Origin of the sequence: Gemmiger sp., from assembly GCF_036306485.1 — a bacterium.
GTDB lineage: Bacteria > Bacillota > Clostridia > Oscillospirales > Ruminococcaceae > Gemmiger.
On sequence record NZ_JAXJZK010000021.1, the window covers coordinates 1 to 43,787 of the forward strand.

Annotated in this window: 36 protein-coding genes, 1 tRNA gene and 1 pseudogene; 15 read left to right on the forward strand and 23 right to left on the reverse strand. The window is 63.7% G+C overall.

What is annotated here, in order from left to right; translation table 11 throughout:
- The first annotated feature begins 6 nt into the window (after positions 1-6).
- Positions 7-83 (forward strand) — tRNA-Asn (locus tag U0L91_RS04925).
- A 100-nt stretch (positions 84-183) separates the two neighbouring features.
- On the opposite strand, the gene hypE is transcribed toward U0L91_RS04925, so the two are convergent.
- From hypE to hypA, 6 genes are read right to left on the reverse strand one after another with little or no spacing between them, the layout of a single operon-like run.
- Entirely contained in the window at positions 184-1,185 is a 1,002-nt protein-coding gene (hypE, locus tag U0L91_RS04930; RefSeq protein WP_481804516.1) for a hydrogenase expression/formation protein HypE, read from the reverse strand.
- 20 nt (positions 1,186-1,205) lie between these two features.
- Positions 1,206-2,318, reverse strand: a complete 1,113-nt coding sequence (gene hypD, locus U0L91_RS04935; RefSeq protein WP_330045105.1) for a hydrogenase formation protein HypD — start codon at positions 2,316-2,318, stop codon at positions 1,206-1,208.
- The gene (locus U0L91_RS04940) at positions 2,308-2,532 is read right to left on the reverse strand and encodes a HypC/HybG/HupF family hydrogenase formation chaperone (protein WP_330045106.1); all 225 of its coding nucleotides are present in this window, start codon (positions 2,530-2,532) and stop codon (positions 2,308-2,310) included. Before U0L91_RS04940 ends, hypD begins: the two co-directional genes overlap by 11 nt.
- An 18-nt stretch (positions 2,533-2,550) precedes the next feature.
- Entirely contained in the window at positions 2,551-4,803 is a 2,253-nt protein-coding gene (gene hypF / locus U0L91_RS04945) for a carbamoyltransferase HypF (RefSeq protein WP_330045107.1), read from the reverse strand.
- Positions 4,800-5,465: a hydrogenase nickel incorporation protein HypB gene (gene hypB / locus U0L91_RS04950; RefSeq protein WP_330045108.1), complete on the reverse strand. Its 666-nt coding sequence runs from the start codon at positions 5,463-5,465 to the stop codon at positions 4,800-4,802. The genes hypF and hypB overlap by 4 nt, the downstream gene beginning before the upstream one ends.
- 2 nt (positions 5,466-5,467) lie before the next feature.
- Positions 5,468-5,809: a hydrogenase maturation nickel metallochaperone HypA gene (gene hypA, locus U0L91_RS04955; protein ID WP_330045109.1), complete on the reverse strand. Its 342-nt coding sequence runs from the start codon at positions 5,807-5,809 to the stop codon at positions 5,468-5,470.
- A 210-nt stretch (positions 5,810-6,019) separates the two neighbouring features.
- On the opposite strand from hypA, the gene U0L91_RS04960 reads away from it, so the two are divergent.
- The 7 genes from U0L91_RS04960 to U0L91_RS04990 all read left to right on the forward strand — a co-directional run bounded on the left by U0L91_RS04960 (position 6,020) and on the right by U0L91_RS04990 (position 11,695).
- Complete coding sequence (locus U0L91_RS04960; RefSeq protein ID WP_330045110.1) at positions 6,020-7,912, forward strand: NADH-quinone oxidoreductase subunit 5 family protein; 1,893 nt, start codon at positions 6,020-6,022, stop codon at positions 7,910-7,912.
- Complete coding sequence (locus U0L91_RS04965) at positions 7,909-8,772, forward strand: respiratory chain complex I subunit 1 family protein (protein WP_330045111.1); 864 nt, start codon at positions 7,909-7,911, stop codon at positions 8,770-8,772. The genes U0L91_RS04960 and U0L91_RS04965 overlap by 4 nt, the downstream gene beginning before the upstream one ends.
- 19 nt (positions 8,773-8,791) lie before the next feature.
- The gene (locus U0L91_RS04970; protein ID WP_330045112.1) at positions 8,792-9,235 is read left to right on the forward strand and encodes an NADH-quinone oxidoreductase subunit B family protein; all 444 of its coding nucleotides are present in this window, start codon (positions 8,792-8,794) and stop codon (positions 9,233-9,235) included.
- A 2-nt stretch (positions 9,236-9,237) separates the two neighbouring features.
- Positions 9,238-9,585 (forward strand): NADH-quinone oxidoreductase subunit C, encoded by a 348-nt coding sequence (locus U0L91_RS04975; protein ID WP_317401894.1) that lies wholly within the window; start codon positions 9,238-9,240, stop codon positions 9,583-9,585.
- Positions 9,586-9,589: 4 nt separating this feature from the next.
- The gene (locus tag U0L91_RS04980) at positions 9,590-10,669 is read left to right on the forward strand and encodes a hydrogenase large subunit (protein WP_330045113.1); all 1,080 of its coding nucleotides are present in this window, start codon (positions 9,590-9,592) and stop codon (positions 10,667-10,669) included.
- A 7-nt stretch (positions 10,670-10,676) separates the two neighbouring features.
- On the forward strand, positions 10,677-11,087 hold the full coding sequence (locus U0L91_RS04985) for a 4Fe-4S binding protein (protein WP_330045114.1): 411 nt from the start codon (positions 10,677-10,679) through the stop codon (positions 11,085-11,087).
- A gap of 128 nt (positions 11,088-11,215) precedes the next feature.
- Positions 11,216-11,695, forward strand: coding sequence for a pyridoxamine 5'-phosphate oxidase family protein (locus U0L91_RS04990; RefSeq protein WP_336647821.1), 480 nt, complete (start codon positions 11,216-11,218; stop codon positions 11,693-11,695).
- 62 nt (positions 11,696-11,757) lie between these two features.
- On the opposite strand, the gene U0L91_RS04995 is transcribed toward U0L91_RS04990, so the two are convergent.
- The 9 genes from U0L91_RS04995 to U0L91_RS05035 form a co-directional block, all read right to left on the reverse strand.
- On the reverse strand, positions 11,758-13,020 hold the full coding sequence (locus tag U0L91_RS04995; RefSeq protein WP_330045115.1) for an L-cysteine desulfidase family protein: 1,263 nt from the start codon (positions 13,018-13,020) through the stop codon (positions 11,758-11,760).
- 12 nt (positions 13,021-13,032) lie between these two features.
- A complete protein-coding gene (locus tag U0L91_RS05000) occupies positions 13,033-15,897 on the reverse strand; it encodes an insulinase family protein (protein WP_330045116.1) in 2,865 nt (954 codons plus the stop codon).
- A 13-nt stretch (positions 15,898-15,910) separates the two neighbouring features.
- Positions 15,911-16,675, reverse strand: a complete 765-nt coding sequence (locus U0L91_RS05005) for a LytR/AlgR family response regulator transcription factor (protein WP_330045117.1) — start codon at positions 16,673-16,675, stop codon at positions 15,911-15,913.
- Complete coding sequence (locus U0L91_RS05010; protein WP_330045118.1) at positions 16,650-17,180, reverse strand: hypothetical protein; 531 nt, start codon at positions 17,178-17,180, stop codon at positions 16,650-16,652. The genes U0L91_RS05005 and U0L91_RS05010 overlap by 26 nt, the downstream gene beginning before the upstream one ends.
- A complete protein-coding gene (locus tag U0L91_RS05015; RefSeq protein WP_330045119.1) occupies positions 17,177-18,919 on the reverse strand; it encodes an ABC transporter ATP-binding protein in 1,743 nt (580 codons plus the stop codon). Before U0L91_RS05015 ends, U0L91_RS05010 begins: the two co-directional genes overlap by 4 nt.
- The gene (locus tag U0L91_RS05020; RefSeq protein WP_330045120.1) at positions 18,916-20,643 is read right to left on the reverse strand and encodes an ABC transporter ATP-binding protein; all 1,728 of its coding nucleotides are present in this window, start codon (positions 20,641-20,643) and stop codon (positions 18,916-18,918) included. The genes U0L91_RS05015 and U0L91_RS05020 overlap by 4 nt, the downstream gene beginning before the upstream one ends.
- A 126-nt stretch (positions 20,644-20,769) precedes the next feature.
- Entirely contained in the window at positions 20,770-21,615 is an 846-nt protein-coding gene (locus U0L91_RS05025; protein WP_330045121.1) for an NAD(P)/FAD-dependent oxidoreductase, read from the reverse strand.
- Positions 21,615-21,929, reverse strand: a complete 315-nt coding sequence (locus tag U0L91_RS05030; RefSeq protein ID WP_330045122.1) for a thioredoxin family protein — start codon at positions 21,927-21,929, stop codon at positions 21,615-21,617. The genes U0L91_RS05025 and U0L91_RS05030 overlap by 1 nt, the downstream gene beginning before the upstream one ends.
- Before the next feature lie 2 nt (positions 21,930-21,931).
- On the reverse strand, positions 21,932-22,864 hold the full coding sequence (locus U0L91_RS05035) for a hypothetical protein (RefSeq protein ID WP_330045123.1): 933 nt from the start codon (positions 22,862-22,864) through the stop codon (positions 21,932-21,934).
- Positions 22,865-23,026: 162 nt separating this feature from the next.
- On the opposite strand from U0L91_RS05035, the gene U0L91_RS05040 reads away from it, so the two are divergent.
- The 3 genes from U0L91_RS05040 (at position 23,027) to U0L91_RS05050 (ending at position 26,488) form a co-directional block, all read left to right on the forward strand.
- Positions 23,027-23,209, forward strand: a complete 183-nt coding sequence (locus U0L91_RS05040; RefSeq protein WP_330045124.1) for a hypothetical protein — start codon at positions 23,027-23,029, stop codon at positions 23,207-23,209.
- Entirely contained in the window at positions 23,199-24,317 is a 1,119-nt protein-coding gene (locus tag U0L91_RS05045; protein WP_330045125.1) for an SLC13 family permease, read from the forward strand. Before U0L91_RS05040 ends, U0L91_RS05045 begins: the two co-directional genes overlap by 11 nt.
- Positions 24,318-24,478: 161 nt before the next feature.
- The gene (locus tag U0L91_RS05050; RefSeq protein ID WP_330045126.1) at positions 24,479-26,488 is read left to right on the forward strand and encodes a fructose-1,6-bisphosphatase; all 2,010 of its coding nucleotides are present in this window, start codon (positions 24,479-24,481) and stop codon (positions 26,486-26,488) included.
- A 62-nt stretch (positions 26,489-26,550) separates the two neighbouring features.
- Here the strand turns inward: U0L91_RS05050 and U0L91_RS05055 are convergent, their stop codons facing one another.
- From U0L91_RS05055 to U0L91_RS05085, 7 genes are all read right to left on the reverse strand, one after another.
- Positions 26,551-29,352 (reverse strand): glycoside hydrolase family 2 TIM barrel-domain containing protein, encoded by a 2,802-nt coding sequence (locus U0L91_RS05055; protein WP_330045127.1) that lies wholly within the window; start codon positions 29,350-29,352, stop codon positions 26,551-26,553.
- Positions 29,353-29,433: 81 nt separating this feature from the next.
- Positions 29,434-31,140 (reverse strand): DUF2264 domain-containing protein, encoded by a 1,707-nt coding sequence (locus tag U0L91_RS05060; protein ID WP_330045128.1) that lies wholly within the window; start codon positions 31,138-31,140, stop codon positions 29,434-29,436.
- Positions 31,141-31,145: 5 nt separating this feature from the next.
- Positions 31,146-32,942: a beta-glucuronidase gene (gene uidA, locus U0L91_RS05065; protein WP_330045129.1), complete on the reverse strand. Its 1,797-nt coding sequence runs from the start codon at positions 32,940-32,942 to the stop codon at positions 31,146-31,148.
- 33 nt (positions 32,943-32,975) lie between these two features.
- Positions 32,976-34,136, reverse strand: a complete 1,161-nt coding sequence (locus tag U0L91_RS05070; RefSeq protein WP_330045130.1) for a glycoside hydrolase family 88 protein — start codon at positions 34,134-34,136, stop codon at positions 32,976-32,978.
- 68 nt (positions 34,137-34,204) lie between these two features.
- A complete protein-coding gene (locus U0L91_RS05075; RefSeq protein WP_330045131.1) occupies positions 34,205-35,065 on the reverse strand; it encodes a carbohydrate ABC transporter permease in 861 nt (286 codons plus the stop codon).
- Positions 35,066-35,083: 18 nt separating this feature from the next.
- Positions 35,084-36,001: a carbohydrate ABC transporter permease gene (locus U0L91_RS05080; RefSeq protein WP_330045132.1), complete on the reverse strand. Its 918-nt coding sequence runs from the start codon at positions 35,999-36,001 to the stop codon at positions 35,084-35,086.
- 120 nt (positions 36,002-36,121) lie between these two features.
- Entirely contained in the window at positions 36,122-37,444 is a 1,323-nt protein-coding gene (locus U0L91_RS05085; RefSeq protein WP_330045133.1) for an extracellular solute-binding protein, read from the reverse strand.
- Between the two features lie 280 nt (positions 37,445-37,724).
- On the opposite strand from U0L91_RS05085, the gene U0L91_RS05090 reads away from it, so the two are divergent.
- Genes U0L91_RS05090 through U0L91_RS05105 form a run of 4 tightly spaced genes read left to right on the forward strand, consistent with a single transcriptional unit; the run spans position 37,725 to position 43,437 of the window.
- Positions 37,725-39,521, forward strand: a complete 1,797-nt coding sequence (locus U0L91_RS05090) for a sensor histidine kinase (RefSeq protein WP_330045134.1) — start codon at positions 37,725-37,727, stop codon at positions 39,519-39,521.
- On the forward strand, positions 39,518-40,807 hold the full coding sequence (locus U0L91_RS05095) for a response regulator (RefSeq protein ID WP_330045135.1): 1,290 nt from the start codon (positions 39,518-39,520) through the stop codon (positions 40,805-40,807). The genes U0L91_RS05090 and U0L91_RS05095 overlap by 4 nt, the downstream gene beginning before the upstream one ends.
- Positions 40,797-42,626 carry a heparinase II/III domain-containing protein gene (locus tag U0L91_RS05100; RefSeq protein WP_330045136.1) on the forward strand — a complete coding sequence of 610 codons (1,830 nt, stop codon included), beginning with the start codon at positions 40,797-40,799 and terminating at the stop codon, positions 42,624-42,626. Before U0L91_RS05095 ends, U0L91_RS05100 begins: the two co-directional genes overlap by 11 nt.
- Before the next feature lie 16 nt (positions 42,627-42,642).
- On the forward strand, positions 42,643-43,437 hold the full coding sequence (locus tag U0L91_RS05105; protein ID WP_330045137.1) for a carbohydrate-binding protein: 795 nt from the start codon (positions 42,643-42,645) through the stop codon (positions 43,435-43,437).
- Between the two features lie 136 nt (positions 43,438-43,573).
- On the opposite strand, the pseudogene U0L91_RS05110 reads toward U0L91_RS05105, so the two are convergent.
- Positions 43,574-43,787, reverse strand: a pseudogene (locus tag U0L91_RS05110) (hypothetical protein); the annotation flags it as partial.

Here is a 43,787-nt window from a genome sequence, read left to right on the forward strand (position 1 = left end):
ACACATTGCCCCATAGCTCAGTTGGTTAGAGCACCTGACTGTTAATCAGGGTGTCGTCCGTTCAAGTCGGACTGGGGCAGCCAACAGACGGTAAAGCAGATTGCTTTGCCGTTTTTTTATTTTTATCCGGCAAACAGCAAAAAAGAGGGAACCGCCCGGGAAGGCGGTTCCCTCTTTTTGTTTTCAGCAGATGCGGGGCAGCTGGGCGCCGGTGAGCTTGCCCAGAATCCGGCTGCCGCCCAGAGCGGTGTGCAGCACCACCCTGCCCGGGCGTCCGGTGCCCACGGTGCCGATGCGGCAGGCACCCTCGCCCCCGGGCAGAGCGCGCAGCGCCGCCAGCACGGCATCGGCGGATTCGGGGGCCGTCACGGCCAGCATCCGGCCTTCACAGGCCGCGTACAGCGGGTCCAGCCCCAGCAGGTCGCAGGCAGCCATGACGGGGGCATCCACCGGAATGGCATCCTCCTGCAGGTCAATGCACAGCGGTCCGCCCTCGACAAACTCGTTCAGGGTGGTGGCCACGCCGCCCCGGGTGGGGTCCCGCATCAGGTGCACCTCGCCGGCCGCCAGCGCAGCAGCGCTCAGCTCGTGCAGGGGGCGGCAGTCGCTGCGCAGCTCGCCTTCCATCGGCAGCTCGCCGCGGGCCATCATCACGGCGGCGCCGTGGCAGCCCACGCTGCCGCTGACCAGCACCGCATCCCCGGGGCGCAGGGCCCTGCGGCCCAGGCCCGGGGCACGCAGCACCCCGATGCCCGCCGTGTTGATGTAGAGCCCATCGGCGCCGCCCCGTTCGACAACCTTGGTGTCTCCGGTGACGATCTGAACCCCGACCTCCTTGGCGGTGCGGGCGATGGAATTCACCACCGTGCGCAGATCGTCGGTGGGCAGACCCTCCTCCAGAATCAGGGAAAGGCTCAGGTAGAGCGGTTTTCCTCCCGCCATGCACAGGTCGTTGACGGTGCCGCAGACCGCCAGTTTGCCGATGTCCCCGCCCGGGAACTTCCAGGGCGTGACCACAAAGCTGTCGGTGGAAAACACCGGTCTGCCGCCCAGGTCGGGCAGCACAGCCCCGTCGCCCAGATCGTTGAGGGCGGCGTTGCCGAAAGCGGGCAGCAGAATCTCGTCAATGAGTTCGGCGGTGCGCAGACCGCCGCTGCCGTAATCCATCGTAATGATCTCTTGCATTGCTTGCATCTCCTAACGGTTCAGTCCGCGGGGCGGTATTTCCAGGCGGCGGCACAGGCCCCTTCGCCGGACACCATGCAGGGCCCGACCGGGTCCTCGGGACGGCATACCTTGCCGAACAGCGGGCACTGTTCGGGGTGCAGCACGCCCCGGATGACCGATCCGCACCGGCAGCCCGGGGGCTCGGTCCCCCGGCGGCGGCACAGGCCGTACCGGGCGGCGGCATCATAGCGGGCGTATTCGGGACGCAGCGCCAGGCCGCTGTCCGGGATCTCGCCCAGGCCTCGCCACAGACTGTCCGCCGGCCTGAAGACCGCGTCCGCGGCGGCCCGGGCGGCGGCATTGCCGCCCGCAGTCACCAGCCGGGAATACTCGTTTTCCAGCGCGGGGGTTCCGTCGCACACCATCCCCACCAGCCGCCAGACCGAATACAGCACATCCCCGGCCTCAAACCCGCTGACCACGGCGGGCAGACCGTATTCCCGGGGCAGGAACCCGAAGGCATCCGCCCCCGTGACAACCGCCACATGGCCGGGACAGAGCAGCGCATCCACGCCGCAGTCCGGCGCATTCAGCAGCGAGCGCAGCGCCGGTTCGGTGCGCTTGAGCAGGCAGAACACCGAAAAGTTGTCCAGGCCGCTCGCGGCGGCATCCAGCACACAGGCGGCGGTGCCGGGGGTGGTGGTCTCGAACCCCACGCCCAGGAACACCACCTCCCGGTCGGGGTTGGCCCGGGCCAGGTCCACCGCATCGGCGGCGGAATAGACGGTGCGCACATCCGCCCCGGCGGCCCGGCGATGCAGCAGGGTATCTCCCCGCAGACTGCCCGGCACCCGCATCAGGTCGCCGTAGGTGGCCACGATGAGGCCGGGCCGTTCGCACAGCTCGAGTGCGGCGTCGATGTCCCCGGCGGGCGTCACGCAGACCGGACAGCCCGGGCCGGAGATCAGCTCCACCCCGGGGGCCAGCAGGCTGCGCAGCCCCGCCTTGGCGATGGCCATGGTGTGGGTGCCGCAGATTTCCATGATGCGCACGGGGGCACGGTCTGCGGTGCGGCGGCGGATATCCTGTACCAGCTGCGCGGCGCCGTCCGGGTTGCGGAAGGCATTCAGCCAGGAAGCATCACAGGGCATGGATGGCCTCCTGGATACAGGCCAGATTTTCCGAAGCCTGTTCGGGGGTCAGCCTCTCAATGGCAAACCCGGCATGGACCATCACATAATCCCCCACCGCGATGTCGGGCAGAAAATCCACCCGCACCTTCTGGGTCAGGCCGGCGGCCTCCCCCACGGCGTGTTTTCCGTCCCCTTCCAGAGAGACGATCTTCAACGGAACTGCAAGACACATACAGCAACCCTCCCGAAATCAAAAAGCAGCGGACAGCCCGGCCGCCCCGATGGCCAGCTGTCCCAGGGCCAGCCCTTCGTCGGAGGGACTGACCCGCTTGTGGGAATACACGCGGTACCCGGCGCCTTCCAGCAGGGCGGTGACGCCCTCCAGCAAGGCCCGGTTCAGAAAAACCCCGCCCGAAAGCACGACCGGCAGCCGGTCCGGGTTCAGTGCCCGGCACTGGTCCAGCGCCATGCGGCACAGCGCCTGCTGGAACCCCGCGGCCAGGGCGGCGGCCGTGGTGCCGGCGGCTTTTGCCGTGCAGAGCGCGCGGATCAGCGGACGGGTGTCAAACCGGCGCACGCCGTTCTCCTCGTAGTAGGCGGGAAAATACACATCGGCCGGGGCGGCTCCCTCGGCCAGGGCCTCGAGCAGGGCCGGAGCCTGGCCGTCATAGCCGGCGTCGGTCCGGCCGGTGAGCAGAGAATATACCCCGTCGAACAGCCGCCCCATGCCGGAGGACTGTGGGCAGCGGTAGCCGCTGCGCAGCAGTGCCGTCACCCCGCCCCGGCGGGCGAAGTCGGGGGCCGCTTCGGGGCATCCGGCGTCGAGCGCCAGGGACAGGGCGGTGCGGCCGATCACGATGACGCAGGCGTCGCCGCCCGGCAGCGCCGTCGGGCGGATGGACCCCACCCGGCGATACCCGCGGCAATCCCCCAGCAGACATTCCGCGCCCCAGATCTGGCCGTCCTCCCCGAGGCCGGTGCCGTCCCAGATCAGGCCGAACACCGGGCCGTCCAGACGGTTGTCCACCATGCAGGCGGCCATGTGGGCCCAGTGGTGCTGGACCTGACGCAGCGGCAGATGTTCCCGCTTTGCCATCTGTTCGGCCTCCCGGGTGGAGGCGTAGTCGGGATGCAGGTCACACACGAGGGCGGCAGGCTGCAGCCCGAACAGGTGCAGCGCGCCGGTCAGGGCGGTGCGGTAGTGGTCCAGCGTCTCGGCGTTTTTGAGATCGCCGATGTACTGGCTCATAAAGGCATGGCGGCCCCGCCCGGCGGCAAAGGAGCCTTTCTGTTCCGCCCCGAATGCCAGCACGCCGCTCACATCGCGGTCGAGCAGCAAAGGCTGCGGGGCATATCCCCGGCTGCGGCGGAAAAACACTGGTGCCCCCCGCCAGACCATCGCGAGCGAATCGTCACAGCGGTTGGCGATGGGACGGTCGTGGAGCAGGAAGCCGTCCGCAATGCCCCACAGGGCAGACAGGGCCTCGCTGTTATCGATGAGCACCGGGCAGCCCGGACGGTTGGCGCTCGTCATGACGAGCAGGTCCGGCCCGCCGCAGGTTCCGTCCAGCAGCAGGATGTGCAGCGGCGTATAGGGCAGCATGACCCCCAGCCGGGCGGTGGCACTGAGCCAGCACTGCCCGGCCGGGTCCCGTTTGGGCAGCAGCAGGATGGGACGGCGGGGACTTTGCAGCAGAGCGGCCTCGGCATCGGTCACATCACAGAGCCGGGCGGCGGCGGAAAGATCCCGGGCCATGAGGGCCAGCGGCTTTTCCGGCCGGTGCTTGCGGCGGCGCAGCCGGGCCACGGCGTCGGGGCTGTCTGCCCGGCAGGCCAGATGGATGCCCCCCGTGCCCTTGACCGCCACGATCTTCCCGGCGGCAAGGGCTTCCTGTGCCAGGGCGATGGGGTCCCCCGCGCAGGGGCGGCCGTCGGCGTCCAGGTAGACGGCCCGGGGACCGCACACCGGGCAGCAGTTGGGCTGGGCGTGGTAGCGGCGGCTGTTGATGTCGCGGTACTCGGCCGCGCAGTCGGGGCACATCGGGAACCCGGCCATCGTGGTGGCGGGGCGGTCATAGGGCAGACGCCAGATGATGGAAAACCGGGGCCCGCAGTCGGTACAGTTGATGAAGGGGTAGCGGTACCGCCGCCCGCCGGGATCGTTCATCTCCCGCAGACAGGCGTCACAGGGCGCCAGGTCGGGGGAAACGAGGGTGGCCGCCTCCCCTGCCGCACTGGGCAGGATTGCAAAGCCGGTTTCCCCGGTGGCGGGGATGTCCTCGGTACGGATTTCCTCCAGGACCGCCAGCGGCGGCGGGTCGGCGCGCAGGGTGCGCAGGAACTCGTCCAGCGCGGCCGCGGGGCCTTCCAGCTCGAGTTCCAGCCCGGCGGCGGTGTTGCGGCCCCATCCGCTCAGCGAAAGGCGGGCGGCCAGCCGGTGAACGAAGGGGCGGAACCCCACCCCCTGCACAATGCCCTCGATCAGGAGATGCCGGCGGATCATGCGTCGGCCGCCAGAGCGGCGCGCACCTTGCCGGCGATGTGGGCGGCCAGTTCGTCCAGGCCGTCGCCGGTGCGGCTGGACACCCGGAACATCGGGCCGTCGGGGTTGACGCCCTTGTAGTCGGCGGCCACCCGATCCACGTCAAACTCAAAATAGGGCAGCATATCGCACTTGTTCAGCACCAGGCAGGAGGTGTCGGTGAACATCAGCGGGTATTTGGCCACCTTGTCGTCGCCTTCGGGGATGCTCAGCACCGTGATGCGGAAATTCTCCCCGATATCGAACTCGGCCGGGCAGACCAGATTGCCGATGTTCTCCACAAACAGCACGTCCAGGCTGTCCAGGTCAAAGTCCGGCAGGATGTGCTGGATGCTCATGGCCTCGATATGGCAGGCGCCGTCGGTGTTCAGCTGCACCGCCGGAATCCGGAGCGCCGCGATTTTTTCGGCATCAATCTGGCCGGTGATGTCACCCTCGATGACGCCGATGGAGAATTCCTCCCGCAGACGGGCGATCAGGGCGGTGATCAGGCTGGTCTTGCCGGCTCCCGGGCTGCCCATGACATTGATCAGGCAAACCTTGTGCCCTTTCAGGGTGCGGCGCACCTCGGCGCTGACATCCTCGTTCCATTCCATGACCTGATGCAGGACTTTGATTTCCATATTCAGTCTACCTCCAGACTCTCTACCATAAATTCCTTTCCCGAAAGCCGCTTGAGCCGCAGACTGCCGCAGTACGGGCAGGCAATGTGGGCGCGGTCAATCTCGCCTTCCCGCCCGCAGTCCCGGCACAATACCTTGAGCGGCACCGTGGTGACCCGGATCCTGGCCCCTTCGGCGGGGGTGCCTTTTGCCAGCACGTCCAGATACATCTGCACGCACTCCGGCACCACGCCGGAAAAAGGCCCCATCCGCAGCCGGATTTCGCGGATATGCGATGCATGCTGCTCGGCGGCTGCCTGCAGCGAGATTTCCAGAATGCTCTGGGTGATGGACAACTCATGCACGGCATACCCCTCCTTTGCCGTAAATGGACGAAAACGGCGGAACTGCTCCGCCGTACCCCCTCATTGTAGCACCATCCGACACAAAAATCCATACAAAGAAATGGTCTTGTAAAATGTCTTGTAAAACAGAAATGAGAGGACTATAATGAAAGAAAATTGTCAACAAATCTGGTAGATTGTCAGGATTTGTCCCACGAGGAGGCTGTTTTTATGGCAATCATTCCAATTTTGATCGCATGGCCCGCGCTGATGGCCCTGGTGATTCCCTGTATCCGGGATTCCCGTGTCCGCGGCAGGGTTGTCTATCTGGGGGCCGGTGTCGTCATGGCATTGGCCGCCTTTTTGCTTGCTGCCTGGCTGCGGGGCGGGGGCGGCATCATTGACCTCTGCGGTGAGGTCCCTCTGATCGACCACCTGATGCTGGCCGGTGAATTCGCCTTAATGATTCTCATTGTGGTGCTGAGCATCCGGTATAAAAAGTATCCGGTCGTGCTGCTCTCGGTGGGTCAGACGGGGCTTCTGGCCTGGTCGGAACTGACCCGCCCGGTGCAATCCCCCACCCATCTGCGGCTGGACTGCCTGTCCATGCTGATGATCATGATTGTCGCCCTCGTGGGCGGCTTGATCTGCATCTACGCCGTGGGGTATATGAAAGCCTATCACCACCATCATACCGAGTACCGGGACCGCAGCGGCTTCTTCTTCTCGATGCTGTTCTTCTTCCTGGCGGCGATGATCGGCCTGGTTCTGGCTGAGAATCTTGTCTGGATGTACTTTTTCTGGGAGATCACCTCGGTCATCTCCTTCCTGCTCATCGGCTACACCCGCACCGAGGAAGCCGTCAACAACAGTTTCCGCGCGCTGTGGATGAACCTGCTGGGCGGCCTGGGCTTTGCGATTGCCATTGTGGTGGCGGCCCACACCCTGGGCACCGTGCAGCTCAATGAACTTGTGGCCGCAAAAGCTACCATCCCGGTGGTTCTGCTGGCTTTTGCAGGCCTGACCAAGTCGGCGCAGCTGCCCTTCTCCTCCTGGCTGCTGGGCGCCATGGTGGCACCCACGCCCTCGAGCGCACTGCTGCACAGCGCCACGATGGTCAAGGCCGGCGTGTACCTGCTCATCCGTCTGGCTCCCGCCATGGCGGGCAACATGACCGGCATGACCGTGGCGTTCATCGGCGGCTTTACCTTCATTGCGGCCAGCATGATGGCCATTGCCCAGAACGACGGCAAAAAGGTGCTGGCGTTCTCGACGGTGTCCAACCTGGGCCTGATTGTGGCCTGCGCGGGCATCGGCGCCGAGGAGACCATCTGGGCTGCGGTGCTTCTGATGATCTTCCACTCGGTCAGCAAATCCATGCTGTTCCAGGCCGTCGGCTCCATCGAGAACAGCCTGGGCTCCCGTGACATTGAGGACATGCACGGTCTGCTGCTGCGTCTGCCCCGGCTGACCTACATCATGGGCATCGGCATTGCGGGCATGTACCTGGCGCCTTTCGGCATGCTGATCTCCAAGTGGGTGGCGCTGCGGGCCTTTGTGGACGCGGGCAACTACCTGCTGGTCATTTTCCTGGCGTACGGCAGCGCCACCACCATGCTGTACTGGACCAAATGGCTGTGCAAGCTGGTTTCGCTGCACCACACCAAAGTCCAGGTCACCGATGTGACCCGCAAGGACCAGTACCTCTCGATGTACATCCATGCCGCGGCCACCCTGGGCCTGTGCCTGCTGTTCCCGCTGGTGTCCTCCCGGGTGGTCACCCCGATCATCCAGGAACTGTACGGCGCCGCCCATGAAGTGCTGTCCATCAGCGTCCTGACCACCATGGCCATCATGCTGGTCAGCGTGCTGTTTGTTCCGTCGCTGATGTTCCTGCTCACCCGTTCGGCCCACCGCGACTACGTTCCCATCTATATGGGCGGCGTCAACGAGGGCGACAACACCTATTTTGTCAACAGTTTCGGCAAGCCGGAACATCTGTATCTGAGCAACTGGTACCTGCGGTTTGAGTTCGGGCGCCGGCGCCTTATGCGGCCGGGCGTCATTGTCTCGGCGGGGGTTCTCATCGTCATGCTCTGTGTGATCATAGGAGGTGCGGTATGATGGCGGTCGTTTCCGTTTTGGCATATCTGCTGCTGGCGCCGCTGGTGGGCGGCCTGCTGGACGGGCTGGACCGCCGGGTCAGCGCCCGGATGCAGGGACGGCAGGGTCCGCCGATGCTGCAGCCTTTCTATGACCTGAAAAAACTGTTCTCCAAACAGATGATCGCCGTCAACAGTGTGCAGATGCTGCTCAACCTGAGTTATCTGGTCTTTCTGGCGGTGGCCGGTTCGCTGCTGTTTGCCGGCGCGGACATCCTGATGTGTCTGTTCATCCTGTCCACCGCCGACATGTTCCTGGTCATGGCGGCCTCCAGCGACTCCTCCCCCTTCGCCACCCTGGGTGCCGGACGGGAGATGATCCAGATGATGGCCTACGAACCCCTGACCCTGCTGATGGCCGTGGGCTTCTATCTGGCCACCGGCAGCTTCCATGTGGGGGATATCATCCGGATGCCCTACAGTGCCGTGCTGACCATGCCGGGCTTCCTGCTGGGGTTCATGTTCATCACCGCCATCAAGCTGCGCAAGTCGCCCTTTGACCTGTCCACCAGCCACCATGCCCATCAGGAGATGGTCAAGGGCATCACCACCGAGATGGCCGGTCCCACCCTGGCCGTGATGAACATTGCCGAATACTACGAGATGGTGCTCATGCTGGGCATTGTGGCGCTGTTCTTCCTCAACGAGCACTGGTGGAGCTGGCCCATCGCGATTGTGGCCTGTCTGATCGTGTATCTGCTGGAAATTCTGTGGGACAATGTGGCCGCCCGCGTCAAGTGGCGTACCCTGCTGGACAGCTGCTGGGTGGTCACCCTGCTGACCGGCGGGCTCAACGGCCTGATTCTCATGCTGGTACGCTGAGGAAGGGAGCAAAACTACCATGAAGAAACTTGCAAAATCCCCTTGGCTGCTGCACTATGACGCCAGCAGCTGCAACGGGTGTGATATTGAGGTACTGGCCTGCACGACACCCAAATACGACATTGAGCGGTTCGGCATCATCAACACCGGCGACCCCTTCCAGGCCGACATCCTGCTGATCACCGGCGGCGTGAACGCCCAGTGCGAGCAGGTGGTGCGTCAGCTGTACGAACAGATGCCCAACCCCAAAGTCGTGGTGGCGGTGGGCATCTGTGCCTGCACCGGCGGCGTGTTCAAGGACTGTTACAACATCAAGGGCGGCATTGACACGGTGATTCCGGTCGATGTGTATGTGCCCGGCTGTGCGGCACGGCCCCAGGCCATCATTGACGGCGTGGTCAAAGCGCTGGAGATCCTCGAGGACAAGCGCCGCAATTACGCAGAGAAAAAGGAGGAAGGCTGACGATGGAATCTGCCAACACGATCGAGCCCATCACCATGGCGGAGTTCATGCCGCAGGTGATCCGCTTCAAGATGGACGGCTGGCGTGTGGTGCAGCTCTGCGCCGCCCGCCTGCCCGACGGCTATGAGCTGAGCTACTCCTTCGCCAAGGGGTACGATATGCGCACCCTGCGCCTGACCATCGGCACCGACGACACGGTGCCCAGCATCACCCAGGTGTATCCCGGTGCCTTTTTGCAGGAAAATGAGGCCGCGGAGCTTTTCGGTGTAAAGATCGAGAGCATCCAGGGCGACTATCACGACAAGCTGTACCGCATCGCGCGGCCCACGCCGTTCAAGGAAAAGGGGTAAGACTATGGCAAAACGAAGCATTGTGCCGTTCGGTCCGCAGCACCCCGTCCTGCCCGAACCCATCCACCTGGATCTGGTTCTGGAGGATGAAGTGGTGGTGGAAGCGGTGCCCAGCATCGGGTTTGTCCACCGCGGACTGGAAAAACTGGTGGAAACCAAGGATTTCAAGGAATATGTCTACATTGCCGAGCGTGTGTGCGGCATCTGCAGTTTCGGCCACGGGCTGGGCTACTGCCAGACGCTGGAGAAGATCATGAACGTGGAGGTCCCGCCCCGGGCACGGTATCTGCGCACCATCTGGATGGAGATGAGCCGGATTCACTCGCATCTGCTCTGGCTGGGTCTGCTGGCCGACGCTATGGGCTTTGAGAGCCTGTTCATGGAAAGCTGGAAACTGCGCGAAAAGATCCTGGATATGTTTGACGCCACGACCGGCGGCCGGGTCATCTTCTCGGTGAACTGCATCGGCGGCGTGCTCAAGGACATGGACGAGACGATGCTCAAAAACATCGTGGACACCTGCAACGAGATGGAGAAGGAGCTCAAGCCCATCGCGGACACCTTCCTGCGGGACTACACGACCTGTTCCCGTCTGCGCGGGCTGGGCGTGATGACCCCCGAGCAAGCCACCCTCATGGGTGCCGTCGGTCCGATGCTGCGGGCCAGCGGCATCGCCTACGACGCCCGCAAGCTGGGCTATGCGGCCTACGATGAGCTGGACCTGGAACCCGTGACCGCCACCGACGGCGACTCCTACGCCCGGTGTGAGGTGCGTATCCGGGAGATCAGCCAGTCCTTTGACCTCATCCGCCAGGCGGCGGCCAAGATTCCGGCCGGTCCCATCGCCGTACCGGTCAAGGGATTCCCCCGCGGCGAGTACTTCACCCGGATCGAGCAGCCCCGCGGCGAGGCCATCTACTACGTCAAGGCCAACGGCACCAAGTTCATTGACCGGTTCCGTCTGCGCACCCCGACGACCAGCAACATCCCGCCGATGCTGGAGATGCTCAAGGGCTGCCAGCTGGCCGACGTGCCGCTGCTGATCCTGACCATTGATCCCTGCATCAGCTGTACCGAGAGGTGAAACCAAGATGGCATCATTGAAATTTCTTCCCTTTGCGGGCACGGCGCTGAAAAACCTGTTCAGCAAGCCGGTCACCACCGGGTATCCCTTTGAGCCTGCCCACTACCCCGAGCGCATGCGCGGGCATATCGAGATCGATATTGAATCCTGCATCAGCTGCGGCATGTGTGCCCGCAGCTGCCCGCCCGGCGCCCTGACGGTGGACCGGGCCGCCGGCACCTGGACCATCCAGCGGTTTGACTGCGTGCAGTGCGGCAACTGTGTGAATGTCTGCCCCAAGAAGTGCCTCAAGATGGCGCCCGGCTACACGACGCCGGACACCACCCGCCACAGCGACACCTACACCCGCACCACACCGCTGCCCAAACCGGCGCAAAGACCCGCCGCCCCGGCAGCGAAGCCCAAACCCGAAGCCTGATTTTCAAAGGACCGTGCCCCCGACGGGACACGGTCCTTTGTTCTGTCCCCGGCCGGAGAAATATCTTTACGCCGGGGCGGTTGTGTGGTAGGCTAAAGACAAACGGAATTGCAGAGGAGGGCGCATCCATGATCCCCATGAGAAGAAAAGACCGACAGATTACCGACCCCGACAAAATTGACGCCATCATCCGCGCCTGCGACTGCTGCCGCATCGGATTTGCGGATGAGGGCAGCGTCTATCTTGTCCCGCTGAGTTTCGGGTATGAAAAGACGGGGGAAACCCGGCGCTTCTACTTTCACGGCGCGCCGGAGGGACGGAAAATCCGGCTGATCGAGGCCGGGCATCCGGTCGGCTTTGAGCTGGATACCAAATATGAACTCCGGGAAGCCCCCGATGCCTGCGGCTACACCGCCGGCTTCCAGAGCGTGATCGGGACCGGGACCATCCGGCTGCTCGGCACCGAGGAGGAGAAAATCTACGGACTGCGCCGCATCATGGAGCACGCCACCGGAAAGGACGACTGGACGTTTCCCGAGGAGATGCTGCGCTGCACAGCGGTTTTCTGCCTGGAAGTGACCGAGCTCTCCTGCAAGGAACACACCTGACGGCGATTGCCGCCCGATACAACAAGACAGCCGGCCCCTTTGACAAGGGGCCGGCTGTCGTATTATTGCAGCATCAGCCGGATGATCTCGCGATCGGTCTCCCGCATACCTTCCTTGCCGATGTATCCGACGCAGCTGATGGTCTCGTCGGCGTCCTCGCGCAGGATGCCGTTGTGGGCGCCGTAGCTTCTGCCGGCCATGGCCAGGTTGTGGGCCAGCATGGCGGCATCCAGGCTGGCAGCAATCTTGGCGGCGCAGCTGGCTTTGGCGCCGTCGCAGATGATGCCGGGAATGTTGGCCAGCGTGTTGTCGATGGTCGCCTTGATCTGTTCGAGCGTGCCGCCGTCCAGGTAGGTGATGGCCGCCCCCGCCGCGCAGGAGGCGGACACCGCCCCGCAGAAGGCGCTGAGCTTGCCGATGTACTCCTTCTGATGCACGGTCAGCAGGCCCGAGAAGGCCAGCGCGCGGTACAGCCGTTCGGCCGGCAGGAAGTTCTCCCGCGCGTAGACGATGACCGGCACCGAGGAGGCAATGCCCTGGTTGCCGCTGCCCGAGTTGATGATGACCGGCATATCGCAGCCCGCCATCCGGGCCTCCGACGCGGCAGCCGCATAGGCGCGCATCCGGGTGAAGGTGCTGTCCGGGTAGGCGGTGCGCAGCATCCGGCCGATGCCGACGCCGTAGTTGCCGCTCATGCCCTCGTAGGCAATGTCCATGTTGCAGCGGATCTGCCGCTCAAAGATCGGGCGGATGGTCCCGAGCGGCACCGTGTCGGCATACTCCTTGATCGCGTCGATGGTCAGCCGGCTGCGGTCGGTCCGCTCCCCCTGCTGGCCCTCGCCGCCTGAAAAGACCGTCTCCCCGTTTTTGATGATGGAGACAATGTTGGTGTGGGCGTAGCGCACCTCGACGGACACGGTGTCGGTGCCGCGGGACAGCTCGACAAGGAAATGCAGCGGAATCTCGGAATCCAGGAATTCCACCGTGCAGTGCCCGGCGGCGATGAAGTCCGATGCCTGCTGACGGTTGGGCCCGGTGACGGATTCCAGCACTTCCATCCGGCGCTCGGCATCGCCGCCGAAGGCGCCCAGGCAGACCGCCGCCTCGATGCCGGTCATGCCGCCCGAATGGGGAATCTGCACGCAGCGCACATTCTTGATCATGTTGCCGCTGCACCGGGCCAGAATGCGGTCCGGGTCGGCGCCCAGCACCTCGCGGGCGCGGGCGGCCGCGTAGGCCAGCGCGATGGGTTCGGTGCATCCCATCGCCGGAACCAGTTCCTCGGTCAGGATGGCCGTATAGATCCGATAGAGTTCTTCAGTCATGGCAGACTCCTTTCAGAGCGGAAGGATGGTGTCCAGCTCGTCGCCGCAGGCTTCCAGCTGGCGGCGGGGGCCCAGCACACAGACGGCGCTGTTCGCCGCAAAGTCCTGCATCCGGGCCGCATAGCCGGCCACCTCCCGGGTGGTGGCGGTCAGCATCTCCTGCCGGGTCCGGCAGAGTGCTTCGTAGGAAAGTTTTTTCCAGTGGTACGCATCGGCGGTCTTGCCCTTGTCCCGCGGCGTCAGCAGCGGATCGCTCTCACCGACGGCGCCGAGGATTGCCCCCGTGACATCCCCGGTGTACCCTTCCAGGAAGGCCGGGATCTCCCGGTAGCAGGCCAGCGAGTGGGCGGCCCCGGGGTCCCGGTAGGAGGAAAGGCTGGCAAGGCCGTTGTTGCGCAGCACCATGCCGGTGCCGTAGGCCCCGCCCCGCACCCGGATGCCGTTCCACAGATGTTCCAGAAAGACCACCCGCTTCATGACCCGGGCGTCGCCGCGGTTGGCGTCGGGGAAAGGCCCGCTCATTGCGGCAAAGGCGATGTCGGCGGGCAGCACAAAGCCCTCCCTGGCCGGGCCCGGCCAGGTCACGGCACAGCGGGACGGCGGGCAGAGACCGGCGGGCAGCGCATCGGCCAGCCGGCCGGCAACCAGACCGGCGCCGTCCGATGCGTCGGAGGTCACGCTGATCGTCAGCCGGGCGCGGGTGAAGAGCCGACGCATCAGCCCTTCCAGCTGTCCGGCCAGCGCGGGCAGCGCGTCGGGGCCTTCGGCTTCCCGCGCCTGCAGCCACTGCAGGAAGGCGATGCCGCCGGCATATTCCTGCACGGTGCACTCGGTGCGGAAAGCGGCCCCGGCCCGCGTCATTGCAAAGGCGTTGCCGCCCTCGGCAATCTGGCGCGCCAGCGCGGCACGGCGCTGGCGCAGAATCTCCCACAGCTTTTCGCGGTTGTCCAGCCGGGTATCGTCGAGCAGCTCACACAGCAGCCCGGTGCCCGCGGCCGCCCTGGCGTTCAGCATACTGGCCGAAACGCAGAAAAACACCCGGCAGCGCGAGAAATCCTCCGCCTCCCCGTAGGCTTCGATCCGGCTTTGCAGCGAACCGAAGGCGGCCCGCAGTTTCTGCGGCAGCACCGGTGCGGGGGTGGTGCCGGTTTCCAGTGCGCCCAGCAGCTCGCAGAGCAGCGAGGCCGCACACACCTCCTCCCCGGTCAGGTCGTCCGCCGCAAAGTAGAGATTCAGGTAGGTGATGCCGTGGGTGGGCAGCGTGTGGCGGAGCACCGGCAGCCCGCACAGGGTCAGCTCCTCGGTGGGCAGCCGTTCGGGCCGGGGAGCGATCTCCTCGGGGCGCAGCCGCGGAATGGCGGCCAGCGCCTCGGGGGCGTCGGGGGTGGTCTGCCAGCGCTCGGTGCGGTCCTGCAGTGCCCGGGCCGCCGCCCAGGCTGCCTCGTCCCAGCGGTCGGTCCGTGCCCGGATGCGGGATGCCTCGGCGGCGTCGCGCTCCGCCCCCAGCGTGTGGGAGGGGCGCAGGATCACCCGGCAATGGTGGGCGTTTTCCAGCAGGATCTGGCGGATCAGCTGCTCAAACCAGCCCTCGTCCACCCGGCGGTGCAGCTGGCGGAACACCGGTTCGACCGCAAGATTGGCCGCCGGATCGCCGCCGTACAGCCAGCTGGCGTATACCTGGGTGGCCAGCAGCAGGCCCTGGGGCATCCAGCCGCCCTGGCGTTCCCGCTCGCTGAATTCCAGATTGTCCAGCGTCGCGTGCACCCGCGCATGGTCCAGCCCCTGCCGCACCAGCCGGGACAGCTCGGACCGGACGGCGGCCTCGGCGGCTTCCAGCTTTTCTTCAGGGCAGTTCTTCACGGTCAGCAGCAGGTTGGGCTGCTCCACGCCGTCGTTGAGCTGCATCGTCACGTCCTGCGCCAGGCCGCAGCCCAGCAGGCAGCGGCACAGCGGGGCCTCGTTGTCGCCGCAGAGCACATCGCAGAGCGCCCGCAGCGCCGTCAGCCGCTCCCGGTCGCGGAAGGTCCCGGCCCCGTAGCCCAGTCCGAGCCAGAAATGCCCTTCCAGCGGTTCCTGCGCCCCCAGCGCATAGTCCACGACGGCGGTGCCGCCGTCCACCGGGGCCTGCAGCGGCGGCGGGGGCGGCGGCGTGCGGCGGTCATAGCCGTCCGAGAACGCCTCGTCCAGGATGCGGAGCACCGCGTCCAGGTCCAGTGCGCCGTCCAGGACAATCAGCGCGTGGGAGGGATGATACCACTGCCGGTGGGCGGCCGCAAAGGCTTCCCAGCTCAGTTCCGGGATGTGCTCGGGGTCGCCGCCCGACACCCAGCGGTAGCAGGTATCGGGGAAAAGGCGGCGGCTGACCTCGTATTCCAGCTGGGCATCCGGGGAGGAAAAGACCCCCTTCATCTCGTTGAAGACGACGCCCTTGCAGCTCACACGGTCGCCGTCCAGCTCATAGTGCCAGCCCTCCTGGGCGAAAATCGCGGGATTGCTGAGCAGCAGCGGATGGAACACCGCGTCCAGATAGACCCGCAGCAGGTTGTGGAAGTCCTGCTCGTTGCGGCTGGAAAACGGGTAGATCGTCTTGTCCGGAAAGGTCATCGCATTGAGGAAGGTGTTCAGGGAGGTTTTCATCAGTTCCACATAGGGTTCCCGCACGGGATAGTGCTCCGAGCCGCAGAGCACCGAGTGTTCCAGAATGTGAAACACGCCGGTGTCGTCCCACGGCTGGGTGGGAAAGCCGATGCAAAAGGTCTTGTTTTCCTCGGCGCGGTCCAGCCAGAGCAGTCTGGCGCCGGTGCCGTCGTGCTGCAGCTCCCACAGCACGGCGTCCAGCTCGTCCAGCACACGGCGGGAAAGCAGGGTGAATCCCATGAAAAAACCTCCTTTACAGGGTCAGGTCGGAATATTTCTTTTTCAGGACGGCCATCAGTTCCTTGTATTTTTCGCGGCTGAGGATGATCTCGCCGTCAAAGCCGTCCAGCGTGATGGAGTAGAGTTTCTTGTCGTTGTTGATGTTGATGCGTTCCACCCGTTCCAGGTTGATGATGAAGGAAGAGTAGCAGCGGTAGAAATGGCTTGTGCTGAGCATGGATTCCAGGTCGTCCATCGAATAGTTGGACACCGTGACCTCACAGCCGTCGGCACAGACGATGTATTTCTTGCGTTCCCGCCGCTCGATGAAGAGAATGTCGGCCAGGCGCAGCATCCGGTAGCCGTCCTTGGTCTTGACCATGATGCTGCGGGTCCTGGCATCCCGCTTGTACTGCAGAAGATCGTAGACATAGAGCACCCGCTCCACGGCACGCTGGAAGCGCTGCGGGTCGAGCGGCAGGGTGAACGCCGCCGTGGCGCCCACCGTCAGGCCCCAGAAGGCGGTATCCTGCGACGCGCAGTAGAGCACGGCCAGCAGGTCGGGCTTTTTCTGGGTGACGTAGCTGAGCAGGAAACTGCCGTCCGGCGTGCGGCGGGGGTCCCCCACATCGCTGCGGATGAACGCCGCGTCGACATCCTCGCTCAGCAGATACCGGCTTGCGGCATCGATGTCGTCAAAGGTGCGCACAATCTCAAATTTGTGGTAGAAGGCCAGCAAGTTTTCGATTTTTTGCAGCTGGTCGGGATCTTTTTCAATCAGTACCGTCCGGATCGGCATGGCCGCTGCCTCCTTCCGCCTCGGTGTCCTCCGCACAGAAATTGCGGAAGGCTTCCTCCGCCTTGGCGGCGTCCCCGGTGTAGGAGGAGGAGATGTTCAGTGCAAAGGGACCGCGCACCGCCGTGACGGGCATCATGGCGCCGCTGCCCCACAGATTGATGGCCCCGTCGTCCCGGGCGCCAAGGTAGGCGTTGTACTCGTCGCTGCCCTCCTGCAGGGTGCCGAGGTCCCACCAGTAGAGTTCCAGTCCGCTGTAATTGCGGGCCGCCGTGGCAATGCCGTCCGACAGCGGCGCGTAGTCCTCGCCGGGCAGTACGCCCTGTTCGACCAGATAGGCCGCCAGATCATCCAGCGACTTGTCCCACACCGGGTTGTCGGCAGAGACCCCCGGCTGGTCGCTGAGCCCCGACGGCTCGGTGAAATCCGGCGAAAGCCCGACGAACACCAACGCCCCGGCGGTGGCCATCACCAGCAGCAGAAGAAAGGAAATCGTGATCTTTTTCATACCGGCACCTCCAGCCGCTGTTTGGCGGCATACTCGCGGTAGGTCGGGCTGATGCGGGCCAGCACATCGGGTGTGCCGCTGGCCTCAACCTGGCCGTCCCGCAGCACGATCACATGGTCGGCACGGCGCACCTCCTCCATATTGTGGGAGATGTAGAGCACCGTGGGCACCCGGCCGTCCAGCAGGCTGTCCAGCACCGCGCCGGCGGTGCGGTGGTCCAGGCTGGCGGTGGCTTCGTCCAGCAGCAGGTATTCCGGCCTGACGAGCAGCGCCCGGGCAATGGCGATGCGCTGCCGCTGCCCGCCCGAGAGCCGCGTCCCGGCGGACCCCACCTGGGTGTCGTATCCGTCGGGCAGCTGGCGGATGAAGTCATCCGCGCCCGCGGCTTTGGCGGCCGCCTGGATGGCGGCGTCATCGGGCGGGGTCTTGGCGCCGTAGACCAGATTTTCCCGGATGGTGCCGGCCAGCAGCGGGGTGTTCTGCAGCACATAGGCGAACCGGCCGCGCAGGTCGGACAGCCGCACCCCGGCCAGGTCCTGACCGTTCAGGGTGATGGTGCCGGCGTCGGGACGGTAGAAGCCCTGCAGCAGCTTCATCACGGTGGATTTGCCGCTGCCGTTGCCGCCGATGATCGCCGTGTGCCGGCCGTAGGGAATCGTGCAGGAAACGCCCCGCAGCACGGGGTATTCGCCGTCAAAGCTGAACCGCACGTCCCGCAGCTCGATGTCGCCCGATGGGCCGAGCGGGCTGCCGGCGTCCAGCGCCTCGGTCGGGCGGTTCAGGATCTCGTTGACATGGCGCAGGCTGCCCTGGGTGCCCTTGATGGTCTGGTAGGGCGTCAGCAGTTCGCTCTCATACTGCTCGACCTTGCCGGAGTAGGTGGTGAAATCGTTGATGCCGGTGCTGGCCATATGGCCGGTCCGGATCAGCTGGGACCCGCCCACCGCGATCAGCACCATGTTCAGTTTGGTGTACAGGCTGAACAGCCCCGACTCCACCATGCCGAACAGCACGTTCAGAATGTCCGCCTTGTAGCGGTCCTCGATGGCCTGCATGCCTTCCTCGATTTCGCGCTCCTCCATACCCTGGGCCTTGACGTGCTTGGCGCAGGCAATGTGTTCCGAGAAGAAGGCCGTCATCGTATTCAGAGCCTCGTACTGGCGGCGGCTCGCGATGAACTGCAGCCGTCCGGTCAGGAAAAAGACCAGCGCGGCCAGCGGGATGGACACCACCAGAATCAGCGAGAGCTGACCGTTGTATTCAATCATCTTCATACAGGCGCGCACCAGCGCATAGAGCGAGGAGACCGACAGGAACAGCATCTGCAGGGCGCTGGCGGCCTGGGTGGCGTCGTTGGTCACGCAGGAGATCAGGTTGCTGGGGCCTTCCTCCTCGACTTCCTTCATCGGCAGGCCCAGGATGGCCCGCCACACGACGCCACGCACCCGCAGCGTGGTTTTCTGGGTGCCGTAGGCGGACAGGACGTTCTGGAATCCCACGATCAGCGCATACAGGATACTGACCAGCACATAGCCGATGATGACGCCGTTGTACAGTTCACCCTTGTTGACCCGGATGGTCAGGTCGGCAACCTGCAGGGCCAGCTCGGTCGCAGCGATGCCCAGCACAATCGCGCCGAGAAAATACACCCACGGAATCGGAAACCGGGTATACAGCCGCAGAAAGGGGCCCCAGAGCTTTTCCTTGCGGGGCTTTCCGGTTGTCTTGGCTTGCTTCATCGGTTCAGACCTCCTTCACCCACGAGCTGACGCAGGTACTGGTTTGTCTCATAGACTTCCTCGATGGGTCCGAACGCCGCCACCCGGCCCCGGTCCATCACAACCACATAGTCCGCTTTGAGCACGGTCTGGCGGTCATGGGCCACATACAGCGTGGTCTTGCCGTGCATCAGGCGGGACACCGCGTTCCAGACGGCATCCTTGGACTGGGCATCCATCGCGGCGGTGCCCTCGTCCATCAGGAAATAGGCGGAATTCTTCAGCATCCCGCGGGCAGCGGCCAGTTTCTGCTTCTGCCCGCCCGAAAGCCGGGACCCGTCCTCGCCCACCTGGGTGTCATACCCCGCGGGCAGGCTGCGGATGTAGTCGAGCAGGCCCACTTCCTCGCAGATCCTGTCCAGCTCGGTGTCCTCCACCTCGCGGCGGACACCGAAGACAAGGTTTTCCCGGATGGTGCCGGACAGCATCGTGGATTCCTGGGTGATGTAGGTCAGCGCCGCACGGTAGCTGCGCTTGGCAAAGCGGCGGATGTCGTCCGACCCGATGCGGATGGTGCCGTCCTGCGGGGTGTACAGCCGCTCGACGAGATTCAGCAGGGTGGTCTTGCCGCTGCCCGATGGTCCGATCACGGCGGTGGCCCGGCCCTGGGGAATCGTCAGGCAGAGATCGTCGAAGAGCGGCGCCGCGCCGTAGCCGAAGCGCAGGTGGTCAAAGACGATGTCGCCCTGCAGGGCATCCACCGGATCACCGGCATCGCGGTCCTCCTCGGGTTCGGCCATCACGGCGGAAACCCGGTTGGTGGCGCCCTGGGCGGACTTGAGGCTGGTCCAGTAACCGGTGTAGGCGGTCAGGTTGTTGATGATCTGGTTGGCAAATGCAAAATAGGCCACCCACTGGGCCAGCGTGATGGAACCGTCGGCGTAGAATCCGCGGCCCACCATGACAATGACAATGAATTGCAGCGCGCCCACCAGCACATACACCGGCGAGACAAAGTTGGTGACCCAGGCGTTCTGGATGGAGGTCTTGTAGTAGGCCCTGGCCCGGCTGCCGACGGCCTGGTCCTCCCGCTGCTGGGCCGAGAAGGATTTGATCAGCATGGCCTGGCCGGTGCGCTCCGACACGGCCTCGGTCAGTTCGGCGGTGCGGCGGTTGACCTGATCGCTCAGGCCGAATTTGAGCTGACCGGCCAGCACGCCGATGACCACCTGCAGCGGCAGCAGCACCAGCGTGGCGACCATCAGCCGGGAATTGTAGGAGCGGATCTGCACAAACAGCCGCACCGTGGAATACAGTGAGGTCAGCGCCAGCAGAAAGACCTGCATGATCAGTGCGCTGATCGTGCTGATATCGGTCGTCACGCGGGAGATCAGCTCCTTGGGCGCGTTCTGCTGGTAATACCCGAAGGGCAGCCGCACGATTTTCTGCCAGACGGCCCGGCGCAGATTGCGGTCGATGCGGGCCATGCAGATGCCGCTCAGGATTCCCGAAACGCTGCCGATGACCAGGCTCACCAGCGAGACAACCAGAAAGGGAATCACAACGCCCCAGAAATCCACGTTGCCGGCGTACAGCTGGGCGGTGTACTCGGTGGCACTGACGCCGACGTTGGTCAGCAGTACGTTGGCCACAAGATAGCCCACGATCCAGACATAGGGCAGCCGGGCTTTCCACAGCATGGAAAAGAACCGGCCCATCGAGCCTTTGGTCTGCTTGTTTTGCATTTGCGCTCATCCTCTCTTATGGGATGGACCGCGCCCGTGGGTACGGTGCGCGGTCCTGCCAACGCCTTCCGTGCGCGGTGCGCAGGGAACGTCAGTGGTCCATTCCGGCCGGCGGCGTTTTGGGTTTCAGGCTTGTTGTTTCTCCTTCAGCCAGCGGAGTGCGGTATGTACGGCCACATTGCCCTCCCCCACCGCCTTGGCGTACTGGTACGGACGGCCGGTGCAGTCCCCGGCGGCAAAGCAGCCGGGAATGTTGGTCTCCAATTCGCGGTTCACCGCGATGTGCGCCCCGTCCATCGCAAGGCCCGGCATCAGCACGGCCGGGGAGACGGAATCCTTCAGGAAGAAGATCCCGTCCACGGTGCGATCACCGTCGGCGTAGGTGATCTGCAGTCTGCCGTCCTCGCGCCGGATGCTTTTGGGGAATCCGGTCGGCTCCCCGGCGGCGTCGGGCGCGGGGTAGCTGCGGCTGACATAGGCCCTGCCCGCCAGCTGCACCAGAAACGTCACTTCCTCCTCAAATGCGGGGTTGGTTGAAACCACGGCGATGGTCTTGCCGCGGTAGAGCGCGCCGTCGCAGGTGGCGCAGTAGCTCACGCCCTGGCCGACATACTCCAGCTCGCCAGGCACCGCCCCCGCGGTGCTGACTCCCACGGCCAGAAGGACGGCCCGGGCCTCGTACATCGTCTCATTGACGCAGGCCGTGAAGGAATCCCCCATCGCATAGATGGAGTCGATGCGCTCCTCCCGGATTGTCAGACCCATCGCCCCGACCTGGTCCTGCAGGATTTTCTGAAAATCGCAGCCCCGGACCCGGCACAGTCCGGGATAGTTGGCAATCTCGGGCGCCTGGGCAATCTTGGGGCTCAGCGCCCGGCTGCCGAACCACAGAAAATCCAGCCCGCGCGCCGCGGCGGTCAGCGCGGCCGAGATGCCGGCCGGACCGCTGCCCACAATCAGCAGATCTTTCATCAGAACAGGTACCCCGCGATCATCTCCCGCAGCTTGTCGGCCGGAATCACGCCGAGGTGGCTTTCCGCAAACTTGCCGTCCTTATAGAACTGGACGGTGGGCACGGCGTGGATCTCAAACCGCTCGCCCAGCGCCGGTTCGGAGGTGGTGTTGACCTTGACGATATTCACAAAGGGCATTTCGGCCGCGATGTCCTCCAGCACTTTGCTGAAGACCTTGCAGGGGCCGCAGTGATCCGAGAAAAAGTCCACGATCACAAAATCCTGCGCGACGAGCGAATCAAAGGTTTCGGCGGTTGCATACTGAATGGCCATGATTATTCCTCCCAATAAAGATGTTTGCGGATGTAGCCGGATACGGCATCGTAGTAGTGGACGCGGTACTGGATGGCTTCGTAGTACTCATACGGATAGGCGGGGCGGTAGTCCTCGGCGGTGAAATGCCAGGCCTCGGCGTTCTCTTTCAAAAAGGTCTCGTACCCTTCCCGGGTCACCGCAAAGCCGTCCGTCTCGGCCAGTTTGCGGCCCATCAGCATCTGCCAGGTGTTCTGCCAGGCATCCCGCTGCAGCATTGCCACCAGCTCGTAGTAGCTTTTGACCGGGATGCGCCCGTCAAAGTCCCGGGCGGTCATCGTTTTCAGGTCCATCCCGTCCAGCCGGGAAATCACCGTCAGCCGGTTCAGGTCCCAGTCCACCGACTGCTGCCAGTCGGCCTCGTCGATCAGCACCTCGCTGCGCTCGCGCACCGTGCGCAGCACCGCCTGGATGACCTCGTAGCTGTCATTGGTGAACTGCTCGTCCAGCGCCTGTTTTCTCAGATAGGCGCGGTACTGTCCGACCGTCTGCACGCCGTCAATGCCCAGCGCGGCCACCATCCGGTCCTCCAGCGGCGGCACGCACCGCTTGAGGATGTCCGTCACGGTCACCGTCACTTCGCTGCCCCGGCAGCAGAGCGTCCGGGCCGTGCCCACCCGGGCGCCGACCAGCTTGTACTCCTCGTCCTTGCCCAGCAGCCCGGCGCCCACTGTGATCTTGGCCGCGTCGCGCCGGAACCGCGGGTCGGACGACTCCATGCGGCAGGTCACCACATCGCCCGGGGCGGCCTCGTCACCCTTTTCCCAGGTGATATAGGGGTAGACCGCACGGTCCAGCTCCTTCTGCAGCTTTGCCCCGTCAATCTCGGGGTGCCGCCGGAAAGGGGTGATGTCCACCTGCTCCAAGGGGAACATCGAGTAAACTTTGGATCGCAAGATGTTTGCCTCCCATCTATCATACCTTATATTTATGAACTCAGTATACAAAATCCGACAATCCTTCACAACAGAACCTGTCAGATCTGCCGGATTCCCTGCCGAATCTGCCGGATTTCGGGCCGCGCGCTCCGCCGCACGGCGCAAAAGGTCTGACTTTTCATGCAGGAGCTGCCGGAAGACTGTTCCGGGCCCAAACGCCTGTTTTTCGCATCATCGGCAAAATCCCCGGGCAGGGAGCGACAGAATCTGCAAAAAAGAATTGACAGCCGGGCGCCGATTTTCTATAATACACAAGGTAAAATGAAAACATACCCTGAAGAGGCGTTTTGGGATGAAGTGTAAAGTTTCCGAATCATTGGTTTCCTTTTTCAAGCGGGAGACGGTGCTGTGCATTGCGGTGTTGCTGGCGCTGCTCTCCATGCTGATCAACCCGCCGAGCCCGGCGTATCTGTCCTACATTGACTGGGACACGCTGGCCATGCTGTTCAGCCTGATGGCCGTCATGAAAGGCTTTCAGAAAGCGGGGTTGTTCCTCTGGCTGGGCAACCGGCTGCTGCGCCGCACCGACACCTCCCGCAAGATGCTGTTTGCGCTGGTCTTTCTGCCGTTTTTCTTCAGCATGTGCATCACCAACGATGTCTCGCTGATCACCTTTGTGCCTTTTGCGCTGATCGTGCTGCGGATGGCCGGCCAGGAGCGGCTGGTGGTGCCGCTGGTGGTGCTGCAGACCGTAGCGGCAAACCTGGGCAGTATGCTCACCCCGATGGGCAATCCCCAGAACCTTTACCTGTACACCAAATCCGGCATGAGCTTCGGTGCGCTGGTGGGGCTGATGTTCCCCTACGCGCTGCTCGCGGCGGTCTGTCTGGCGGTGCTGATTGTGCTGTGCGGTTCGGTCCCGGTCCACTGCGATTCGGTGGAGAGCCATCTGGCCGGGCCGCGCACGCTGACCGTCTATGCGGCGGGTTTTGCGCTGTGCCTGCTGGGCATCTTTGACGTGCTGCCGCCCGTCATCATCCTGGCCATCACGGCGGTTTTCCTGATCTTTGCGGACCGCGGGGTCCTGGCTTCGGTGGACTATTCGCTGCTGGGCACCTTTGTGGCGTTCTTTGTCTTTATCGGCAACCTGGGCGGCGTGGAGTGGTTCCGCTCCTTCCTGGCCTCCATTCTGGAAGGCCATGTGGTGCTTGTCTCGGTCCTGGCCAGCCAGGTCATCAGCAATGTGCCGGCGGCGCTGCTGCTGTCGGGCTTCACGACGGACTGGCAGGGACTGCTGATCGGCTGCAACCTGGGTGGTCTGGGCACGCTGATTGCCTCGATGGCCAGCCTGATCTCCTACAAGATGGTCGTCCGCGAACACCCCGAACAGCGGCACACCTATCTGGTGTGGTTCACGCTGTGCAACTTCGGGATGCTGGCGCTGCTGCTGATCGTCGGGCAGCTGTTCTGAACTTCCGGCAAGGCCGGGCCCTCTGGGGTCCGGCCTTTTGTGTTGGGCAATCTGACGGTTCCGGCCGGCCGTTTTGCGCGCTTTGTGCCTTGACGGCGCCCCGCCGCGAAAGGTACAATAAAAGGCAGGAACCAAACCGCAGCAAAAGGAGGCCGAGTTGTATGGACGAACGCACTGCGGAGATCTCGGACAATCTGAAATATCTCAAACTGCTGGCACGGGATTACCCCACCCAGGCCACCGCGGCCAGCGAGGTCATCAAGCTGGAAGCCACGGCCAAGCTGCCCAAGGGGACCGAGCATTACATCAGCGATCTGCACGGCGAGGACGAAGCCTTCATCCACATCCTGAACTCGGCCTCGGGTGTCATCCGGGAAAAAACCGACCGCGTGCTGGGGTCCTCGGTGCCGGCTGCGGCGCGGGCCGAGCTGGCCACGCTGATCTACTATCCGGTCCAGAAGCTGCCGATGCTCAAAAAGCGCTGTACCAGCGAGCAGAGTCTGAACGACTGGTACCGCATCACGCTGCTGCGGCTCATCGACATCTGCCGGATGGTGTCCAGCAAGCACACGCGGGAATATGTGCGCGGGTGTCTGCCCCGGGGCTGCGGGCACATCATTGACGAGCTGCTGCACGCCCATTTTGAGGATCACAACAAATCGCTGTACTACGGCCAGATTGTGGGCAGCATCATCAAGAACGGCCGGGCGGACAACTTCATCATCCGGCTCTGCGAGCTGATCAAGCGGCTTTCGGTGGATAAGCTGCACATCATCGGCGACCTGTTTGACCGCGGTCCCCGGCCCGACCTGATTCTGGACCGGCTGCTGCGGCACCACAATGTGGATTTTCAGTGGGGCAACCACGACGTGGTCTGGATGGGCGCCGCGGCGGGGAGCGCACTGTGCTGCTGCACGGTGCTCAAGACAACGCTGGCCTACCACAACCACGGCATGCTGGAGGACTTTTACGGCATCAACCTGCGGCATCTGCTGCGGATGGCCGAGCAGTATTACGGCCAGGACGATCTGACCCTCTGGATGCCCCACACCGACGAGGCGCGCGGCCCCTACACCGAGGGGATGCTGCACCGCTGTGCGGTGATGCACAAGGCCATCACCATCCTGATGCTCAAGCTGGAATGTCAGGTCATTGACCGCAACCCGGATTTCAAGATGCAGGGACGGGATTTCCTGCGTCACATTGACTACTCCGCCGGGACGGTGGAGCTGAACGGCAAGGTCTATCCGCTGCGCGACACCGCCTTTCCCACCGTCGACCCGGCGCACCCGGCGCAGCTGAATCCCGACGAGGAATTTGTGCTCAAGAAACTGGTGGATTCCTTCCGCAACAGCGAGAAGCTGCGCCGGCACGTCGAGTTCCTGTATGCCAAGGGCGGTGTGTATCACATCGAGAACGGCTGTCTGCTCTTCCACGGCGCGGTGCCGATGACGGAGGACGGCAGCTTTGCGGCCGAGACCTTTGAGGGCCAGACGCTGCAGGGCCGTGCCCTGCTGGACTACTGCGATCTGCGGGCCCGCCGGGGCTACTATGCGCCGGAAGGCTCCGACCAGCGGCGCAGCGGGCAGGATTTTCTGTGGTATCTGTGGTGCGGCAAGCTGTCGCCGCTGTTCGGGCGCAGCGCAATGACCACCTTTGAACGGCTGTACATTGCCGACGAGAGCACCCACCGGGAGATCAAGGACCCCTACTACACCTGGTACAATGACGAGGCGGCCTGCTGCCGGATTCTGGCGGAGTTCGGGCTTCCGGGCAGCTGCCACATTGTCAACGGCCATGTGCCGGTGCGGGAGAAAGAGGGGGAAAGCCCCATCAAGGGCGGCGGACGGCTGCTCGTCATTGACGGCGGGTTCTGCCGCGCCTACCATGAGCGAACCGGCATTGCGGGCTATACGCTGGTGTATTCCAGCCACGGCATGAGCCTGCGCACCCATCAGCCCTTTGAGACCGCCGAGAAGGCGGTCCGGGAGAATCTGGACATTCTGTCCCGGGTGGATGTCGTGGACGACAACCACACCGACCGGGTCCTGGTGGAGGACACCGACGAGGGCGTGGCCCTGCGGGCCCGGGTGGAGGACCTGCACCGCCTGATCGACGCTTACCGGCTGGGCCTGATCAAGGAGCACCCGACCGACGACAGCATCTGGTAAAACGCAAAAACCGGCGCCTTCCCTGCCTGGGAAGGCGCCGGTTCTTTGATGGGGATTGTTATTTACCGCAGCAGGATGCGGAACTCCACGCTGTGGTCCTCCTGGCCGCTGACGTGCCAGGGTGCCTCGACATCGGAGCCCCAGCTGTCAATTCCGCCCACACCGCGCACGGCACCGAGCACCGACACGGCAGTGCGTCCCGTCGCGGGCAGCTCGGAGAGATGCTGTGCGGACTCGATCTCCAGCGCCGTGTTGGGCAGTGCGCTGAAGGTGAATGGGGTATCGGTCATCTGCAGTTCAAGGGCCGCCCGGCAGCCGCCGCTGACGCCGCGCTGTTCCAGACGCACGCGCTGGGTTCCCCAGTGGGTGCCGCAGTCCTGGGGCACCAGATGCGGCGTCAGGTGCGGTTCCTCCTCGTGGCAGCCGAAGATGCCGCCCTTGCAGCGGTCGGCGCAGGTTTCGCCGGAAAGGCCGGTCCAGACGGTCCGGCTCACCGGCGCGGCGGTCTGGAACTTGACGCCGAACACCGGCAGCTCGGGGGCTTCCGGCGCACCGTGGTAGACGGCCTTGACCCGCAGAGCGCCCCCGGTTTCCACCGTGTAGAACAGCTCTGCCCAGATGCCGGGCACCGCGGCGGTTTCAAAGCGATACACCATCCGGAACGCATCCGCGCTCTCGGCGAGCACCTCGTACCCCGTGCAGGCCGGGAAGGCATCCGCGGCCATCCAGGCGCCGCTGCGGCGATCAAAGCCGTTGCCGCGGTCATTGTCAGTGCAGGCACGCCAGAAGGCCGGACGCGGAGCGCGCCAGAGCCATTCGGTGCCGCCGACCCGCAGCGAAGCGGGACCGCCCTCGGTCAGCGAGAAGAGGATCTCGAATCCGTCGCCCCGCACGCCGATGTTGCCGTCGCCCCGGGTCACGGTCAGCGGGCTCCGGGGACGGCTCTCCCAGGCCGCGGCCAGGCTGCGGCGGCTGCGGTCGGCTGCGGCGGCGTTGCGGGCATCCTGCGCGGCGCGGGCGGCCGCATCGGCATACCAGTAGCGCACTTCCTGCATGGCGGGCTTTTCGGTGCCGTCCGCAAAGACGATGCCGTTGCCGCTGAAGTTGTAGTCCGTCGTGCGCTCGCCGAAATCACCGCCGTAGCCCAGCACGCGGCGTCCCAGCGCATCGGTGTGCCAGAGCGCCTGGTCCATGTAGTCCCAGATGAAACCGCCCTGGTACTGGGGGAACTCCTCGGCCAGGCGGATGTAGCTCTCCATGCCGCCCAGGCTGTTGCCCATATCGTGCATATACTCGCAGAGCAGGAAGGGCTTGGCCGGGTGGGATTCCAGGTATTCCCGGATTTCCCAGGGCTTGGCGTACATCCGGCTCTCCATATCGCTGATATCGTCAAAAGCGCGGTTGTGGAACACGCCCTCATAATGCACCAGACGGCCGGGGTCCTTCTCGTGGAAGAAGCGGCTCATGGCACGGATGTCCTCGCCGGCATAGCTCTCATTGCCGCAGGACCAGATCAGGATCGCACAGTGGTTCTTGTCGCGCTCGAACATGCTCCGGGCACGGTCCACGACGCAGTCCCGCCATTCCGGCAGGCTGCCGGGGACATTCCAGCTGGGGTCCACGGCGCCGAGTTTCTGCCAGCTGCCGTGGCTTTCGAGGTTGGTCTCGTCGATCATGTAGATGCCGTTGCGGTCACACAGTTCATACCACAGCGTCTGGTCGGGATAATGGCAGGTGCGCACCGCATTGATGTTGTTGCGGCGGAACACCTCCATGGCGGCATACATGTCCTCGGGGCCGATTGCACGACCGTCCGCGGCGTTCCACTCATGGCGGTTGACGCCGTTGAACACGACGCGCTCCCCGTTGAGGCACATGACGCCGTCCTTCATCTCGAAGCGGCGGAAGCCGATGTCATAGGGCACGACCTCCTGCACGGTGCCGGCGGCATCGGTCAGGGTCAGCGTGACATGGTAGAGCACCGGCGCCGTGTGCGACCAGGGCGTGATGCCCGCCAGCTCGATGGTCTGGCCGCCCGCCGTGTCGGTGAGGTCCTCGTCAAAGAGGGCAAAGCCTTCCCGGTCCTCGATGCGGCAGTGCACCGCAGCGCCCTCGGTGCGGCCGCTGAGGCAGAGTACCGGGGTCAGCAGACCGACGGTGTTGTCCTGCGACAGGTCCGCCCGCAGCCAGAGGTCCTCGAGATGCAGTTCCGGCTTGGCGTAGAGATAGACCGGGCGGAAAATGCCGGAGAACCGGAAGAAGTCCTGGTCCTCGATCCAGGCTGCGCTGCTGCGCTTGTATACCTCGACGCACAGGCGGTTGTCGGTATCCCGCAGGCAGTCGGTCAGGTCAAATTCCGAGGGGGTGAAGCTGTCCTCGGCATAGCCCACAAAGGTGCCGTTGCACCAGAGGTAGAACGCCTGCTCCACGCCCTGGAAGCTGACGCAGACGCGCTTGCCGCGCAGTCCCTCGTCGAGGTCGAAGAAGGTCACATAGCTGCCCACCGGGTCGTTGTCCAGATCCACCTGCGGCGGACGCAGGGCGACGCGGCCGTCCCAGGGGTAGAGGGTGTTGGTATATTGCAGCTGACCGTAGCCCTGGGTTTCGATGTGGCCGGGCACGCGGATGGACCCGAAGGAGGAGAGATCCGCGTCCTCACGCCAGAAATCGGCGGGGCGGACGGCGGGGCAGGCACTGTAGGCAAAGCGCCATTCCCCGTCCAGGCTCTGCCGCAGGCTGGTGCGGCGGGCGGCGGCTTCCTCGGCCGTGCGGTAGCAGACATGGTCAGAATGGGCATCCAGCCGGTTGACCCGGAAAATGGTGGGGTCGCTCAGCCAGCGCAGATCGGGTGTAGTCGTCTTCATATCGTTCCTTTCTGCCGCAGACAGCGGCAAAAGGTCCAGAGAGGGCACGGCGGGCGCGTCCTCTCTGAACCTCTTACCGAGTTATCGGCTTTCGCTTTCAACGCGGGTTTCCAGCGTCACGCTGCCGACCGGGATGTCGTACCGGACGGCGGGGATCACCGTGTTGACCGCATACAGGCTGGTGTTGGGCCAGGCATCGACGATGACGCCGGTGCCGCCCTCCTGACCGGTGACCGAGCAGCTCAGCTTGTCGTTGTGGGCCTCGGCGGCCGCATCGGCGGCGGAGGAGGCGAACCCGGCGCAGAACTTGGGCACCGCAAAGCCGCAGTCATAGGCCGTGCAGGCGATGCTGCTCTGGACGGTATGGCGGCGGATATGGCCTTTTCCGGTGGGGATCAGCTCGGTGACAACGGTGATGCCGGCAAACGGAGACCACTTGCTGATCAGGCGGTCGCCCCAGAGCTGGAAGGATTCGCTGTGACGGCGGATGAAGGTGTAGCCGTCAATGACGAAGGCCAGCATGCTGTCCGGCGCGGCCTGCTCAAGCTGCACATAGCTGCGGCTGGCCGAGAAGCCGAACCGGGTGTTGTAGACGAACTTGCCGTATTTCTCGCTGAACTGGCCGTGTTCGTTGTACTCCACTTCGGCGGGGGCGTAGGCGTTGACCTGGCCGTCCGGCAGGCGCTGGAAGAGCAGGTCGGCGCTCTTCATCGCGTAGAGGGCGGGCAGTTCGGGCAGCGGGGCGGACTCGGCGCTCCAGAAGGGGTGATCCTCCGGCAGGGCCATGACCAGGAAGGTCTTCATGCCCCAGTAGGGGCTGCCCGGGGAATTGTAGCGCTCGCTCATGTAGAGCTGGGGATAGGTGTAGCCGATGGTCAGCACGCCGTCCCGGTCAAAGATGGGGCGGGAGCACCACCAGTCCAGGTTGCGGGTGATGATGCCCTTCATGACGGGCAGCGGCAGGGGCTCGAGGCCGGCAAAGACGCAGGCCGAGTAGAAGGCGCACTGGCCGAACCGGTAGCCCAGGCTGCGGCCGTAGGGCAGCGCGGCGCCGTTGGGGTCAAACCAGTAGGCGAATTCCCGGCCGAAAGCCATCGCGCGCTCCCGGAACTTGCGGGCGCGGGCGGGGTCCCGCTTGGCCGCAAAGACGCTGTACAGCACGCCGTAATACTGGATTGCCCAGGGGATGTAGTAGTCACGCTGGGGCTTGATGTCCGGCGTGCCGTCGGTGTACCAGCCGTCGCCGACATACCAGCTGTCCACCTCGTCGAGGTCGCGGTACATCAGTTCGATGTCGCAGGGCATGCCGACCGAATCCAGGGCCAGGTTGACCAGCACCCGGAAGAACAGCCAGTTGCAGTGGGGCAGCTCGTGTTCGTTGATGGTGTTCAGCCAGCGGGCCAGGTTCTGCTTCTCGGCATCGGTCAGGGGGTTCCAGACGATCTGCGGCACCTCGAGGATGGCGCAGCCGATGGCCGCCATCTCGACAAAGAGCTGGTCATAGTCGGCGGGATCGCCCCAGTATTCGGGGCCCCGGGGATCGGTGCCGCTGGCCAGGCCGCGGCGGTAGATCCCGGCAAAGTCCTCGGCCTTGCCGCCGCCCAGCCAGTAGGGCGCCAGCGCCCACAGCGGGCGGGAGAAGCCTTCCATCCCGATGGTGCGGCGCGGATAGGTCACGCCGGTCTCCCCCAGCTGCAGCAGGGCGCCGCCTTCGGAGTAGAGCGGTTTGAGCGGGTCCAGAATCCGCAGCATCAGCGATTCAAAATCGCTGCGAGTTTTCAGTTCCATGGATGTCACTCCTTATAGCCAAAGTTCGGGATGCCGGCCCAGCGGCGGCGCAGGAGATGGGCGGCCAGCTTGGGACGGCGGTCGCGGGTCAGCACGCCCTTGCGGTTGCCGCCGACGCGCATGGGGCCCTGGATGGTCGCAAAGTCCGCAAAGTTCCAGAGCAGTTCGCCCACAAAGAAGGGCCGCTTGTCGATCTCGGCATTGATGCGGTCAAAGTATTCGGCCTGGTATTCCTCGCTGAACATGCCGGCGCGGGTATCGTGCAGACCCTCGACGGTGTCGGCACCGTACTCGGTGAACATGACGGGTTTGCCCTGCTCGGCCCAGAAATCCAGCTCCTCATTCCAGGCGCTGCAGGCCGCATCGAGGTCACCGGACAGGTTGTACCAGCCGTAATAGCGGTTCAGGCAGACCACGTCCATCGTGCGGGTGGTGATGTCCTTGGTGTAGTCGTTCTGGCAGCAGACCAGCGTGACGGGGCGGTTCTGCGGGTCCAGCGCATGGGCCAGCTCATAGAGCGGACGCCAGTAATCGTAGGCCGACTGCGGGAAGTGCTCGAGATCGGGCTCGTTGCCCAGGCTCCACATGATGACGCAGGGATGGTTCTTGTCGCGGTCGATCATGTCGGTCAGGACATCGCGGTGATGTTCCGCAATCGGGAAGGTCTTGTAGGGGTCCTGGGCCGCGCCGGCACCGATGCCGACGGCGGGCGTCTCGTCGATGACCAGGATGCCTTCCCGGTCGCACAGGTCATAGAATTCCTCGCTGTACGGGTAGTGGCTGGTACGCACGGCGTTGGCGTGCAGCCAGTGCAGCAGCGAGACATCCTTGACGTTGAGGCAGACATCCAGGCCGCGGCCGTGGAAGGCCGAGTCCTCGTGTTTGCCGAAGCCCTTGAAGTAGACCGGCTTGTCGTTGAGCAGCACCCGGACGCCGTCCACCCGGATCTCGCGGAAGCCGAAGGTCTGGTCATACAGATCGGTGCCGAACCGGACGCGGGCGGTGTAGAGGTTGGGCGTGCCGGGCCAGGGTTCCCACAGCTGGGGCGCGGGGACCGTCACGGTGCCCTCGGTACCCTCGGCGCGGGCGACTGTGCTGCCGTCCGGCGCCAGGATCTCGATCTCGGCCTTACCCTCCCCGACCGTGTCCAGACGATACTCCACGCGGCCGTCATTGTGCGGCACCAGCGTGATGTCCCGCAGATAGGCGGCGGGGGTGGTGCAGAGCCAGACGGGGCGATGGATGCCGGCAAAGTTGAAGAAGTCAAAGTTGGGGCGGTTCTGCGGGGCGGCGCTCGCCTTGGCGTGCTCAACGCTGGGGATGCCGGCGTTGTCGCTGCCGAAGAAGGCGATCTGGCCGGGCTCGTTGCCAACCGGCAGCGTCGAGTGATCCACCCGGTTGTCGCAGGCAACGGTCAGGCGGACGGTCTCGCCGGGATGAAGCAGCTCGGTCACCTCGGCCTCAAAGGGCAGGAATCCGCCCTTGTGCTCGGCGATCAGCTTGCCGTTGAGCCAGACGCGGGCCTTGTGGGTGACGGCGCCGAAGCGCAGCACGACGCGCTGGCCGGCACACAGGGCCGGCAGCGTGATATCCCGCTGATAATACGCCCAGCCGTAGTGGTCGCGCAGTTCGCGGTCCTCGCCCTGGTCGTTGTAGCTGGCGGGCACCGCCATCCGACGGGGTGCGGGCAGCGGCGCGGCCGGGTCGATGTCCCCGCCGTTCAGGTCATGGCTGAGGCAGAAATCCCACAGCCCGTCCAGTCCCACCCGAAGGCGGGCGGCATTTTGTTGCGGATACAACATAACGGTTTCACCTTCCTGTTCTTGTGATGACAATTACCAATACAGTTCCCAATCCTTGGTCAGGCGGGTCAGTGCTTCCATGTAGAAATAGTCGCCCCAGCTCGTGCATTCATCCACGCCCTCGGGGGTGCAGGTGTTGTAGGGGCTCTTCTTGCTGTAGGTGCCGTGGGCCAGCTGGCCGGCGCCGGGCCGATGATCCCGCACCGCATAGTGCTCGGCCAGGCTGCCCAGCATCTGGCGGGCCAGCGTGCGGTAGCTCTCGGCCTCCTCGCCCTCGGCATACTTGGCGGCCTCGAGCAGACCGCAGGCCACGATGGCCGCGGAGGAAGAGTCGCGCGGTTCCTCGGTGCCGGAGGTGAAGATCATATCCCAGTAGGGCACCAGATCATCCGGCAGGCGGGTCAGATAGAAGTCCAGCGCCTTGCGGAAGGTGGCAAAATACTCGGGGTTATGGGTGTAGCGGTAGCTCAGCACACTGCCGTACACGCCCCAGGCCTGGCCGCGGGCCCAGAAGCTGTCGTCCCGGTAGCCCTGGCAGGTCGCGCCGTGGCTGGGCGTGCCGTCGGGGTTCATGAAGAAGGTGTGGTAGGTGGAACCGTCGGGACGGAAGGAGTTGGCCAGGCAGGTCGTGATGTGCTGGTGGGCGATGTCGGCGTACTTGGGGTCACCGGTGGTCTCGCTGGCCCAGTAGAGCAGCGGCAGGTTGAGCAGGCAGTCAATGATGTAGCGGTAGTTTTCCGGCGCACCCATCTCGCCCCAGGCCTGGATGAAACGGCCCTTGGGCTGGAACCGGGTGATCAGCTGGTCGGCGGCCTTGATGGCGGCGTCGCGGCCCAGCTCGCTGCCGGTCAGTTTGTAGGCGGCCACGCAGGACGGGCTGTACAGGAAGCCCATGTCGTGATGGTCGACCTCGATCTTGCGGTCGATGCGGTCGGCAAAGCTGCGGACCAGGGTTTCGGCGGTCTTGCGGAAGGCCTCGTCCCCGGTGCGCTCGTAGGACAGCCAGACTTCGCCGGGCCAGAAGCCGCAGGTCCACTGGTTGTTTTCGCAGGCGGGATAGATGCCGTTCACGCTGGAATGATTCTGGCAGTGATCGGTGTACAGGGGCAGGTTGATGCGCACCTGGCTGACGGCCTCATCGAGAGCAGCCGCGGCCTGGGCATCGGTCATGACGGGCAGAGAATACGTTTTCATAAGCAGCACCTCATTTTACAGGAAAAAGGGGCACGGGCATTTTGCACCGTGCCCCCTTGGGGTAAAGTTTAACCTTTCAGACCGGCGGACGCAACACCCTGCACGAAATATTTCTGCAGGCTGAGGAAGACGATCAGCACCGGGATCAGCGCGATGACCGAAGCGGCCATGATCAGGCCGTACTCAGCGGAGTACTGGCTGATGAACATACGCAGACCAATCTGGATGGTCTTGAGCTCGGTCTTGGTGAGGTAGATCAGGGGACCGAGGAAGTCGTTCCAGGTGGAGACGAAGGTGAAGATGGTCAGCGTGGACAGAGCCGGCTTGGACAGCGGCAGCATGATGCGCCACCAGATGCCGTACTCGGACAGGCCGTCGATACGGGCAGCCTCACACAGTTCGGTGGGGACACCCTCATAGAACTGCTTCATCAGGAAGACGCCGAAGGCGGAGAACGCCTGCAGGCAGATGATGGCCAGATGGGTGTTGTTCAGGCCCCAGGAACGCATCATCATGAACTGCGGGACCATGTACGCCTGCCAGGGCACCGCGATGGTGGCGATGTAGCCCAGGAACAGCGCTTTCTTGCCCTTGAAGTTCAGCTTGGCGAACGCATAGGCGGCGAAGCTGGAGGTGAAGAGCTGGAGCAGCGTGACGATGATGGTCAGCTTGGCGGTGTTCAGAATGAAGGTGAGCAGCGGGATCTTGGTCCAGATGTCCACATAGTTGCGGGGACGGGGGTTGGAAGGAATCCACTCGATGGGGAAGGAGAAAACGTCCTTGTTCATCTTGAAGGACGCCGAAAGCATCCACAGGAAGGGAACCAGCATCAGCGCGGCGACGACGACCAGCAGAACGTAGATCACGACCATCGTGACGCGGTGCTGCATTTTAGCGGAATGCGATTTGACAGCAAGTGTTTCAGCCATGTTGATTTCCTCCTTTCCTTAGTCGTTGGCGGCAGAGCCGCGGAACTGAACGATCGTGACGATCAGGACCAGAACGAACAGAACCATCGAGATGGCGCTGGCGTAGCCGTAGCGCGGCGTGTTGACGAAGGCGACGTTGTAGATGTCGTACACCAGCGTCATGGTCGCGTTGCCGGGGCCGCCCTGGGTGATCATGTACATCTGATCATACACCTTGAAGGAGGAGATGGTCAGCATGATGATGACGAAGAAGGTGGTGGGACGCAGCTGAGGCAGAATGACGTTCCAGAAGATCTGCCACTTGTTGGCGCCGTCCAGCTCGGCGGCCTCGTTGAGTTCGAGGTTGGTGCCCTGCAGGCCGGCCAGGTAGATGACCATGTAGTAACCCATGTTCTTCCAGACGCTGAACAGGATAACCGTCAGCATGGCGGTTTCCTTGCCGGCTGCCCAGCGGGGCAGGTTCTCAACGCCGAGGGAGGCGAGCAGCTGGTTGACCGGGCCCATGGAGGGGCTGAAGATCATGTTCCAGACCGCGGCGACGGCGACCAGAGAAGCAACGTACGGGAAGAAAGAAACGGTACGGAAGAAGTTGCGGAACTTGACTTTCTGATTGAGCAGAACGGCCAGGCCCAGGCTGCAGACCAGCGTAAGAGGCACCGTGCCGATGGTGTAGACAATGGTGTTGACAAAGGACGCCTTGAAGGTGTTGTCATCCAGCAGATCCACAAAGTTCTGCAGACCGATGAACTCAACAGGATGCACGCCATCCCATTCGCAGAAGGCGAGTCCGATTGCAAAGATCATCGGAACCAGGGTAAAGATGCAAAATCCGATAAAGTTCGGTGCGATGAAGCTGTACGCAACCAGGCTTTCGCGCAGACTTTTGCTCATTCCCTTCTTTTTGACCGCAGGCGCGGTTTGAGCGGTTTCGGGCATGTCTATTCCTCCTCAGGACTGAGATTGTTCCGCAGAACCATAAAAGAAGCGAGGCGGGCGAGCTCGCCCGCCCCGCTGATTGGCTGCGAAAGATCCGTTACGGTGTTATATTTCCGGGGATCAGCCGGCCAGGATTTCCTGGACCTGCTCGTTCATGTTGGCAATGCCCTCGTCAACGGACTCGGCGCCGGTCATGATGGCGTCATGCTCCTGGTTGAGGACAGTCTCGATCTCGCTGGCCTTGTCGGTCAGAGGCATCTCGAGGTAAACGGCGGTGGTGTTCAGAGCTTCCTTGGAAGCTTCGTCAGAGGGGAAGCCTTCGGTGGAAGCGATGATCTCGTTGATCTGGTCGTTGGAGACGGCCGGGAAGGTGCCGGTGGCGGCGATGGCAGCAGCGCCCTCGTCAGAGACACACCAGTTGATGAAGTCCGCAGCAGCGGCCTGGTTCTCGGAGTAGGGGTTGATGCCCAGGCTGGTCACAGTGCCCAGCGTGGTGCCGGCAGCGACTCCGTCCGGATGAGGATACTTGACGATACCGAAGTTGACCGGCTCAACACCGTTCTCAGCGGCTTCGTTGTTGTAGGTCTGCAGGGTGGCGATGAACCAGCTGCCCATGTTGCACATCGCAGCCTGGCCATTCTCGAAGGCGGCGGAGTAGTGCAGAGCGGAGGTCTTCAGTTCGCCGTAGTCAGGCACGACCTTGTCGGCCTGCTCAGACAGGACGGTCTCGTAGTACGGCTTCAGGAAGTCGTAGTTGCCGTCGATGATCGTGTTCTGGCCATCCAGGATGCCGAACAGGGTCACGTCGGAACGCCAGGTGTGATAGAAGTTGCCGTAAACGCCGGTGGCGGCAGCGACTTCACGGATCAGCTGATCGAACTGATCGAAGGTCATGTCGTTGGACGGATATTCCAGACCGGCCTGATCGAACAGATCCTTGTTGTAGAACAGAACCCAGAAGTCAGAACGGAACGGGACAGCGTAGAAGTTGCCGTCGCTGGCGGTCAGCTGCTCGATAACGCCGCCGAAGTCAGCGGTGTCACGGGTCAGGATGTCGTTCATCGGAACGAGCATTTCGAGGTTGATCAGGTTGGAGTAGCCGGGGATATCCTTGATGGTCAGGATATCCAGCTCGCCGTTGCCGCCGGCCAGCTGGGTCATGTAATCGGTGGAGCCCAGGTCGGTCATCTCAATGGTGACATTGGGGTGGCTGGCCATGTAGCCGTCGGCCATCGCCTTCCAGTAAGCGGTGGACTCCAGATCCCAGACAGCCCAGTTCAGGGTGACGGCCTCACCGGCGGACTCTTCGGTGCCTTCGGTAGAGGTGGACGTCGCGGCAGAAGAGGTCGAGTCCGAAGCGGCTTCGCTCGAAGAGCTGGAGCCACAGGCGGCCAGAGACAGTGCCATGGCAGCGGCCATGGTCAGAGCAAGTGCCTTTTTCATAGTGTGTTTTCCTCCTGTTTCTTCTGTCGGCCCGCAGGGGGCCGGCTCCTTTTGACGTTTTCATTATAGCTTTTGCCCGTGTCGAATCGAATGGAAATTTATCGGGTGAATCTGTATTTTTTCGAGACCTGCACGTTAAAAAGCTGTAAAATTTTTAGAAAGATGTATTTTTTTCATATATATACCAAATTCCTTTGCGTTATTGTGGTATATTTTATATAATGTTTATTAAAGTTTTTATATTTTGTATCCGTTTTGTGAACATCTGGTAGGAGAATTTATGCACACGCGCAAGCGAATCCAACATGAGATCATCGTACTTTCCCTTCTGTTCGCCGTGCTGATCGGGCTGATGGTCAGCGCCGGCAGCGTGTATTCGGCGTATCTGGAATCCTGCCGCGCCACCGTGCAGGGCACCGAGTATGCGCTGCAGCTGGCCGCGGGGGATCTGCAGCAATCCGCGAGCGAGATTGATTCGCTGGCCGACTGGTGCGTGGCGGACACCTCGGTGCGGAACTACGCCCTGTACAGCTATGACTCCCACGACCTGATGCTGAGTACTTACAATACCATATCGAACCGGTATTTGTCCATGCACGCTTCCCGCTATATATTAAGGTTCATTCTTGCAAACGGGAGCAACCGGCTGATCCAGCTGGGCACCATCATCAGCCAGTCCCAGTCACTGACCCCGGAGGGCAGCCTTGAAAAGTTCCCCTTCTTCTTTGAGGGCAGCCGGGACAATTCCTGGTCGATGGTCTGCATTGACCCGCTGGTGCTGTTCAATGAAGTGCAGTATATCCCGGTCACCCGCACGATCTACGGTTCGGGCGGCAAGACGGCGTCGGTCTACATTGCGGTGTCGGTGTCGATGATCACCGACTATCTGCGCAGTTCCGACCTGCTGGATGACAGTGCGCTGTACTGGATCATGAACGGCCACATCTATGAGGTCAACAGCAGCGGTCTGACCATCCTGCCCGATGAAAAGCTGACCCGCACCCAGATGCCCGACAACATCCGGCTGCTGGACCTGCGCACCGCGGTGTGGAAACTCAACAGCGGCGAACTGCTGCTCGGCTCCCCGGTGGGAAGCAGCGGCATGTACATTGCCAAGACGGTCCCGCTGGCGCCGCTGTGGGAGGAGCTGCCCAGCCTGCCCCGGTCGCTGCTGTACAGCGTGATGGTCATTCTGACGCTCGGTGTGATCCTGGCGCTGCTGCTCCGCCGGGTCGTGGCGGTGCCGGTCAAGGCGCTGCAGGACCAGCTGGAGCGGGTCGGCCAGGGCGATTTCTCGCCCAACCACGACATTGAGTGGAACAACGAGATGGGCGACATCGGCCGCGGCATCAACGGGCTGTCCGAGCGGATGCTCACGATGATGAACCGCCGCCTGGAGGACGAGAAGGCCAAGCAGGACCTGGAATACCGGATGCTGCAAAACCAGATCAACCCCCATTTCCTGTACAATACGCTCAACAGCATCAAGTGGATGGCGACGATCCAGCACGCCCCCGGCATTGCCGAGATGACCACCGCGCTGTCCCGGCTGCTCAAGAGCGTCTCCAAGGGCAACGAGAAGCTCGTGCCGCTGCAGGAAGAGTTTGCGCTGCTCAACGACTATTTCACGATCCAGCAATACCGCTACGGCGGCACCATCACGATGGACGTGACTTACATCGAGGATGAACGGTTCTGCCAGAATGTGCTGATTCCCCGCTTCACATTGCAGCCTCTGGTGGAGAACGCCATCTTCCACGGCATCGAGCCGAAGGGCTGTGCCGGCAGCATTGAACTGACGGTGGCCCATGCGCCCGACAGCAGCGATGTGCTGATCGTGCTGACCGACGACGGCGTGGGCATGACGCCCGAACAGGCCGCCAAGGCGCTGACCGAGCCGGGTCCCGCGGAGGCCGCGGCCAAGTATCGCCATGTGGGAATGTGGAACGTCCATCGACGTCTGCAATACAGTTTCGGAGATGGATATGGCCTTTCCATCTCCTCCACGGTGGGGCAGGGCACCTCGGTCACGGTGCGTCTGCCCGGGAATTCGCAACAGAAAGGAGTGCAGGCATGATTCGTGTTTTACTGGTGGATGATGAACCTCTGGTTCTGATCGGAATGCAGAGCATGCTGGACTGGAACGCCCTGGGGTACGAGCTGGTGGGAACCGCCCGCAACGGCGCCGACGCGCTGGAGCGGATCGGGGAACAGCGGCCCGACATTGTGGTGTCGGATATCCGGATGCCGGTGCTGGACGGTCTGCAGCTGGCGGCGCAGTCCCGGGAACGGTACGGGACGCTTCCGGTCTTTATCATGCTGACGAGTTACGAGGAGTTCGACTATGTACGCCGCAGCATGGGGCTGGGCGCGGTGGATTATCTGGTCAAGATTGACCTGACGCCGGAAAATCTGACCACGGCGCTGGACCGCGCCCGGACAGCCATCGAGAAGGAACGGGTGCTGCGCGCGCCGTCCCGGACGATGACGGGCAGTCTTGAAGCCTACCGCGACCGGTTTTTCATCCAGCTGTACAGCGGGATGTTCCCCTCCGACGATGTCATCCGCAAGAACGCGATGGAACTCGGTGTGACCCTCGACGCTCCCGCCTATACGGTGGCCATTGCGGACATCCGCAACCGGGAGCTCTCCCCCGAACAGCAGGTGGCGCTGAGCTCCGGCGTAACCCGGATGGCGGCGGACATCCTGCCCAAATACCTGCCCTGCCATGTGACCGGGATGGACCTGCGGCATTTTCTCGTGCTGCTGCCGCTGCAGAGCCGGGACGGGCTGGAGGAACTGCTGAACCCCGTGCTGAAAAAGGCCAACGACATCCTGTACAAATACTTTTCCACCGTCCTGTGGTGGGCGGTGGGCACGCCCACCGGCACGCTGCACCACATTCCCCGCAGCCAGAAAGCCGCGTTCTCGGCACTGCCGCTGCTCAGTGAGCGCTCCCCCATCGTCTACTGCCGCGCCGAGGCCCGCACCCCGCTGGACCACCGCGCCCGCATTGTGGCAGAGGTCCAGGACTACATCCGCAAGAACCCCGACAAGAAGCTCTCCCTCAACGATGTGGCGGCGGTGTTCAATTTCAGCCCCGGCTATCTGAGCCAGCTGTTCACCCAGAACGGCGAGACCAGCTTTGTCGAGTTCGTGACCGAGACCCGCATCTCCGCCGCCAAGGACCTGATGGCCTCCACCGACCTGAAGATCTACGAGATCAGCGAACGGCTGGGGTTTGAGAGTGCGTTCTATTTCAGCAAGGTATTCAAGAAAATCGAAGGGATGAGCCCGCGCGCCTATCTGCAGAAGCTGCGCGGCGTCCCGGATTCCAAGGAGGAAACCAACGATGTTGACTGAGATGCTCGCCGCCCACGGCGACTTCACCCCGGGGCGCTGGCAGCCCTGCCCGCGGGTAACCGACCGCAGCGCCTGGGATTCCCTGCCCGGCTTTGACCGCTGGCTGTACGGCGGCGGGGAGGCCGCCCGCGAAGCCCGGCACATTCCGGCCCTGCCGCTGAGCCTGTGGATGGACTTCACGGCGACCGGCAACCGGGCCCGGTATGAACACGCCTACTTCGGGCGGCGCCGTCTGCTCTGCCGCCTGGTCATGGCCGAGTGCATGGGAGACACCGGGGACTATCTGCCCCGCATTGCCGATCTGCTGTGGGCCATCTGTGAGGAGAGCGCCTGGCAGCTGCCCGCCCACAACAGCTATATCCGGGACACGCCCCAGCTGCCGCTGCCCGACACCTCCCGTCCGGTGGTGGACCTGTTTGCGGCCGAGACCGGTGCCCTGCTGGCGATGGTGCACTATCTGCTGGGCAAGCAGCTGGACACCTTTGCGCCGGGTCTGGCGGCACGTCTGGCCCGCGAGGTGGAGACCCGCGTGCTGCGCCCCTGGTCCACCCGGAAATTCTGGTGGATGGGCAACGGCGACGAGCCGATGTGCAACTGGACGACCTGGTGCACCCAGAACTGCCTGATTGCCACGGCGCTGCTGCATCCGGGCAGTGCATCCCGGACCCGGGCCGCGGTCAGGCAGGCCGCCTACAGCATTGACTGTTTCCTGAAAGACTACGGTGAGGACGGCTGCTGCAGCGAGGGTGCGCAGTATTACCGTCACGCCGGCCTGACCCTCTTCAATGCGCTGGAACTGCTCTGTGCGCTGGCGCCCGGCGTGTTCGACACGGTCTGGCAGCAGCCCAAGATCCGCAACATTGCCGAGTACATTGCGCATATGCACGTTTCGGGACCGTATTACCTGAACTTCTCGGACTGCAGCCCGCTGGCGGGCGCCCGGGGCGTGCGGGAATACCTGTTCGGCAAGCGGGTGGGCAGCGAACCGCTGATGGCGCTGGCCGCCGCCGATTTTGCGGCCGATCCCGACCCCGACCGCATCGGCCAGGGCACCGACGACTCGGAGGGCATCAACCTGTTCTATATGGTACAGACCGCCTTTGCCGAGGAGGAGGTCCGCGGCTACGCCGCCACCGCCGCCGGGTCCAGTCCCGGGGATGCGTGGTATCCCAGCGTGGGGCTGCGGGTCTGCCGTGCCGGCGGGTTTGTGGCAGGCATCAAGGCCGGCTGCAACGCCGACAGCCACAACCACAACGACACCGGCAGCGTGACGCTGTACAAGGACGGCAAACCGCTGCTGATCGACATCGGCGTCGAGACATACAGCAAAAAGACCTTCAGCCCGCAGCGGTACGAGATCTGGACCATGCAGTCCGCCTGGCACAACCTGCCGCAGTTCACGGCGGACGGCGCGGTCTATGACCAGAAGGACGGCGCCGCCTACGCCGCCCGCGATGTCGAGACCATTCCCGGCGGGCTGTCCATGGACATTGCCCCGGCCTACGGCGAGGTGCCCGGCCTGGGAAGCTACCGCCGCCGGGTCAGCCTGACCGAGGCGGGGCTGACCATCAACGACACCACCGATTTTCCCGGGGAAGTGCTGCTGACGCTGATGAGCGCCGAGGCCCCCGCCGTGGAAGGCCAGACCGTGCGGTTCGGCACGCTGGGTCAGGCCGTGCTGTCCGGCGATGTGCGGGGCGTACAGACCGAGGCGGTGCCCATCACCGACCCGCGGCTGCGCGCTGCCTGGCCGGACACCCTCTACCGCACCCGGGTGCGGTTCTGCGGACAACTGAATGTCGTCATTGCTTCATGCTGACAGGAGGAACACTGTGATGGAACTGATCAAACTGAAAATTCTGGACGAAGTCGGCAACACGCTGCTGACCTGCCCCGCCGGCGAAAAGCTGAGCCTGGTTTACCGCGCCGCCTACCGGCCGGGGGACCGCGTTTCCCTCGAAATCGGCACGCCGGGGCAGTATGTGGTGGCCCAGTTCGAGGACACGATGGCCCCTGCCCTGCTGTATGTGGAAAAGCGGGAGATCAACTTCCACATCCCCTTCGGCGAGCAGGCCATCACCTACAGCCCCAAATCCTTTACCGGGGAATGCCACATCATCCGCGCCCGGTTCGCCACGCCCGAGGAGATCGCCGCGCGCCGCAACCTCGCGTTCAACCCCTACGATGAGCACGGGGACACCGGTTTCTTCCCCCATGCCAGCGCCAACGTCGAGACCCGCGGCGAAGCGGTCTTTGCGGCCCGCAACGCGGTGGACGGCATCTATGAGAATGACGCCCACGGTTTCTGGCCTTACCAGAGCTGGGGCATCAACCGCGACCCCAACGCCGCGCTGACGCTCGACTTCGGGCGCCCGGTGACGCTCGACGAGATCCGGCTGACGCTGCGGGCGGATTTCCCCCACGACAGCTGGTGGACCGCGGTAACCGTCCGGTTCAGCGACGGCAGCAGCGAGGTGTTTGAGCCGAAAAAGACCTCCGAACCGCAGTCCTTCCCGATTGCGCCGCGCACCGTGACCAGCCTGGTCCTGTGTGAGCTGCGCAAGGCCGACGATCCCAGCCCCTTCCCTGCCCTGACGCAGATCGAAGCCTGGGGCACCGAGGCACACTGATTCTGTTTTGCTTGAGGGCCGACCCGCCGCAGGGCCGGCCCTTTTCTGATGGCCGGAAACCAAGATGAGCACAGGCCCCGTTCCTTGCGGAACGGGGCCTGTGCCCGGGATACAAACGTGTCAGAAAGGGGAATGATTATTTGAGCAGGCCGGTCACGGTGTCAAACTGGTAGGTCTGACCATCCACCTGCACCGTGCCCTTGGCCATCGCGCCGGTGATGGGATCGAAGTAGTAGCGTCCTTCCTCGGTCTCGTCCCAGCCCTTGACCATCCGGCCTTCGGCATCATAGCGGACCCACTTGCCGCCGTCGGATTCCTGATAGACATCCTTCGAGACAGCCTTGGCGCCG

What these genes read in the sequence shown, in the direction of transcription:
- U0L91_RS05030 (WP_330045122.1), bottom strand. Translation starts at nt 21,929, where the DNA reads ATGGCCATTCAGTATGCAACCGCCGAAACCTTTGATTCGCTCGTCGCG.
- U0L91_RS05060 (WP_330045128.1), bottom strand. Translation starts at nt 31,140, where the DNA reads ATGGAACTGAAAACTCGCAGCGATTTTGAATCGCTGATGCTGCGGATT.
- U0L91_RS05090 (WP_330045134.1), top strand. Translation starts at nt 37,725, where the DNA reads ATGCACACGCGCAAGCGAATCCAACATGAGATCATCGTACTTTCCCTT.
- U0L91_RS04970 (WP_330045112.1), top strand. Translation starts at nt 8,792, where the DNA reads ATGAAGAAACTTGCAAAATCCCCTTGGCTGCTGCACTATGACGCCAGC.
- U0L91_RS05080 (WP_330045132.1), bottom strand. Translation starts at nt 36,001, where the DNA reads ATGCCCGAAACCGCTCAAACCGCGCCTGCGGTCAAAAAGAAGGGAATG.
- U0L91_RS05100 (WP_330045136.1), top strand. Translation starts at nt 40,797, where the DNA reads ATGTTGACTGAGATGCTCGCCGCCCACGGCGACTTCACCCCGGGGCGC.
- U0L91_RS05015 (WP_330045119.1), bottom strand. Translation starts at nt 18,919, where the DNA reads ATGAAGCAAGCCAAGACAACCGGAAAGCCCCGCAAGGAAAAGCTCTGG.
- hypB (WP_330045108.1), bottom strand. Translation starts at nt 5,465, where the DNA reads ATGGAAATCAAAGTCCTGCATCAGGTCATGGAATGGAACGAGGATGTC.
- U0L91_RS05105 (WP_330045137.1), top strand. Translation starts at nt 42,643, where the DNA reads ATGGAACTGATCAAACTGAAAATTCTGGACGAAGTCGGCAACACGCTG.
- U0L91_RS05000 (WP_330045116.1), bottom strand. Translation starts at nt 15,897, where the DNA reads ATGGGATTCACCCTGCTTTCCCGCCGTGTGCTGGACGAGCTGGACGCC.
- U0L91_RS05040 (WP_330045124.1), top strand. Translation starts at nt 23,027, where the DNA reads ATGCAGGAGCTGCCGGAAGACTGTTCCGGGCCCAAACGCCTGTTTTTC.
- U0L91_RS05055 (WP_330045127.1), bottom strand. Translation starts at nt 29,352, where the DNA reads ATGAAGACGACTACACCCGATCTGCGCTGGCTGAGCGACCCCACCATT.
- U0L91_RS05050 (WP_330045126.1), top strand. Translation starts at nt 24,479, where the DNA reads ATGGACGAACGCACTGCGGAGATCTCGGACAATCTGAAATATCTCAAA.
- U0L91_RS05020 (WP_330045120.1), bottom strand. Translation starts at nt 20,643, where the DNA reads ATGCAAAACAAGCAGACCAAAGGCTCGATGGGCCGGTTCTTTTCCATG.
- U0L91_RS05025 (WP_330045121.1), bottom strand. Translation starts at nt 21,615, where the DNA reads ATGAAAGATCTGCTGATTGTGGGCAGCGGTCCGGCCGGCATCTCGGCC.
- U0L91_RS05070 (WP_330045130.1), bottom strand. Translation starts at nt 34,136, where the DNA reads ATGAAAACGTATTCTCTGCCCGTCATGACCGATGCCCAGGCCGCGGCT.
- U0L91_RS04980 (WP_330045113.1), top strand. Translation starts at nt 9,590, where the DNA reads ATGGCAAAACGAAGCATTGTGCCGTTCGGTCCGCAGCACCCCGTCCTG.
- U0L91_RS04990 (WP_336647821.1), top strand. Translation starts at nt 11,216, where the DNA reads ATGATCCCCATGAGAAGAAAAGACCGACAGATTACCGACCCCGACAAA.
- U0L91_RS04995 (WP_330045115.1), bottom strand. Translation starts at nt 13,020, where the DNA reads ATGACTGAAGAACTCTATCGGATCTATACGGCCATCCTGACCGAGGAA.
- U0L91_RS05010 (WP_330045118.1), bottom strand. Translation starts at nt 17,180, where the DNA reads ATGAAAAAGATCACGATTTCCTTTCTTCTGCTGCTGGTGATGGCCACC.
- U0L91_RS04985 (WP_330045114.1), top strand. Translation starts at nt 10,677, where the DNA reads ATGGCATCATTGAAATTTCTTCCCTTTGCGGGCACGGCGCTGAAAAAC.
- hypD (WP_330045105.1), bottom strand. Translation starts at nt 2,318, where the DNA reads ATGCCCTGTGATGCTTCCTGGCTGAATGCCTTCCGCAACCCGGACGGC.
- U0L91_RS04940 (WP_330045106.1), bottom strand. Translation starts at nt 2,532, where the DNA reads ATGTGTCTTGCAGTTCCGTTGAAGATCGTCTCTCTGGAAGGGGACGGA.
- U0L91_RS04975 (WP_317401894.1), top strand. Translation starts at nt 9,238, where the DNA reads ATGGAATCTGCCAACACGATCGAGCCCATCACCATGGCGGAGTTCATG.
- uidA (WP_330045129.1), bottom strand. Translation starts at nt 32,942, where the DNA reads ATGTTGTATCCGCAACAAAATGCCGCCCGCCTTCGGGTGGGACTGGAC.
- U0L91_RS05075 (WP_330045131.1), bottom strand. Translation starts at nt 35,065, where the DNA reads ATGGCTGAAACACTTGCTGTCAAATCGCATTCCGCTAAAATGCAGCAC.
- U0L91_RS05045 (WP_330045125.1), top strand. Translation starts at nt 23,199, where the DNA reads ATGAAGTGTAAAGTTTCCGAATCATTGGTTTCCTTTTTCAAGCGGGAG.
- hypE (WP_481804516.1), bottom strand. Translation starts at nt 1,185, where the DNA reads ATGCAAGAGATCATTACGATGGATTACGGCAGCGGCGGTCTGCGCACC.
- U0L91_RS05005 (WP_330045117.1), bottom strand. Translation starts at nt 16,675, where the DNA reads ATGCCGATCCGGACGGTACTGATTGAAAAAGATCCCGACCAGCTGCAA.
- U0L91_RS05085 (WP_330045133.1), bottom strand. Translation starts at nt 37,444, where the DNA reads ATGAAAAAGGCACTTGCTCTGACCATGGCCGCTGCCATGGCACTGTCT.
- U0L91_RS04965 (WP_330045111.1), top strand. Translation starts at nt 7,909, where the DNA reads ATGATGGCGGTCGTTTCCGTTTTGGCATATCTGCTGCTGGCGCCGCTG.
- U0L91_RS05095 (WP_330045135.1), top strand. Translation starts at nt 39,518, where the DNA reads ATGATTCGTGTTTTACTGGTGGATGATGAACCTCTGGTTCTGATCGGA.
- U0L91_RS04960 (WP_330045110.1), top strand. Translation starts at nt 6,020, where the DNA reads ATGGCAATCATTCCAATTTTGATCGCATGGCCCGCGCTGATGGCCCTG.
- hypF (WP_330045107.1), bottom strand. Translation starts at nt 4,803, where the DNA reads ATGATCCGCCGGCATCTCCTGATCGAGGGCATTGTGCAGGGGGTGGGG.